General features: G+C 68.2%; 37 protein-coding genes, 1 pseudogene and 1 riboswitch. Of the genes and pseudogenes, 18 read left to right on the top strand and 20 right to left on the bottom strand.

The genetic code is table 11. The features are described from left to right. Positions 1-906: pseudogene (locus tag GOPIP_RS01730) on the top strand (HNH endonuclease); the annotation flags it as partial. 367 nt (positions 907-1,273) lie between these two features. Here the strand turns inward: GOPIP_RS01730 and GOPIP_RS01725 are convergent. Next, on the bottom strand, positions 1,274-2,416 hold the full coding sequence (locus GOPIP_RS01725; RefSeq protein WP_006367774.1) for an acyl-CoA dehydrogenase family protein: 1,143 nt from the start codon (positions 2,414-2,416) through the stop codon (positions 1,274-1,276). A 107-nt stretch (positions 2,417-2,523) separates the two neighbouring features. Between GOPIP_RS01725 and GOPIP_RS01720 the strand changes: the two genes are divergently transcribed. Then, the gene (locus GOPIP_RS01720) at positions 2,524-3,132 is read left to right on the top strand and encodes a TetR/AcrR family transcriptional regulator (RefSeq protein ID WP_006367773.1); all 609 of its coding nucleotides are present in this window, start codon (positions 2,524-2,526) and stop codon (positions 3,130-3,132) included. A gap of 21 nt (positions 3,133-3,153) precedes the next feature. On the opposite strand, the gene GOPIP_RS01715 is transcribed toward GOPIP_RS01720, so the two are convergent. Then, positions 3,154-5,967 (bottom strand): sacsin N-terminal ATP-binding-like domain-containing protein, encoded by a 2,814-nt coding sequence (locus tag GOPIP_RS01715; RefSeq protein WP_035726882.1) that lies wholly within the window; start codon positions 5,965-5,967, stop codon positions 3,154-3,156. A gap of 27 nt (positions 5,968-5,994) precedes the next feature. Beyond that, a complete protein-coding gene (locus GOPIP_RS01710; protein WP_006367771.1) occupies positions 5,995-6,837 on the bottom strand; it encodes a DUF3027 domain-containing protein in 843 nt (280 codons plus the stop codon). Positions 6,838-6,956: 119 nt separating this feature from the next. Between GOPIP_RS01710 and GOPIP_RS01705 the strand changes: the two genes are divergently transcribed. Both GOPIP_RS01705 and GOPIP_RS01700 read left to right on the top strand, forming a co-directional pair. After that, entirely contained in the window at positions 6,957-8,951 is a 1,995-nt protein-coding gene (locus GOPIP_RS01705) for an MFS transporter (RefSeq protein ID WP_006367770.1), read from the top strand. 3 nt (positions 8,952-8,954) lie between these two features. After that, the gene (locus GOPIP_RS01700) at positions 8,955-9,482 is read left to right on the top strand and encodes a DUF2771 family protein (protein ID WP_006367769.1); all 528 of its coding nucleotides are present in this window, start codon (positions 8,955-8,957) and stop codon (positions 9,480-9,482) included. Positions 9,483-9,504: 22 nt separating this feature from the next. Here GOPIP_RS01700 and GOPIP_RS29680 read toward each other — a convergent pair whose 3' ends face one another. Then, the gene (locus GOPIP_RS29680; protein WP_006367768.1) at positions 9,505-9,918 is read right to left on the bottom strand and encodes a cold-shock protein; all 414 of its coding nucleotides are present in this window, start codon (positions 9,916-9,918) and stop codon (positions 9,505-9,507) included. A gap of 490 nt (positions 9,919-10,408) precedes the next feature. On the opposite strand from GOPIP_RS29680, the gene GOPIP_RS01690 reads away from it, so the two are divergent. The 5 genes from GOPIP_RS01690 to GOPIP_RS01670 all read left to right on the top strand — a co-directional run bounded on the left by GOPIP_RS01690 (position 10,409) and on the right by GOPIP_RS01670 (position 13,660). Then, a complete protein-coding gene (locus GOPIP_RS01690; RefSeq protein ID WP_035726884.1) occupies positions 10,409-10,630 on the top strand; it encodes a hypothetical protein in 222 nt (73 codons plus the stop codon). A gap of 31 nt (positions 10,631-10,661) precedes the next feature. Continuing rightward, positions 10,662-11,240, top strand: a complete 579-nt coding sequence (locus tag GOPIP_RS01685; RefSeq protein WP_020170212.1) for a flavin reductase family protein — start codon at positions 10,662-10,664, stop codon at positions 11,238-11,240. Continuing rightward, complete coding sequence (gene moaA, locus GOPIP_RS01680; RefSeq protein WP_006367765.1) at positions 11,237-12,352, top strand: GTP 3',8-cyclase MoaA; 1,116 nt, start codon at positions 11,237-11,239, stop codon at positions 12,350-12,352. The genes GOPIP_RS01685 and moaA overlap by 4 nt, the downstream gene beginning before the upstream one ends. Positions 12,353-12,356: 4 nt before the next feature. Continuing rightward, entirely contained in the window at positions 12,357-12,605 is a 249-nt protein-coding gene (locus tag GOPIP_RS01675; protein ID WP_006367764.1) for a MoaD/ThiS family protein, read from the top strand. 261 nt (positions 12,606-12,866) lie between these two features. After that, a riboswitch (cyclic di-AMP (ydaO/yuaA leader) is annotated at positions 12,867-13,041 on the top strand. A gap of 7 nt (positions 13,042-13,048) precedes the next feature. After that, a complete protein-coding gene (locus GOPIP_RS01670) occupies positions 13,049-13,660 on the top strand; it encodes a transglycosylase family protein (RefSeq protein WP_006367763.1) in 612 nt (203 codons plus the stop codon). 116 nt (positions 13,661-13,776) lie between these two features. Here the strand turns inward: GOPIP_RS01670 and GOPIP_RS01665 are convergent, their stop codons facing one another. From GOPIP_RS01665 to GOPIP_RS01650, 4 genes are read right to left on the bottom strand one after another with little or no spacing between them, the layout of a single operon-like run. Further along, complete coding sequence (locus tag GOPIP_RS01665) at positions 13,777-14,226, bottom strand: molybdenum cofactor biosynthesis protein MoaE (protein WP_006367762.1); 450 nt, start codon at positions 14,224-14,226, stop codon at positions 13,777-13,779. 51 nt (positions 14,227-14,277) lie between these two features. Further along, positions 14,278-14,757: a MogA/MoaB family molybdenum cofactor biosynthesis protein gene (locus GOPIP_RS01660; protein ID WP_006367761.1), complete on the bottom strand. Its 480-nt coding sequence runs from the start codon at positions 14,755-14,757 to the stop codon at positions 14,278-14,280. Next, positions 14,754-15,290 (bottom strand): cyclic pyranopterin monophosphate synthase MoaC, encoded by a 537-nt coding sequence (gene moaC, locus GOPIP_RS01655; protein ID WP_006367760.1) that lies wholly within the window; start codon positions 15,288-15,290, stop codon positions 14,754-14,756. The genes GOPIP_RS01660 and moaC overlap by 4 nt, the downstream gene beginning before the upstream one ends. A gap of 13 nt (positions 15,291-15,303) precedes the next feature. Beyond that, complete coding sequence (locus GOPIP_RS01650) at positions 15,304-15,507, bottom strand: hypothetical protein (protein WP_014361282.1); 204 nt, start codon at positions 15,505-15,507, stop codon at positions 15,304-15,306. A 181-nt stretch (positions 15,508-15,688) separates the two neighbouring features. Between GOPIP_RS01650 and GOPIP_RS01645 the strand changes: the two genes are divergently transcribed. Further along, positions 15,689-18,187 (top strand): protein kinase domain-containing protein, encoded by a 2,499-nt coding sequence (locus GOPIP_RS01645; RefSeq protein ID WP_006367758.1) that lies wholly within the window; start codon positions 15,689-15,691, stop codon positions 18,185-18,187. Positions 18,188-18,224: 37 nt separating this feature from the next. After that, positions 18,225-20,552 (top strand): helicase-associated domain-containing protein, encoded by a 2,328-nt coding sequence (locus tag GOPIP_RS01640; RefSeq protein WP_006367757.1) that lies wholly within the window; start codon positions 18,225-18,227, stop codon positions 20,550-20,552. 22 nt (positions 20,553-20,574) lie between these two features. Here GOPIP_RS01640 and GOPIP_RS01635 read toward each other — a convergent pair whose 3' ends face one another. Beyond that, on the bottom strand, positions 20,575-22,083 hold the full coding sequence (locus GOPIP_RS01635) for an MFS transporter (protein ID WP_006367756.1): 1,509 nt from the start codon (positions 22,081-22,083) through the stop codon (positions 20,575-20,577). Positions 22,084-22,487: 404 nt separating this feature from the next. On the opposite strand from GOPIP_RS01635, the gene GOPIP_RS01630 reads away from it, so the two are divergent. Further along, the gene (locus GOPIP_RS01630; RefSeq protein WP_345230276.1) at positions 22,488-24,155 is read left to right on the top strand and encodes a DNA repair helicase XPB; all 1,668 of its coding nucleotides are present in this window, start codon (positions 22,488-22,490) and stop codon (positions 24,153-24,155) included. 3 nt (positions 24,156-24,158) lie between these two features. On the opposite strand, the gene GOPIP_RS01625 is transcribed toward GOPIP_RS01630, so the two are convergent. Continuing rightward, positions 24,159-25,940, bottom strand: coding sequence for a serine/threonine-protein kinase (locus GOPIP_RS01625; RefSeq protein ID WP_006367754.1), 1,782 nt, complete (start codon positions 25,938-25,940; stop codon positions 24,159-24,161). 160 nt (positions 25,941-26,100) lie between these two features. Further along, positions 26,101-26,670 carry a hypothetical protein gene (locus GOPIP_RS01620; protein ID WP_006367753.1) on the bottom strand — a complete coding sequence of 190 codons (570 nt, stop codon included), beginning with the start codon at positions 26,668-26,670 and terminating at the stop codon, positions 26,101-26,103. Positions 26,671-26,814: 144 nt separating this feature from the next. Between GOPIP_RS01620 and GOPIP_RS01615 the strand changes: the two genes are divergently transcribed. Continuing rightward, on the top strand, positions 26,815-27,969 hold the full coding sequence (locus GOPIP_RS01615; RefSeq protein WP_006367751.1) for a pyridoxal phosphate-dependent aminotransferase: 1,155 nt from the start codon (positions 26,815-26,817) through the stop codon (positions 27,967-27,969). On the opposite strand, the gene GOPIP_RS01610 is transcribed toward GOPIP_RS01615, so the two are convergent. Then, the gene (locus tag GOPIP_RS01610; RefSeq protein WP_006367749.1) at positions 27,970-28,983 is read right to left on the bottom strand and encodes an NADP-dependent oxidoreductase; all 1,014 of its coding nucleotides are present in this window, start codon (positions 28,981-28,983) and stop codon (positions 27,970-27,972) included. Between the two features lie 67 nt (positions 28,984-29,050). Next, positions 29,051-29,434 (bottom strand): DUF1304 domain-containing protein, encoded by a 384-nt coding sequence (locus GOPIP_RS01605; protein WP_006367748.1) that lies wholly within the window; start codon positions 29,432-29,434, stop codon positions 29,051-29,053. 93 nt (positions 29,435-29,527) lie between these two features. On the opposite strand from GOPIP_RS01605, the gene GOPIP_RS01600 reads away from it, so the two are divergent. Further along, positions 29,528-30,136: a TetR/AcrR family transcriptional regulator gene (locus tag GOPIP_RS01600; protein WP_006367747.1), complete on the top strand. Its 609-nt coding sequence runs from the start codon at positions 29,528-29,530 to the stop codon at positions 30,134-30,136. On the opposite strand, the gene GOPIP_RS01595 is transcribed toward GOPIP_RS01600, so the two are convergent. From GOPIP_RS01595 to GOPIP_RS01585, 3 genes are read right to left on the bottom strand one after another with little or no spacing between them, the layout of a single operon-like run. Then, positions 30,130-30,942 (bottom strand): mycofactocin-coupled SDR family oxidoreductase, encoded by an 813-nt coding sequence (locus GOPIP_RS01595; RefSeq protein WP_006367746.1) that lies wholly within the window; start codon positions 30,940-30,942, stop codon positions 30,130-30,132. The genes GOPIP_RS01600 and GOPIP_RS01595 overlap by 7 nt on opposite strands. 25 nt (positions 30,943-30,967) lie before the next feature. Next, positions 30,968-31,567 (bottom strand): TetR family transcriptional regulator, encoded by a 600-nt coding sequence (locus GOPIP_RS01590; RefSeq protein ID WP_006367745.1) that lies wholly within the window; start codon positions 31,565-31,567, stop codon positions 30,968-30,970. Between the two features lie 28 nt (positions 31,568-31,595). Further along, positions 31,596-33,824: an MMPL family transporter gene (locus tag GOPIP_RS01585; protein WP_020170197.1), complete on the bottom strand. Its 2,229-nt coding sequence runs from the start codon at positions 33,822-33,824 to the stop codon at positions 31,596-31,598. A gap of 173 nt (positions 33,825-33,997) precedes the next feature. On the opposite strand from GOPIP_RS01585, the gene GOPIP_RS01580 reads away from it, so the two are divergent. Next, positions 33,998-34,636: an alpha-ketoglutarate-dependent dioxygenase AlkB gene (locus GOPIP_RS01580; protein ID WP_006367743.1), complete on the top strand. Its 639-nt coding sequence runs from the start codon at positions 33,998-34,000 to the stop codon at positions 34,634-34,636. A gap of 12 nt (positions 34,637-34,648) precedes the next feature. On the opposite strand, the gene GOPIP_RS01575 is transcribed toward GOPIP_RS01580, so the two are convergent. From GOPIP_RS01575 to GOPIP_RS01560, 4 genes are all read right to left on the bottom strand, one after another. After that, complete coding sequence (locus GOPIP_RS01575) at positions 34,649-35,524, bottom strand: oxidoreductase (protein ID WP_006367742.1); 876 nt, start codon at positions 35,522-35,524, stop codon at positions 34,649-34,651. A gap of 141 nt (positions 35,525-35,665) precedes the next feature. Next, on the bottom strand, positions 35,666-37,306 hold the full coding sequence (locus tag GOPIP_RS01570; RefSeq protein ID WP_006367741.1) for an adenylate/guanylate cyclase domain-containing protein: 1,641 nt from the start codon (positions 37,304-37,306) through the stop codon (positions 35,666-35,668). Between the two features lie 205 nt (positions 37,307-37,511). Further along, positions 37,512-38,840, bottom strand: a complete 1,329-nt coding sequence (locus GOPIP_RS01565) for a hypothetical protein (RefSeq protein WP_006367740.1) — start codon at positions 38,838-38,840, stop codon at positions 37,512-37,514. Then, positions 38,837-40,231: a lipase family protein gene (locus tag GOPIP_RS01560; protein WP_035726871.1), complete on the bottom strand. Its 1,395-nt coding sequence runs from the start codon at positions 40,229-40,231 to the stop codon at positions 38,837-38,839. The genes GOPIP_RS01565 and GOPIP_RS01560 overlap by 4 nt, the downstream gene beginning before the upstream one ends. Before the next feature lie 566 nt (positions 40,232-40,797). On the opposite strand from GOPIP_RS01560, the gene GOPIP_RS01555 reads away from it, so the two are divergent. Genes GOPIP_RS01555 through GOPIP_RS01545 form a run of 3 tightly spaced genes read left to right on the top strand, consistent with a single transcriptional unit; the run spans position 40,798 to position 42,549 of the window. Beyond that, positions 40,798-41,022 carry a hypothetical protein gene (locus GOPIP_RS01555; protein WP_006367737.1) on the top strand — a complete coding sequence of 75 codons (225 nt, stop codon included), beginning with the start codon at positions 40,798-40,800 and terminating at the stop codon, positions 41,020-41,022. Between the two features lie 18 nt (positions 41,023-41,040). After that, complete coding sequence (locus GOPIP_RS01550; protein WP_138944067.1) at positions 41,041-41,286, top strand: relaxase/mobilization nuclease domain-containing protein; 246 nt, start codon at positions 41,041-41,043, stop codon at positions 41,284-41,286. A 9-nt stretch (positions 41,287-41,295) separates the two neighbouring features. Further along, entirely contained in the window at positions 41,296-42,549 is a 1,254-nt protein-coding gene (locus GOPIP_RS01545) for a hypothetical protein (RefSeq protein ID WP_006367735.1), read from the top strand. Positions 42,550-42,686: the final 137 nt, after the last annotated feature.

Genomic DNA, 42,686 nt, shown 5'->3' with positions numbered 1-42,686 from the left:
GGCGCACATCGACACCCGGTCCCCGAACCCCTCGACACCGTGCAACGGTGCGAGTTCCTGCGGAAACTGCTGTCGCATTACTTTGCCGGTTTCACCCCCGCCGAGATCAACCTCTACGCGCGGCAGTTGGGGAACGAGTTGGCGGCCGAGACATCGGGCGGGTTACCTGCCGCGGAGGACAAGACGATCAACTCCTACACCGACCGCATCACCGACGACGGACGTCTGGAAATCTCGGCGAACCTCGACATCGTCGCCGGGGAGAAAACCAGAACTCTGATGGAAACCTTGTCGGCGCCCAAGCCCCAACCCGACGGGTCCCCGGATCCGCGGACTCCCGAACAGATCTGCGCGGCTGCATTCGAAACGATCGTGGAGTTGGCGGCACAAGGACTAGCGGACACCACCTTCTCGGCCAAACCCACCAACGGCCTGTTGTGGACCTGGTCAGCGGACAACCCGGCACTCGGCGGCGATTTGCAGAACATGGGTGCCATCACCGAAGCGACCGCCAAGTTGTTGTCGTGTGACACGACGGTCACCAAGATCATCCTCGATCCCAACGGGGTACCGCTCAGTGTTGGGGAGGCGAAACGCTTCTTCACCCCCGGCCAACGCAAAGCGTTGCTGGTGCGAGATCGCGGATGTATCAAATGTGGTGCACACGCCGGACGCTGCCAAGCACACCACTTGCACCACTGGGCCGATGGTGGGCCCACCGACCTCGACAACGGCTGCCTCCTCTGCACCAGCTGCCACGACGACGTCCACCACCACGGCTGGGACATCATCATCGGCTTCGACCGACACCCCTGGCTCATCCCGCCCGCCAGCATCGACCCGAAACGACGACCCGTGCCGTCGTATCACCGACGCACCATGCGACTCGACGACGCAGCAGCCTGACCTACACTGCCCCACAACCTGATTCCCTGCATCCGGCCCGGCCGGGACCGCATCTGTTGTTTGAGAACTCCATAGAGATAATCCCCACCCGATGGTCGAGGTGTCGTGCCGCCCGTGGCCCGGAATCCCGTCGGCACAAGAGGTCTCGAGGCCCGGCGCCAGGGGCGCCGTGCACCTCGACCATCGGGTGGGGAGGGCGTCAGCATCCGATCGTCGGATGGGAAGAGCGTCAGCATCCTTCGGCGGCGAGGCATCTTCCCCGATGGTGGAGGTGCGAGCCGCGTGCGGCGAGCCTCGAGACCAACTGAGCCGGAGCTGGATTCGGGGCCACAGCGACCCGGATACCACTCTGAGAGGGAGAGGGGCGTCAGCCCGCAGCGAGTGCGCGGCTGATCACGAGCCGCTGAATCTGGTTGGTGCCCTCGAAGATCTGGGTGATCTTGGCTTCGCGCATGTAGCGCTCCACCCGGAAGTCGCGGGTGTAACCGTTGCCGCCGAGGACCTGTACAGCGTCGGTCGTGACCTTCATCGCGGCGTCGGTCGCGATGAGCTTGGCCGTGGCGGCCGCACGCGAATACGGTTGTCCGGCGTCCCGTCGGCGAGCGGCGTCGAGATAGGTCGCGCGTGCCGAGTCGACGGCGGCGGCCATGTCGGCGAGGAAGAAACCCAAGCCCTGGTGGTCGATGATCTTGCGGCCGAAGGTGGTCCGCTCCTGTGCGTACTCGACCGCAGCGTCCAGCGCCGACTGCGCCAATCCAGTGGCACAGGCGGCGATTCCCAATCGTCCGGAATCCAGTGCGGAGAAGGCAATAGGCAACCCCTGACCCTCGGCGCCGATCAGCCGGTCCGCGTCGACGACAGCGTCGTCGTAGGTGGCGGCAGTGGTCGGGACGGCGTGCAGTCCCATCTTCTCCTCGGGCTTACCGAAGGTGAGGCCGTCGGTGTCTCGCGCAACCAAGAAGCAGGAGATCCCCTTCGACCCCTCACCGGTGCGCGCGAACAAGTTGTAGACGTCGGCGATGCCGCCATGGGTGATCCACGCCTTGGTCCCGGTCACGTGATAGCCGTCGTCCGCAGCCCTGGCTCGGCAATTCAGTGCCGCCGCGTCGGAGCCGGCCTGCGGCTCTGACAGGCTGTAGGCGCCGATGAGCTTGCCGTTCAACAAGTCCGGAAGCCAACGTTGTTTCTGCTCTTCGGTGCCGAAATTGAAGAGCGGGTGACACGCCAGGCCGTGCACGCTGGTCGCCACAGCCACTGCCGCCCACCGCGCCGCGAGTTCCTCCAGCACCTGGAGGTAGACCTCGTACGGTTGGCCTCCGCCATCCCACTCGACCGGATACGGCAGCCCGAGGAGTCCCGCCTCCCCGAGCTCGGCGAAGAGCCCGTCGGGATACGTCTCGGCCTTCTCGTGCGCGTCGGCGATCGGCGCCAGACGCTTGTCGGCGATATCGCGGGTCAGGGCGATCAGGTCGCGCGCCTCATCATTGGGGAGCAGACGATCAACAGCCATGTGGCGAGCCTTTCCGGGCTATAGACAGTACTCAGGTACGCTTCACAGTACTATTCTCGACGCCGGAAGGCCACAGCAGTCCGGCGACCCAGCAGTGAGGAGCGACCATGACCCGCGGGGCGAATGCAAGTCCGGGCGTCACCGACTTCGGCACCCGGAGACGCGCAGCGCTGTTCGACGACCTCCTCGCTCTGCTCCTCGCCGAAGGTTTCGCACATCTGTCCGTCGCCGACCTCGCAGGCAGATTGCGCTGCTCCAAGACGACGATCTACACCCTCGCCGACAGCAAGGAGCAACTGGTCACCAAGACGGTGACGCATTTCTTCCGGGTCGCCACCGAGCACGTCGAGGCGCGGGTCGCGGCGGCGACGTCGGCACGCGAGGCGGTCATCGATTACCTCATCGCCGTCGGCGAGGAACTCTCCCCGGCCTCCGAGGTGTTCATGACCGACCTCCACGCCTTCGGCCCGACCCGCGACCTGTACGAACAGAACACCGCCGCAGCCGCTCGCCGGGTGCGGGAGCTGATCGACGCCGGAGTTCGCGACGGCGAGTTCCGGGATGTCAACGCCGCGTTCGCTGCCGACGTCGCCGCGACGATGATGAGCCGCATCCAGCGACGGGAGGTCTCGGCGACCACGGGCCTCGACGACGCCGCAGCCTACCGGCAGCTCGCCGCGATCCTCACCACCGGCATCGACGCCCAACGACGCTGACGGTCGGCGTCGAGGCCGCCATCAACGCCGGCGGGACAGATACGTGACGCCCCGGCTGTCGACCCACCACCGCACCCGAACCTCACTCGATGCGCCACCACCCTTGCGCGACAATGCCATCCGCAGGTCGTCATACACACGAACCTCGCCCGGTACCGGCCTTCCGGTTTCGGCGGTGAACAACACCGCTGCGGTGTCGTCGGCCGTCGTGTACTCCCCCGCACCGACCGGTTCGGCGGTGAACTCCTCCGATACCTGCGGGAGATCCAGGATGTCGGCCAGAAGCGTTGCGCCCTCGGGACTGTCGGGACCGATCACGAGGGTAACGGGATCGACGGCCTGTGCCCACCACGGGTCATCGAGGACGACGGGAACGCGATGGCCATCGGTGGGCACGGCGGTACCCGAGGCGACCCGCACGGCGTCGGGTGCGTCGATTTCCGACCAGTCGATCCTCCCCGACCGGCAGACCTCGACCACCGCGGAGTAGATCGCGCGAGTGACCCCGGGGGAGATCGATCTACCTCGATCGCCCAGCCTGGCCAGCAACAACGATGCCTCCGTGGCGGATTCGGGCGGTAGCGCTGCGAGCGCAGGGGCCAGCGCGTCCGCGTGGGGATGCACCAGCGGATCGAGCACACCGACGAGCGAGTGATCCGACGGCGCACGGTATTCACCGAGAAGTAAATCGTCGACCTCGGCGAAGTGGCGCAACCACCAGGCGGTGTACCCCTCGCGATCGTCGAGCGCTCGTGCCGCCTGCTCATCCTCGACGATCAACGTCAGGGCCTGCGCCCACCGATCGGGGGCGACGAGGTCGAGATCGCGGATGGCGCACAGACGTTCCGGGGCATCCGGCAAGGTCTCCCACCACTGCTCCTCGTCGGGAAGATCATGGTCGGGCCCCGTCGGAAGGTCGTCGACGATCACCGCGAACGACCACCCCACCCCGAGCCGGCGAAGCACGTGCACACCATGTCGCTCGGCGACGTCACCGTCGAGCAGACCGAAGGGATGGTCCTCGACGAGCACCGCGGCCAACGGCGAATCGACGAGGAGCAACTCGTCGGCACTACGCAGGTCACCGTCATCGGCAGGCAGCGGAAGCCGCGACAGCCATTCGGGCACAACGGCCTCGCTGTCGGCACCGAGGAGCGCGAGCACCTCCTCGGCCAGACCGGTGGCGTCGACCTCCTCACCCGCACCGTCCTCGACGAGGTCGGCGGCCTCCTCGACGAGCATGCGCAGTGCCGGATCGGCGAGTGCATCGGTGATCGAAAGCCGTTGCACGCCCAGTCGTTCCAGGAGGGGATGGTCGGCCTCGGCCGCGACGGTGCGAATCCAGCGCAGGGGCGTCTGCACGGCGTGCGCGGTGAACAATCCACGCGCACCGATGTTCATCCGACCATCCGAACGCGGGATGGGCAGGGCGGCAAGCTCTTCGGCGTCGAGGGCCGTCGACACCAACGGTGCGAGCGCCGCGTACAACCGCCCCCACCACGCAGGGTCGCGTTCCACACCGGTCAGCCGCTCGGCCAGCGACGCCAAGCCGATCCGGGTGACGTCGAGCGATTCGAGTACCGGGAGTTGATGTGCGAGAGACAGATCCGGATGGACGAGATCGGTGAACAGCTCGCCGAGCACCTCCGCGAGGTCGGGACCGAGCCCGATCAGCACCGACGCACGGTCCGGCACCACCGGCGCCCCTGCGATGCCGGGGAGCCATGCAGTACGGCGCAGTTCGTGGAGCACCGCGTCGATCAACCGGGCATCGTCGCCGCCCCGCGCGCGGTGCGCGCGGGGAACCAGAGCCACCCCGTCGACGGGCTCGGCAAGGCGCAGCACGTCCACGTAACCCGCTGCGGCTGCGGCGATGTCGGCATCGGGGCGCACGTGGCGACGATCATGGGTGAGCGGGAGACGGGCGATGAGCCGGCACGGCAACGACAGTTCGATGTCGGTCGGTGTCGGCGCCCAGAGCACATCGGCAACCGGCGCGTCCGATCCCGCGCTCACCGGCCGACCGTCGTCGGCGCGTAGCCATCGCGACGGCCCGTGCTCGATCTCGGTGAATGCCCGACTCCGCCGATCTCCCCGGCTCGTGACGGTCACCGTGAGCCGACGAGCGCGTGAACCGGAGGACAATTCGTCGTTGACGAGCTCGGTCCGGTCGATCTCGAAAGCGGTGTCCTCCACGGTGATCAGCCGGAGCGCGGTCAGCGCCAGGAGTAGATCAGGGGCCTGCGCCTCGGCCGCGTCGAGGATCGCTTGCGGGTCGAGTCCCCCAGCCAGGCCGAGGACGATCTCGGTCGCGAAACCCGCGCGCGGGACCCCTTCGCCCGGCCAGGCCAGCCGCAGGAGCGGAACACGCGCTACGCCAACGATTCCCGCGTCGGCAACCGCCGCAGCGGCACGTGCACGATCGAAACAGATCGTCCCGCTCGTCGAGCGGATCTCGACGGTGTGGGCGACGGCGGCGGTGGCACTGAATCCCACCCCGAACCGGCCGACGACGCCACCGGTGTCATCGGGCTGTTTGGCCGAGACGCGCAGCGCCAGCAGCGACCGCACTCCCGCTTCGGTCAGTGGCGCACCGGTATTGGCGATGTGCAGGCCGTCGGCATCCGACCAGATCGCGACCTCGCCGTCCACCCCTCCGAGCCGGGCCGCATCGGCAGCGTTGGTGACGAGTTCGACGAACAGGCGGTCGCGGTAGCCGACACTGGCCAGATCATCTTCGGCGGCAACGTCTTCGGCCAGACGTGTCGGTGACTCCCGCCACGCCGACAGCGTCGCCGCAGCGAGGTCGGCGGTACCGAAGGGGTCAGTGTGCACCGGGTCGGGGTCAGGCAACTCCGGGCGTCAAGCCCGAGCGTTCGGCTCGCCGTCGGCGCCCGCAGCACCGGCACCTACCGCAACGATCTCGAGAACACCGTCGTCGAAGGCGTCGTACGCCGGTGATCCCTCACCGCTCGGGGCGACGACGTCGGAGTGCGCCCCGCATCCGTATTCGGCCGAGACCACCTGGCCGTCGGCGGAATACTCGTTGGCGCACGCGCCGAAAGCCACCCGCAACGCACCCGACAGCGGGATGTAGAAACCGCAGGTGCAGCACGGAAAAGGGGACGCAACCGCCATCTCTGCGCCGGGACCGTGCTCGCCGTCGTACCAGCGCTGCGCGGCCGCGTCACGGCCCTCTCGGCTGAGCAACCGCTTCCGCCCGAGTCCGAGTGCGCCGGCCACCTCGGCCAGGTCCTCGGGGTCGGGCGCCGAGGCCTCGACGTCGTCGGCCGGGTAGTCGTCGGCGACCTCCGGCACGGCAGTCTCGGAGAGCAGGGCGCTCGAGCTGTCCACGTGGTTGGGAACGAGCCGCGGATCGTCGGAGTCGGCGGCGAGCATGTCGCCTGCCGTCAGATCGCCCGGCGCGACGCGCTCACTCCACGGCACCCATTCGGGCGCGAGCAGCGCACCTTCGCCCGGCAGGAGGACCACCTCACTGACGGTGACAGCGTCGGTCCCGGGCGCGCCGGCAACCACCACGCACCACTGCCAGCCGCGGTATCCGGTGAGATCGGCGTCGAAGTAGTGTGCTGCGGCCCATTCGCCTTCCGCGATCGCCTGACGGTGGGCACCCGGCTCGTGCCCGTCCTCGACGAGCGCGGCACGGGCGACCTCGACGGCGTCGAGCAACCGCGGGCCGTCCATTACTCCAGTCACGCCCTCCAGTGTGCCTCACCCGGGGACCACGGGTCACAGCGGCTGCGCGCGACACTTCCGAACGACACATACGGCGGGCCGGTCGGCCGATGAGGAACAATTGACGCGTGATCGGACGGAAGTCGAAGGACAGCGCCGCTGCACCCGCGGGTACCACGGGCCCTGCGGCTGCCGCGCGTACCCGACGCGACCCTGTCGACCACCCCGGGGCCGCGAATTATCCGGCCGACGGCGCACGCCGCCGAGCCACCCCGACGCGGATCCCGTCGCACGGCAATCCGCCGGGCGGGAACCGCGGCGAGGCATATCTGCCGCCGCGGACCCACAATCCGCACCTGCCGCCCCTCGACGACACGCCGACCGATCCCCATGACGCGACGGGACCGGGCGGCCATCGGACGCAGGCCCTGCCGACCGATCCGACGCCGGAGGCGCCGAAGAAGATCACGGTCGCGCGGGTGGCGGCGATGCGCAGCAGGCAGTTGACCGCGAAGGGGCTCGGCAAGATCCACCAGGCCGCCACCGCCGACGGCGCCGATCAGTCCGGGCTGACCGCGCTGACCTTGCCGGTGATCGTGAACTTCGCCGTCGACGCGGCGATGGCGGTCGCGTTGGCCAACACCTTGTTCTTCTCGGCTGCCACCGGACAGTCCAAGGTGTCGGTGGCGCTGTATCTCGCGCTCACCATCGCACCGTTCGCGCTCATCGCGCCGTTGATCGGGCCGTTGCTCGACAGACTGCAGCAGGGTCGCCGGATCGCGATGGCCACCACCTTCGGCGCCCGCGTGGTTCTCGCCCTGCTGATCATGACCAACGTCAGCTGGGATCCGGTGGCCGATCAGCTCAACTACGACCCGTGGGTGCTCTATCCCTGCGCGCTGGGGCTGCTGGTGCTGTCCAAGTCGTTCGGGGTGCTCAAGTCGGCGGTCACCCCGCGGGTGGTCCCCCCGACGATCGACCTGCCGCGGGTGAACTCCCGGCTGACGATGTTCGGCCTGGTCGGCGGCACGATCATCGGCGGCGCGGTGGCCGGGCTCTTCGAGGTGTTGCTGGCCAAGGCGCTGCCGTGGCATCTGCCCGGGGCGATGCTCTGGCTGGCGGTCATCGCCGCATTCGGTGCGTATCTGTGCATGCGCATCCCGTCGTGGGTCGAGGTCACCGAGGGTGAGATCCCGGCGACGCTGACCTATCACGCCCCGCACGACGCAGCCGCGGCGCCGGGGCGGGCGGGCGTGCGCGGCGGGGCCAAGGCGCTGGCCGCGAAAATGCGTCAGCCCCTCGGGCGCAAGGTGGTCGCTGCGCTGTGGGGTAACGGCACCATCCGCATCCTCACCGGTTTCCTGACGCTCTACATCGCCTTCTACGCCAAGTCCCAGCAAGGCGTGCACTCCGATTGGAAGCAGCTCGCGACCATCGGCGCGGTCGGCGCCGCGGCAGGTGTGGGCAACGCCATCGGCAACGGGGTCGGCACACGTCTGGAGCTGCGCAACCCGTCGAAGATCGTGCTGTATTCGACGGCCGCATGCTTCGTGATGGCCGTGCTGGCAGCGGTGTTCGGCAACATCGTGCTGGCGACGGCGACCGCGCTGGTCGCCTCCGGCACCAGCGCGATAGGCAAGGTGTGCCTCGATTCGTCGATCCAGGACGATCTGCCCGAGCAGTCACGGGCATCGGCGTTCGGGCGATCGGAGACGGTGCTGCAGCTGTGCTGGGTACTCGGTGCCGCTCTCGGCGTGCTGTTGCCGACGACGCTGTGGGTGGGGTTCACCGTCGTCTCGGTGTTGCTGGGGCTCGGACTCGCGCAGACGGTGCTCACCGACCGCGGACGCTCCCTGGTCCCCGGCCTCGGTGGTGAGCGTCCCGAGCATGCCGAGCCGACCATGTCGTTCGCCGATCTCGGTGCACCGGCCTACAGCCATCCGACGCAGCGACATGCCGCGGTCCGTCCGGATCGCCCGGACGGCCATCCGGGAGGCCGCCCGGCGGATCCGGCGTCGGCGCCCACCCGACCGCACCGACCGGCAGGCCCGGCGCGGGGTCCGTCGTCCCGCGACGCTTCCGGACCGGGTGCTCAACCCACCAAGCGGATGGGATATCACTAGAGCGTGGTCAACCCCGGTGAGAAGAAGGCGATCGCGATCATCGCCGCAGTGGCCGTCGCGTTCGTGGTCGTCGTCGCGGCAGGTGTCGGCATCCTGGTGGCCGGCAACACCGGCGAGCACAAGGATGACGCGTACATCCAGCTCGCCGTCGGCGGCGACCTCCACACGGTGCAGCCGGCGCGGTGGTGTGACGTGTTCGTGCGCGAGTGCACCCCGCCGCGGGATCAGCCTCAGCGCACGACCCCGCGGGTGCCGATCCCCCTGAACTCGACGGCGCTGCTGTCGGTCTCGGAGACGGTCGCCAAGGCTCCGTGGAATCTCACGACCCTCTACTGGACCCCGCAGGGCCTGGTGGAAGAAGAATCACCGCAGGCGTCGAACACCACCTACACGGTCGCCCTGCGGTCGCGCCCGGACCGGGTGCTGCTCGGCGTGACGATCACCGCGGCATCTGCGGTGGCGACCAACCCGGACGGGTCGACCGACATCGCGCGCGGACTGATCGCCGCCGACACCGCGCCGCCCAAGTGAGGGTGAGCTCGGGAGACATGCCCTAGCTGTCGAGCTCGCGGGCGACGGCGCGCACGACCTCGGAAATGCGTTGTGCGGTCTTACGATCCGGGTAGCGACCCTTGCGCAGATCCGGCTGCACCTTGCCCTCGAGAAGGGTGATGAGGTCGGCGACCATGCCATGCAGTTCGTCGGGGCTGTGCCGCTTGACCTCTTTGCGCGCGGCTTCACGGGTGTTCTTGGTGACGCTTGGCGCGGGTTCGAGCACGGTGACCGTCAATGCCTGCGGGCCCCGACGCCCCGCGGCCATCCCGAACTCCACCCGCTGGCCGGGCTTGAGCGCCTCGACGCCGTCGGGCAACGCCGACGAACGCACGTACACGTCCTCGCCGCCCTCTTGTGCGAGAAAACCGAAGCCCTTCTCGGCGTCGTACCACTTCACCTTGCCGCTCGGCACTGTGCTCACCTTCACTCGAACGTCGTTGTTGCATGCGGTCGATCCACCACATGAAAGGGCGCCCTGACCCACGACAATGAGCAAGGCGCCTGGTGATGCCAGTCTAGCCAATGGGCAAAACGGTTTCTCGAGGCAGCGTGAGCCGCGCGCTGACCGGGCACGACACCGTCATCGTCACCCCGGGTGCTCTACCGTGGAAACCATGGAGAGGAAGCACGGCGCCGGCGCCGGGAGCGAAGCGAGCGGGCCGGGTGTGGCCGGCGCCGGGAGCGAAGCGAGCGGGCCGGGTGTGGCCGGCGCCGGGAGCGAAGCGAGCGGGCCGGGTGTGGCCGGCGCCGGGAGCGAAGCGAGCGGGCCGGGTGTGGCCGGCGCCGGGAGCGAAGCGAGCGGGCCGGGTGTGGCCGGCGCCGGGAGCGAAGCGAGCGGGCCGGGTGTGGCCGGCGCCGGGAGCGAAGCGAGCGGGCCGAAGGCACACGGCGATCGTCGCTCGCTGACGCCGGGAGCCGGCGAGTCGTCCCCGTCGCGACTGCTGCAGGTGGCCGGCGTGGTGTTCGTGATCGGGGTGCTCGCGATCATCGCGTTGTTCGTCACCCCGGTGGCCGATCACGGCGAGACCGCCCCGACCGCGGTGTATCTGCTGACGATGTGCGCCCCGCTGGGTTTCTTGCTGGGCGTCGTCTACGCGTTGCGGTCGGGCCGCGGGGCCCGGTGATCGTGTGTCGGCTTCTGTCGATCGACCCTCGGTGATCGCCACCCACGCCGCTCTCGCGCCGGCATCGGACGAGGGTGCGCTGAAGCGGGCGTACAGCTGTTTTCCGTCGGGCGTGGTCGCGGTCTGCTGCCATCGTGGCGCGCCCGAGTCCCAGGAGTCCTCCGAGCCCACAGACTCAACCGGCCCCGAACTGGTCGGGATGGCCGCGAGTGCGTTCACGTCGGTGTCGCTGGATCCGCCGCTGGTGAGCGTGTGCGTGCAGAACACCTCGACGACGTGGCCCCGGTTGCGTGACGCCGGCACCGTCGGCGTCAGCGTGTTCGCCCACGACCAGGCACAGTTGTGCCGTCAGCTCGCCGGTCCGGCACCGCGACGGTTCGACGGTATCGAGCCGCTCGGTTCCGACGACGGAGCCCTGTTCATCCCGGGTGCGGCCGCTCACCTGTCGTGCACGATCGAGAGTGAGATCCCCGCCGGCGATCACCTGCTGGTGCTGCTGCGCATCCGGCGTCTCGACGCCGACCCGGATGTCGAGCCACTCGTGTTCCACGCCAGCACCTTTCGTGCTCTACAGGCACGGATTCCCGACGACGATCCCGCGCGCCGATGACCGTCGTCGATCTCGGCCTGCCGCTCCCGTCGGTGCTACGGCACGCGGCGGACGAGGCGCGGTTCGGGGCATCGACCGCACCCACGTCCGGGCCGCTGCGCGACACCTTCGGCCGGGTGGCCACCGATCTGCGGGTGTCGGTGACCGACCGCTGCAATCTGCGCTGCGACTACTGCATGCCCGCCGAGGGCCTCGACTGGTTGCCGACGGAGTCGGTGATGACCACCGCCGAGTTCATCCGGGTGCTGCGGATAGCCGTCGCCGACCTCGGCATCCGCACCGTCCGGTTCACCGGAGGCGAGCCGCTGCTGCGCCGCGACCTCGAGGACATCATCGCTGCCGTCACCTCGCTGCCGCAGCGCCCGGAGATCGCGATGACGACCAACGGCCTCGGGTTGAGGCGCCGTGCCGCCGGTCTCGTCGAGGCCGGGCTGACGCGCATCAATGTCTCGCTGGACACCGTCGATCCCGCCCGGTTCGCCGAGATCACCCGACGTGATCGGCTGCCCGACGTCCTCGCCGGCCTCGACGCCGCCCGTCGCGCGGGGTTGTATCCGATCAAGGTGAACGCGGTCGTCCCCGATCGTCGGGACCTGGCCGGACTGGTCGACCTCGCCCGGTTCTGCCTGGACGCCGGATATCAGCTGCGGATCATCGAGCAGATGCCGCTCGACGCCGGACATCGGTGGGATCGGTCGCGGATGGTCACCGCGACGGAGATCCTCGACATGCTGTCGGCGCATCTCCGGTTGCGTCCCGACACCGTGCCGCGTGGAGGTGCGCCTGCGGAGACCTTCCTCGTCGATGGCCACACCGACGCCCGTGGAGTACCTGCCCGCGTCGGCGTGATCGCGTCGGTGACGCGTCCGTTCTGCGGTGACTGCGACCGGACCCGGCTGACCGCGGACGGGGCGCTGCGCAACTGTCTGTTCGCCGACGCCGAGACCTCGCTGATGCCCGTGCTGCGGGGCGGTGGTGACGACGAACTCGACGTCGATCACCGGATCGCGCAATTGTGGCGGGAGAACACCTGGGCCAAGCGCGCCGGGCACGCGGTCAACACCGCGGGATTCCGGCAGCCGGACCGCCCGATGTCGGCGATCGGGGGCTGAGCGGATGCGTGTGACGGTCCGTTATTTCGCCGCCGCCTCCGCGGCGGCGAAGACCGAATCCGACGTGTGCGACATCGCCGAGGACGTCACCCTCGGTGAGCTCGAACACATTCTGGCAGCCGACAATCCGGAGTTGGCGCGGGTGTTGGAGCGGTGCTCGTATCTGCGCGACGAGATCGCGCTGTGCGACCGCACGCGGCGCCTCGGTCCGACGCACACGATCGACGTTCTCCCCCCGTTCGCCGGGGGTTGACACACCCGGCCCGCTTGTGACCTTGCTCACATAACGAGTCAATAACGAGATGGACACGAACCGGGCGTCACGCCCGTGAACTGCACGGACACCGAAACAGGGCCCAAAGACCCAGCGGCACGCCGAAAAAGGGTTGTCAGGAGGGGGTGATTCCCGCTCTCAGACGTCGTACTGTACGAAGCGTCCTTCACAGAAGGTCACAGCACAGCAAACAACACACCAAGATTTCCACCGGTCGCGCCGAGCCTCGTTCCTCCGGTGGAATGACGAGCACACATCTTGGAACGAGGACGGGGGACCCACCCTTTTCCGCAAGGAAGAACGGACGTCGACAGACGCCCTTGGGGTTAAGTCCGGTCGCCGCAGGGCGATCGTGACCGAGCACCTCTCGCTCGAACCCGACAGCTGACCTCGCAGGCGCGTGGAGAGAGGTAATTCGACTTATGTCCGGACGTCACCGCAAGCCGTCGACCACCACCGCAACCAAGACCTTCGCGAAGATCGCGCTGACCGGAGCCGTTCTCGGCGGCGGCGCGGCCCTGCTGGGCACCGGCTCGGCACATGCCGCCTCCGATTCCGAGTGGGATCAGGTCGCCCAGTGCGAGTCCGGTGGCAACTGGGCCATCAACACCGGCAACGGCTACCAGGGTGGACTCCAGTTCAGCCCGAGCACGTGGGCGGCCAACGGTGGCACCCAGTTCGCACCGAGCGCCGACCAGGCCTCCAAGGAGCAGCAGATCACCGTCGCCGAGCGAGTCCTGGCCACCCAGGGCAAGGGCGCATGGCCGGTCTGCGGCACCGGGTTGTCGGGCGCCACCCCGCGCACCGCCCCCGCCGACACCCCGCGTCTGGATGCGCCCCAGGCGCCCGCCAAGGGTCTCGCGAACACCCCGAACGCCACCAGCACCGACCAGGCGATCGATCAGGTCAGCCAGGCCGGCGTCAGCCCGGAGGTGCAGAACCTGCTCAAGGCCGCCAAGGACAGCGGCTACCAGCTCACGCCGGATCAGCTGCGCCTGTTCAACGAGAACAAGGGACTCGTCCCGCTCCCCTGAACCTGATCGGTTCAGCCCTGACGAAGGGCCCCGCACGTTGCTCGACGCCGTGCGGGGCCCTTTTCCAATTGTCGGGGGCTGTGTCGGTGGTGGCCGGTATCAGATGGTGACCGTGATCAGGCCGACCCGACCCACTCGTCGGTTCCGTCGCCGAAGAACTGGTGTTTCCACACCGGTATGCGCGCCTTGACCTCATCGACGAGTCGCGCGCACAACGCGAACGCCTCGGCGCGGTGATCGGCGGCCACGGCGACGACGAAGGCGACGTCGCCGACCGACAGATCACCCACCCGATGGGAGACCGCGACCGCCCGGACGCCGTCGGTGGCCGCACAGATCTCGGAAACGACCTCGGTGAGCACGCGCGGGGCGTCCGGGTGCGCCGAATACGACAGACTCGTCACCGTGCGGCCGCCGTCGTGGTCGCGAACCGCGCCGACGAACCCCACGACCGCGCCGGCATGTCCATCGGCAGCCGCGACGACGCGGGCCTCGTGGTCGGCGAGTGCGATCGGGTCGACGCTCACCGCCGTGTGCACGACCACCCCCGGGTTGCCGGCGTTCATCGGTGACAACCATTCAATCGGTGACAACCATTCATCAGTGACACGAGTTCATCAGTGGTCGCCGCCGCGGATTTGGTCGAGAGCGTGGTCGAGGACGGTGGCGAGGACCGAAAGGCCGTCGCGCACACCGCCGGTCGAGCCGGGCAGATTGACCACCAGCGTCGTGCCGGCGACCCCGGCGGTGCCACGGGAGAGGACCGCGGTCGGCACCTGCGGCAGACCCGCGGTGCGGATGGCGTCGGCGAGACCGGGGATCTCGATGTCGAGCAGCAGTCGCGTCTGTTCGGGGGTCCGGTCGGTCGGTGCGAGCCCGGTCCCGCCGGTGGTGAGGACGAGGTCGACGTCGGCGTAGATCGCGGCCCGGATCGCATCACCCACCGGTGGGCCGTCGGCGACGACGTCGAGCTCGTCGACGGTGAACCCGTGGTCGGTGAGCCACTCGGCGATGATCGGGCCCGTGCGATCGGGATAGGCACCACGGGAGGCCCGGGTGGAGGCCACGACGATCCGCGCGATGCGCTGCGTGCTCATGGTTGTATCCCGGGGTCCGCGTGTGGCCCGCGCTCGTCTCCTCGGTGCCAGTCACCGGACCGTCCGCCGGACTTCTCGAGGAGCCGGATTCCGTCCATGCGTGCGTGACGGTCGACGGCCTTGACCATGTCGTGCAGCGTGAGTCCGGCCACCGCCACCGCGGTCAGTGCTTCCATCTCCACGCCGGTCCGGCCCGCGGTGGTGACCGCAGCCGTCACGTCGATGTGATCGGTGCCGATCGTGAAGTCGACGTCGACCGACGACAGCGCCAGCTGATGGCAGAGAGGAATGAGCGAATCGGTGCGTTTGGCCGCCATGATCCCGGCGATCCGCGCGGTGGCGAGGACGTCACCCTTCGGCAATGACGACGAGGTCAGCAGGTCGATGACGGTGGTGCTGGTGCGAAATGTGCCGCCGGCAACGGCGCGGCGCTGGGTGACCGACTTGTCCCCCACATCGACCATGCGGGCCGTACCCGAGTCGTCGACGTGGGACAACCGGGCAGACGACTGCGGATCGGGCACCGCACTCACTCGGTCACCGCGCTCAGCGGTTGATGACCGTCTTGGGGTTGATGTAGTTGACCTCGTCGGCCGGCAGCGGGAACTCCACCTCGCCGAACGGCGACAACGCGCCGGGCAGCGCGGCCGCGAACTCCGAGACCGCGTGCTCGGGACCGTCGCCGTCGGAGGCCTTCGGCCAGCCGTTGTCCACGTAGTGCTTCTTCGAATTGCTCTCAGCCACGCGCATATTGTGCCACGGCGTGCTCCGCGGCACGCGGTGCGCTCACCGTTTGGTCCCCGACGCCCGCGTCGTCTCATCACCGACGTCCGCGTCGTGGGCCCATCGTTCGAATGATACGAAGGCCGATCTCAGAGCACGTTGGGTAAGGTCACAGGCCAGCGGTCCACCCCCGATCGAAGGAAGAATCGTGCCTCTGAGTCCAGGTTCGCAGGTCGCCGGCTACAAGGTGGTGTCCCTGCTGGGTTCGGGCGGGATGGGTGAGGTGTACCTCGTCGAGAACCCGCAGTTGCTGCGGCGGGAGGCCCTGAAGGTCATCTCGCTGGCCGGTGCGCACGACCCCGATTTCCAGCGGCGCTTCACCAACGAGGCGCGCACCACTGCGGCGCTCGATCACCCCAGCATCATCTCGATCCACCAGTACGGCATCAACACCGACGGCACCCCGTGGTTCACCATGAACTACCTCGAGGGCGCCGACCTCACCCACGGCGCGATCTCCCCGTCGGACGTGATCGAGGTGACCACCCGTGTCGCCGACGCCCTCGACTACGCCCACCGGCGCAACATCATCCACCGTGACGTCAAACCGGCCAACATCTTCGTCAGCCGGGACGAACACGGTCAGATCGCCCGGGTCACCGTGCTGGACTTCGGCATCGCCAAACTCGTCAACTCGACGTCACTGACCGCGACGAGTGCCTTCATCGGCACGCTGGCCTACTGTGCCCCCGAGGTGATCGAGGGTCACGACGCATCAGCCTCCTCGGATCAGTATTCGTTGGCGTGCACCGTCTTCCAGCTCCTGACCGGGCAGGCCCCGTTCACCACCACCACACCTTCGGCACTGGTCATGGCGCATCTGACCAAACAGATCCCACCGATCAGCTCGCTACGCCCCGATCTCGGCGCCCTCGATCCGGTGATCGCGAAGGCACTGTCGAAGAATCCCGTCGACCGCTACCCCGACTGCCGGTCGTTCTCGACGGCGCTGCGTCAGGCATTCGAGGGCCGGGGTCAAGCATTCGAGGGGCGGGGCAACCCCACACCGCCATCGCACCAGTCGAACCCGGCGGCAGGACCTTTCGTCGGGGCGAACCGCCCGTACTCCCAGCCGACGGTGCCACCGTCGCAGCCGACGCCTCCGCCGTCCTATGCGACGCCGCCGCCGTCGCATCCGAATCCCTCGCATCCGAATCCCTCGCATCCAAACCCCTCGGTACCCAACCAGAATCCGTCCTACCCCGGCCAGATACCGTCCGCGATGCCCGGCGGCTACGCGCCGGCTGGCCCGACGGTCGCCAACAACCCACCCTCGCAACCGAATTCGCCGTATCAGTCGGCACCGTTCGGCGCGCCCGCAGCGGCCGGCGGCATACCCCCGACGTTTCCGCCGGGAACGCCGCCGCACCTCATCGGTGGCGGCTATCCGCTCTCCACACCGGCGGCCCCGAAGAAGAAGCGCACCGGCCTGATCGTCTCCCTGGCGGCCGCCGCCGTGGTCGTCCTGCTCGTCCTCGGACTCGGCATCGCCTTCGCCGCAGGCGCTTTCCGCGGTGATGACGATCAGCCAACGGCCAGTGGACATCCCACGGTGCTCGCCGTCTACGGCAACTCCAGCTGCGGCATCTCGGCCAAGCAGTTGTATTGCTGGGGAGCCAATTACGACAATCAGCTCGCCAACGGCGGCACCACCGCCTCGCCCACCCCGGTCAAGGTCAACCTCCCCACCGTGACCGCGGTCTCGTTGGGCGGGTACATCGACACCGACAAGGACTTCAAGACCAGCACCTGCGCGGTCTCGGGAGGTCAGGCCTTCTGCTGGGGCGACAACGGCTACGGCCAACTCGGCACCGGCACCACCTCCGACGCCCAGACGCCGACGCCGGTGACCGGGCTGTCCGGCACGGTGACGGCGATCGCCACCGGTTACGGCAGCACCTGTGCCATCGCGGGCGGCAAGCTGTACTGCTGGGGCAACAACGACGACGGGCAGGTCGGCGTGGACTCGGTCACCGACAAGACCTCAACCCCCACCGAGGTGACCGGACTGAGCGGCACCGTCACCGGCGTCGCCACCGCGCAGGGCACCACCTGCGCCATCGCCGACGCCGTCTACTGCTGGGGCAACAACGACAGCGGCCAGCTCGGCACCGGGGCCACCACGCGGGCCAACACCCCGCAGAAGGTCGCCGTCACCGACGCCGACTCCATCTCGGTCGGCACCTATGGCGTCACCGATGACCCGAACCAATACATCACCGTGTGTGCGTCGGCGTCGGGCAAGGCCTACTGCTGGGGCGACAACCGGTACGGCCAGATCGGCGACGGCACCAAGAACGCCCAGCACACCCCGACGCCGGTCGTCGGGCTGACCGGGGTCACCCAGATCAACACCGGTTGGGGTTCGACCTGCGCGGTGTCGCAGGGCAAGTTGTTCTGCTGGGGAGACAACGAGGGACAGCAACTCGGCATCGGCTCCGGCTCGGCGACCACCTCGCCGACCCAGATCACCGCCCTGTCGGGAACCGTCTCCGCCGTCGAGACCGTGCTGGGCACGACCTGCGCGGTCGTCAACGAGACCTCGATCTACTGTTGGGGCCGCAACTCCGCGGGTCAGGTCGGCAACGGCGACAGCGGCGACGACAAGGAAGTGTCGACCCCGGCGCTGCTGAACCTGCCCGCGTGAGAAGGGGTCGTGTGGCGCGCTCGGTAGAATCGGCCGAATGAGTTCCGATGATCGGGCCGACGGGCTTGCCGGCGACCTGATCTCGCGCACCGACGATCAATTGGCGGATCTGTTCGCACTGCGTCCCGACCTCGCCTCCCCGCCCCCGCAGGGCAGCCGCGTTCTCGCGCAACGTGCGCTCTCCGCGGCGTCGGTCGCGCTGGCGGGCGAGCGTCTCGACCTGCTCGACATCGCCGTGCTCGAGGTGATCATCTCCTCGGGCCCACCGGCTGCGGCGACGGTGTCGGCGTCGTCGGTGCTCGACGCTCTGTCCGATCGCGCCGGGCACGACGACATCCTCGAGCGCATCGCCCATCTGCGTCGGCTCGCCCTGATCTGGGGCCCCGACGACGCCCTGCACGTCGCCGGTAATGCGACTTCGGCGCTGCCGTGGCGCGGGCTGCACCTGACGGGCCCGCTCGCACACGTGACACCCGAGGACCTGCGGTCGCGTCTCGACGCCCTCGACGAGCGGCAGCGCGAACTACTCGCGGCGCTCTCCCGGGGCCCGGCGCTGGGTCGCAGCCGCGACGCGGCACCCGACGCCGACCCGCAATCGCCGGTCGCACGCCTGATCGCCGACGGTCTGCTCGCACGGATCGATCACCAGACCGTCGAGCTCCCTGCACAATCCGGGCAGTTGCTGCGGGGTGAACCGGCCCTGCGCACCGACACCCTCGCGCGTCCGGTACCCGACGACTCCTCGGCGCCGCGCCGGTTCTCGGCCCGCGACATCGACGCCGCAGGTGGTGGCGAGGCGCTGGAACTGATCCGGCACGCCACCACGGTGCTCCGCGCACTGGGGTCGGCGCCGGCGGCGATCCTGCGGTCGGGGGCCCTCGGCGTGCGGGAGTTACGCCGCCTGAGCAAGACCACCGGCCTCGATCAGCCCCGGCTCGCACTGATCGTCGAGCTCCTCGGTCACGCACGATTGATCGACTCCGGTTTTCCCGATCCCCCACCGGCCGGCGACACCGGCGAGCACGCCTTCGCCCCGACGACGACGTCGGACACCTGGCTGCACCAGCCTCCGGAACGCCAGTGGCACACCCTGCTCGAGGCCTGGCTGACGATGCCGCGCAACGCCTGGCAGGTCGGCGAGCCGGACCGCGACGGCACCACGATCCCGGCGCTCTCGGCCGAGATCTACGACTCCCACGCCCCGACCGTGCGTCGCACCATCCTCACCGCGCTGCGGCGGGCGGCGCCGGCGACACCGGTGTCGGTCGCCGGGCTCGTGGCCACCCTCGGCTGGGATCACCCGCACCAGATGCGTCGTCTCACCTCGCGGGTGGTCGGTGCGACGCTCGACGAGGCGCGCGCGGTCGGCGTCGTCGGGCATCACGCGTTGACCACGGTCGGGCGGGCGGTGCTCGACGCCGATCCCGCCGACGACGATTCGGCGGTGCTCGCCGCCATGCGCAAGGCACTGCCGGCGCCGGTCGATCATTTCCTCACCCAGGCCGATCTGACGATCACCGTGCCCGGACCGATGACCGCCGAACTCGCCGAACAGGTGGAGCTGGTGGCCGACCTCGAATCCGGCGGCGCCGCATCGGTGTACCGGATCAGCGAGGACAGTGTGCGCCGTGCGCTCGATGCCGGCCGGTCCAGCAGCGAACTGATCACCATGTTCACCACGCATTCCCGCACTCCGGTGCCGCAGTCGCTGACCTATCTGATCGAGGACGTGGCGCGCCGACACGGTGCGCTCCGGGTCGGGATCGCCTCGTCGTTCATCCGGTGCGAGGACGCCGCGACCCTGGCGGCGGTGTTGCGCAGTGATGCCACCGAACGTCTGGCGCTCCGCGCGCTGGCACCCACGGTTGCGGTGTCGCCCAGCGAGATCCGTGATGTGCTCGACGTTCTGCGCGCCGCCGGATTCGCCCCGGCCGGTGAGGATTCGGCGGGTGAGCTCGTCGACATGCGTGACCGAGGAAGCCGGGTCGCCACCAATCGCGCGCGGCGGCATCCGGCCGCGGCGCCACGTCGCGCGGCGCTCGGCCCCGATCAGATCGCCGCCGTCGTCGGCCGGGTGCGCTCGGGTGATCGTGCCGCGGTCGCCACCCCGGCAGCCGGGCCGGCCTCGGCGTCGGTGCGGGCCACCGGGGGTGGCGAGCCGACGACCGCGCTGATCCGATTGGCGTTGCGCGCCAACCGGAAACTGCGCGTCGGCTACGTCGACGCGCATGGCAGCGCGTCACGACACGTGGTGTCCCCGCAGACCCTCGGCGCCGGTCAGCTCATCGGGATCGAGGACGGCACCGACGACGAACAGCGGTTCTCGCTGCATCGCATCACCAGCGTCGAACTGCTCGACGGCTGACCGGCGCCGATCAGCGCCCGGGTCAGCCCGCGGCCACCGCGACCGGCTCGGACTCGTGTGCGTCGCCGATCGGCCGCCGGACGTTGATCAGGACCCCGGCCACCAGCGCCACACCCGCGAGAATGGCTGCGGCGACATAGAATCCGATGCTCTGACCGTGGACCATGGCCTGTGCCTGCAACACCTTCGCGTCGGCCGGTCCGTGCACCGAGGCCATGTGGCCGGTGATGTAGGAGGCCGTCGCGGTGGCGGCGATCGTGTTCAGCAGGGCCGTACCGATGGCTCCGCCGACCTGCTGTGAGGTGTTGACCATCGCCGACGCCACACCGGCGTCGCGTGGCTCGACGCCGTAGGTGGCGAGGTTCATCGAGGTCATGAACACCGTGCCCATCCCGCAGCCGAGCAGGAACAGAGCCGGGAAGATCACGCTCCAGTACCGGGTGGAGTCGGCCGAGATCTGGCTCAACAGAAGCATTCCGCAGGCCGCGATGAGCGCACCCGGCACCAGCAGGAACCGTGGCGGCACCCGGGTGATGAGGCGCGCCGCGATCTGGGTGGAGCCGATCAGCATGCCACCGACCATGGGCAAGAAGGCAACTCCGGCGCTCAGCGGCGAATAGTGGTGCACCACTTGCATGTAGAGCGTAAGGAACAGGAACGAGCCGAACATCGCGATCACCGACATGGCGACGCTCAGGTACGCCCCACCGCGCGCGCGATCGGCGACAACCCGCAAGGGCAGCAACGGATGTCGGTAACGCGCCTGCCATCCGACGAACGCGGCGAGCAGTACCACCGCGGCGATCAGGCAGATGACGGTCCCGGCGTCACCCCAGCCCTCCTCGGCCGCACGACTGAATCCGTACACGACCAGGGCCAGTCCCCCGCCGCCCAAGACGACGCCGAGGACGTCGAGGTGGGTGGCGTTGTCGTGGGCCCGGGGCGGCTCCTTGATCTCGACGATCGCACCGAACAGCGCGACCGCGGCGAAGACCACGTTGATGTACATCGTCCAGCGCCAGTCGAGGGTCTGGGTGAGCAGACCACCGAGCAGCAGGCCGACCGCGGCGCCACCACCGGCGATCGCACCGAAGACACCGAAGGCGCGGGCACGTTCCTTGGGCGCAGTGAACATCACGGTCAGCAGCGACAACGCGGCCGGGGCGAGCAGCGCGCCGAACGCACCCTGCAGTGCCCGCGCGCCGAACAGCATCCCCTGGTTGACCGCCGCCCCGCCCAGCGCGGAGGCGAAGGCGAATCCGACGAGGCCGACCATCAGCGCGCGCCGACGGCCCCAGAGGTCGGCGATGCGTCCGCCGAACAGGAGCAAACCACCGAAGGCCAGGGCATATGCGGTGATGACCCACTGTTGGTTGGCGTCGCTGATACCGAGGTCGACCTTGGCGTCGGGCAGGGCGATCTGGACGACGGTGCCGTCGAGGACCACCATCAGCTGGGCCAGACAGATGAAGACGAGGGCCTTCCACCGCCGGGGATCGGGTTCGGCGGAGGGCGAAACAGGTGAGGACATTCGAGAACTCGCTCTTGTCGACGTGCGTTGGACGCGTCGGTGCGATGCACCGACCTGGTGTGGTGATCCACGGACCAATATCCGGAGGACCTTACTCCGGATAGCGTACGCCGTCCGGCACGACGGCGAAACTCCTTTTGATTCCGGACGTTTCGGAGCTCGCCCCATTACGGGCATATCGGCCATATCGGCACCGACAGCGCCCACTGTTTCGCCCACGGCGCTTGTTTCGCCCACGGCGCTCGCCACGGCGCCGACAGCGCTCAGCTCAGTCCCGACAGCGCTCGACGAGGCTCCGTCGGCGTGGTGAAGAGCGCCGTCGCGGGCGGGGAGGGCGCCGTCGCGAGTGGGGAGGGCGCGATCGGGATTCGACGCGACGTGCAGACACCTGGACAATGGATCGGGTGACTGATGGACCTCTGATCGTGCAATCCGACAAGACGCTGCTACTCGAGGTCGATCACCCCGACGCGGCGTCCGCTCGCGCGGCGATCGCCCCGTTTGCCGAGCTCGAACGCGCACCCGAACACGTGCACACCTACCGGGTGACCCCCCTGGCGCTGTGGAATGCGCGCGCCGCGGGCCACGACGCCGAGCAGGTGGTCGACGCGCTGGTCACCTTCTCGCGCTACGCGGTGCCGCAACCGCTGCTGATGGACATCGTCGACACCATGGGTCGGTTCGGCCGGCTCCAACTGGTCAAGAGTCCCGTCCACGGACTGACGCTGGTGAGCCTCGACCGTGCGGTGCTCGAGGAGATCCTGCGCAACAAGAAGGTCGCCCCGATGCTCGGCGCCCGCATCGACGACGACACCGTCGTCGTGCACCCGTCCGAGCGCGGACGACTCAAGCAGATCCTGCTCAAGGTCGGCTGGCCGGCCGAGGACCTCGCGGGTTACGTCGACGGGGAGGCACATCCGATCGGCCTCGACCAGGGCGACTGGCATCTGCGCGACTACCAGGAGATGGCCGCCGACTCGTTCTGGGCGGGCGGCTCGGGCGTCGTGGTGCTGCCGTGTGGTGCGGGCAAGACGATGGTCGGCGCGGCGGCGATGGCCAAGGCCGGTGCCACCACGCTCATCCTGGTCACCAACACCGTTGCGGGCCGTCAGTGGAAACGGGAGCTGGTCGCCCGCACCACCCTGACCGAGGACGAGATCGGCGAATATTCGGGTGAGCGCAAGGAGATCCGTCCGGTCACCATCGCCACCTATCAGGTGATGACGCGAAAGTCCAAGGGCGAGTACAAGAATCTCGATCTCTTCGACTCCCGCGACTGGGGTCTGATCATCTACGACGAGGTGCACCTGCTCCCGGCGCCGGTGTTCCGGATGACCGCCGACCTGCAGTCCCGCCGACGACTCGGCCTCACCGCGACCCTGGTCCGCGAGGACGGCCGCGAGGGCGATGTGTTCTCCCTCATCGGCCCCAAGCGCTACGACGCGCCCTGGAAGGACATCGAGGCCCAGGGCTGGATCGCGCCCGCCGAGTGCATCGAGGTGCGGGTGACCCTTACCGACGAGGAACGACTGCAGTACGCCGTCGCCGAGAACGAGGCGAAGTACAAGCTCTGCTCGACGGCGCACACCAAGGTCAACGTCGTGCGGTCGATTCTGGCGCGCCACAGGGATTCTCAGACTCTGGTCATCGGCGCCTACATCGACCAGCTCGAGGAACTCGGCCGCGAACTCGATGCCCCGGTGATCCAGGGATCGACCAAGAACAAGGAGCGTGAGGCCCTGTTCGACCGCTTCCGGTCCGGCGAGTTGCAGACCCTCGTGGTGTCCAAGGTCGCGAACTTCTCGATCGATCTGCCCGAGGCGTCGGTGGCCGTGCAGGTGTCGGGCACCTTCGGTTCCCGGCAGGAAGAAGCGCAGCGCCTCGGACGTCTACTGCGACCGAAATCCGATGGCGGACAAGCACACTTCTATTCGGTGGTCTCCCGCGACACCCTCGACGCCGACTACGCCGCCCACCGGCAGCGCTTCCTCGCCGAGCAGGGCTACGCCTACCGGATCACCGACGCCGACGACCTCCTCGGGCCCACCATCGGTGAAGAATCTGCGGGCTGACGCCTACACCTGCGCCAGACAGTAGCCCAGCGACTGGGGCTGCTCGAAGGCCCACCGCACCTCACCGCTCGTGCAGGTCAGCGCGCTCGTGGACCGGCTGGTGACGCGGAAGGCGACGGTGCCCGCCGCGGCGGCCGACCCGCACGCCAGCTCGTGATAGTCCGATAGCGAGCCGCCCGAACTCGGGATCTGATAGCACTCCTGCGGAACGAAATTCGGTGTGAGACAGAGTTTGTCGCCTGAGTCACCGAAGGTCAGGCTGGCGTTGTGGTCGTTGGGGCAGTCGGCGGAATCGGCGATGAAACCGGCCGCATAGAAGGTCATCGCCGGAGTGGCGCAGTCGACCTTCGACGTCGACACATTGCCCTGCGCATCGCGGTCTCGGCCGATCTGCACGCAGTTGCCCACGGTGATCTGACTCGCGCTGGTGACGGTGGTGGGTGCCTCGGTCACCGGCGGCCGGGTGTAGGGCGTCGTCGTCCCGGGTGCGGCACCGGTCGTCGACGCGCTGCCCGATGATCGCGCGGTCGTGTCGGAGGACGAGCCGGAGATCAAGTTGGCCACCACCACCCCGGCGATGATCACGACCACCAGAGCCACGAGCGAAACCAGAACGATCGTCACCGTTCCGCGCGAACGTCGCACAGGCGGCATCGGATAGCCACCGGTGAAACCTGGGTGACTCGGCTGGCCGGGTTGACTTGGCTGGCCGGGCTGGTTCGGTTGGCCCGGGAATGCACCCGAGGGTGCGGACTGCGGAAAGTACTGCGGCGGCGGCGCATACGGGGACACCGGCGGTTGGGGCACCGGCGGCGGGTACACCGGTGGTGCCGACGGTGCCACGGGTGGTGTCGACACCGTCGGGCGTGCGGTCCGGATCACCTCCGTCGGCCCCGGTACCGGGGTCCCGACCCGGGTGGGCGAGGCACGCAGGGCACGCCCGAGTTGTTCGGCGAGTTCGCCGCACGAGCCGAACCGGTCGCCCGGTGTCTTGGCCAACGCGCGGTGCATGACCTCGTCGAGGGCCGCAGAAGTGCCCGGCCGCAACGACGACACCGCGGGCGGGGCGCTGCTCAGGTGCGCGGCGATCACGTTGGCCTGACTCGTCCCCTCGAATGGCGGCCTGCCGCACAGGAATTGGAACAGGGTGGCCGCCAGCGAGTACTGGTCGGCCTGACCGTCGACCTCGGCACCCAGCAACTGTTCGGGTGCCACATAGGCCACCGTGCCGAGAAACATGTTGGCCGAGGTCAGATTGCTGACATCGCCGGTCGATTTGGCGATCCCGAAGTCGGCGAGCAGAACCCGCGGCGGCCTGGCGGTGTCGCCGCCGTCGGCGGAATCGTTCTCGGCGATCAGGATGTTGGCGGGTTTGACGTCGCGGTGCAGTAGCCCACGCGCATGTGCGGCGTCGAGGGCGGCCGCCACCGCGGTGGCGATCGCCGACACCAGCATGGGATTGAGCCCGCGGGGGCTGCGCCGCAACAACTCCCCGCCGTCGACCCCGTCGATGTACTCCATGGCGAGCCACAGATGTCCCTCGTACTCGCCGGAGTTGTAGATGGTCACGATGTTCGGATGCACGATGCTCGACGCGAGTTCGGCCTCGCGCATGAATCGCTGCCGGAACATCGGGTCGCGGCTGAGATCGGACGGCAGGATCTTGACCGCCTCGTTGCGCGGCAGGCTGGGATGTCGGGCCAGGTAGACCTCGCCCATCCCGCCACGCCCGATCAGTCTCGTGATCGTGTAGCCGGCGAACGAGTCACCCGGTTGATAGACCACCCTCGACAGCCCTCCTCGGCACGACGGAAGCGGATACGCGCCCTCCACACGGCTCGCGCCGGACGGTCAGCCCTGGTCACATTACCGGCTGCGCCACGCCGACGACGTCGGTGTCGGGTGTTCGGGTGTCCTCCGATCGGCTGCTCGACCGACCGCGCACTCACACCTCCCGTAGGCAGTACCCGATGGATTTCGGCGCGCGAAACGACCAGGTCGTGTCCTCGTCTGCGCAGGTAATCGTCTCGTCCCCACGCTGCACGGCACGCGCGACAACGGTCCGGTCCTGCGCCGGTTCACCGCAATCGACCTCGCGATAATCGGCGAGGTCGCCGCCGATCGGTATCCGGTAGCACTTGCCGGTCGCAAAGTTCGGTGTCAGACAGAGACTCTCGCGGTCGGCACCGAAGGTCAGCGTCGAGGTGTTGGCCGCGTCGCACTCGGCACCGGCCGCGACCTGCCGGGCAACGTAGAACGTGAGACCGTCGGAGTCCTCGCACGACGCCGCCGACGCAGCGACCTTGCCGGGCTCGTCATCGGGGCCGAGCGCCAGACATTCTCCGACGCCGACGTCGTCGGGATCGTCGATCGCATCGGAGCCGAGGCTGACGTCGCACGCGGCGACCAGCGCGAATCCGAGACACCCGGCGACGACGGCGGCACGCCAGGCCAGACGTCGACCGGGCCGGGCGAGCGGCTCGATGACCGGCTGGTGATCGAATGTGGTGTTCATGGGGGTGTCCTCTCGGGGTCTGCGGTTGGTGCCGCAAGCATCGACCGACCCGCTTGCACCCTCCTTGGTGTCGGCATGGAAGCGGCGATCACCGAAGAAGTCGGTCCGGAGCGGTCACCGGAGCCGATGTGACAGCCTGAGACCATGGCCACCGTCACCCGCCTGCGCCCGTTCACCGCCACGATCTTCGCCGAGATGTCGGCCCTGGCCGTCACCCACGACGCGGTGAATCTCGGCCAGGGGTTCCCCGACACCGACGGCCCGGCCTCGATGCTGGCCGCCGCGTGCGCGGCGATCAATGGCGGCGCCAACCAGTACCCGCCGGGAATCGGCGTACCGCGGCTACGCCGTGCCGTCGCCGAACACCAGCGGGCGTACTACGGTCTCGACTACGACCCCGACTCGGAGGTACTGATCACCGTCGGCGCGACGGAGGCGATCGCGGGAGCGATCGTCGGGCTCACCGAGCCGGGCGCCGAGGTGATCATGGTCGAGCCCTACTACGACTCTTACGCCGCGACCGTCGCGATGGCCGGCGGGGTACGGCGCACCGTGCCGCTGCGTCCCGACGGCGACGGCTTCCGCCTCGATCGCGATGCGCTCGCCGCGGCGTTCACTCCGCGGACCGCGCTGGTCCTGGTCAACTCCCCGCACAATCCGACCGGCACCGTCCTGCACGACGACGACCTCGCCGAGATCGCGCGGCTGTGTCTCGAACACGACGTCGTCGCGGTCACCGACGAGGTGTACGAGCACCTGGTGTTCGACGGACGCACGCACACCCCGCTGGCCACGCTGCCCGGCATGCGCGAGCGGACCCTCCGGATCTCCAGCGCCGCCAAGACCTTCAACTGCACCGGCTGGAAGGTCGGCTGGCTGTCCGGCCCGGCCGAACTCGTCGCCGCGGCCCGCGCGGCCAAGCAATTCATGACCTACGTCGGATCGGGCCCGTTCCAGCCCGCCGTGGCCCACGCACTCGAGTCGGAGATGGACTGGGTGACCCGCAGCGCGAACGCCCTGCAGGCCAAGCGAGACCTGTTGTCGGCGGCGCTGTCCGACGCCGGATTCGAGGTGCACCGCAGCGAGGCAACCTATTTCGTGTGCGCCGACCCGCGCCCGCTCGGAATCACCGACGGCGAGGCGTTCTGCCGGACCCTGCCGGAGCGGATCGGGGTGGCGGCGGTACCGGTCAGCGTCTTCGCCGACGACAAGGACCCGTGGCGACACATGGTGCGCTTCGCCTTCTCCAAGCGCGATGAGGTGATCGCCGAGGCGGCGCAGCGTCTCCGGCGGCTGTGATCAGATACGCACCAACATCTTTCCGACGTTCTCCCCGCGCATCATGCCGAGGAAGGCATCCACCGCGTGGTCGATGCCGTCCACGACGGTCTCGTCATGGACGATCTTCCCGTCGGCCAGCCACGCCGCCATCTTCTCGTTGAACTCGCGTGCGAGGCCCATGTAGGAGGGCAGAGTGAAGCCGCGCAGGGTCAGGCCCCGGGTGATGATGTTGCTCATGTTGCGCGGTCCGGGCTGCGCCTGCGTCTCGTTGTAGGAGGAGATGGCACCGCACAACGCTGCGCGTCCGCCGTTGTTGAAGACATCGAGCGCGGCCTCGAGATGATCGCCGCCGACGTTGTCGAAGTACACGTCGATCCCATCTGATGCCAGCTCCCGCAACTGCTTTCGCACCGGGGCCGCCTTGTAGTCGAGGGCGGCATCGAAGCCGTAGCGGGAGGTGAGCAGGTCCACCTTGGCCGGCCCGCCCGCCGAGCCGATGACCGAGGCGGCACCGAGCAGATGTGCGATCTGTCCGGCCACACTGCCGACCGCGCCGGCGGCACCCGAGATGAACACGATGTCACCGTCTTTCAGCCCCGCGACCGCGGTGAGTCCCACATAGGCCGTCATCCCGGTGAGGCCGAGAACGCCGAGGTACACCGATGTTGCTGTGCCGGCGGGCGGTTCGGGCACCGCGGTGAACTCGGCGGCCAGCGCCTGGGCGACGTCACGCCAGCCGAGTTGATGCAGCACGAGAGTGCCGACGGGGAGATCGTCGGATGCCGATGCGACGACCCGGCCGACCGCTCCTCCGGTCATGGTCTCCCCCAGGGCGAATGGCGGGACGTAGCTGCGGGTGTCGATCATCCGCCCGCGCATGTACGGGTCGACGGAGACGAACTCGTTGGCGACGCGGACCTCCCCCGGAGCGAGGTCGGCAAGGTCCACGGCGACCGTGCGGAAGTCTTCGGGGGTGGGCCAGCCCACCGGACGGTTCACGAGTTGGATCTGGGTGCTGGTCGAGGTGGTCATCGAAATCTCCTTGAGGGGTGTGGATGTCGGGGGGTGTGGATGTCGGGGTGTGGAGTCCGAACGAGGCTCACAACGCGAGTGTCACGCCGAGCAGCACGAGGGCGATCAGGGGGAACGCGAGCTGGGTGAGGGCGGCGCGGGCCTTGTCGGGCGAGGAGACGAGCAGCACCAGCCCCGCGGCCAGCATCGAGCCGGCACCGGCGCCGATCAGTGCAGCGCCGACAGCATGGTCGGCGAACCAGCAGGCCACGCCGATGACGACGATGATCGCCAGGAAGAGGTTGTAGAACCCCTGGTTGAACGCCATCTCGCGGGTGGCCTGCGCCTCCTGCGCGCTGGTTCCGAAACTCGCGCGGGTGCGCGGGTGGGTCCAGAGAAGGGATTCGAGCACGAAGATGTAGACGTGCAACGCCGCGGCCAGGGCTGCGACGACGATCATGGCGACTGCCATCGGGTACTCCTCCAGAATTGTGTACTGCTCGTTCCAAAACTATACTAGAATGATCGTTGCACAATTTGTCAACCCTCGATCACCGGAGTTCACATGGGACGCCCCGCCGGATACGACCCCCAGCAGCTGATCCGCCAGGCACGCGATCTGTTCTGGCGGCGCGGCTTCGACGCCGTCTCGGTCGCCGACGTCGAACAGGCCACCGGTGTGGGCCGATCGAGTATCTACCACGCCCACGGCAACATGCGGGGCCTCTTCGATACCGCCGTCGAGGACTACCTCGACACCGTGGTCCGTCCGCGCCTGCAGCAGCTCACCACCGACCCGGTGGCACCCGAGGCGATCCTGGACTTCCTCACCGGACTGAGCGCCGCGATCGGCACACTGGCGTCGAATCCCGATGCACCGCAAGGGTGTCTACTACTCGTCAGCGCAGCGGCACCGATCGGATCGGATACCGCGGTGCACGAGGTGATCGCCGGTTATCACCGCGAGCTCACCGACGCGATCGGCCACGGGGTCGACGCCCTGCTCCCCTGGGCCGACGCGAGGGTGCGGCGGCAACTGACCCGGCTCACCGTCGCCGCCGACATCGCCGCATTGTCGTTGAGCCGGATCGACCCCGACGCCGCGCGGGCGACCCTCGACGCCGCCGCCGAGGCCCTGCGAGCGCAGGCGCGCAGCGAGCGCACAGCTCAGTAGTGCTGCGCACCACCGTCGATCGAGATGTGCTCGGAGGTGATGAACGCCGACTCGTCGGAGGCGAGGAAGGCGACCACGTTGGCGATCTCGTCGGCCTCGGCAACGTACTGGTTGAGAAACACCATGCCCATCCCGGCAAGCCGCGGGTTGGACTCGTTGGTCTGTTCGATGCGTTCGCGCATGCTGCCCGACCCCATCGGGGTGTTCACCGCACCGGGGTGCACGGAGTTCACGCGGATGTTGTGGGCGCCGAGCTCGGCGGCGAGACCACGGGTCATCCCGACCAGGGCGTGCTTACTGGTGGTGTAGTGGATCATGAAGGGCTGCACCTTCTTCCCCGCATACGAGCTGGTGATGATCACCGATCCACCGCCACGCGCGATCAGCGGATCCACGGTGGCCCGGACCGTATTCCAGACCCCGATCACGTTGATGTCGATGGTGTCGCGGAAGCTCTCCGCGGTGATCTCGTCGTAGGTCTGGGGAATACAGATCCCGGCATTGGCCACCACGATGTCGAGGCCGCCGAACCTCTCGACGCCGGCCGCGACCGCCGCGGTCAGCCCATCGGCGTCACGCACATCACATTGGGTGAGAACGGCTGTGCCGCCCTGTTCCTCGACAAGTCGCGCGGTCTCGGCGAGGTCGTCGGGGGTCGCGGAATCGTAGGGCACGCCGGGCAGCGGTCCCGCGAGGTCGACGCCGATGATCCCGGCGCCCTCACAAGCCAGGCGCACGGCGTGGGCGCGGCCCTGTCCGCGCGCCACACCGGTGATGAAGGCGACCTTGCCCTCGAGTCGTGTCATGTCGTTCTCTCCTTCTCCCGGGCCGTCACATCGGCAGCCCTTGCTCCATCAGATCGATCGCCTCGAGCAGTGAGGCGAGCACGCGATCGTCGCGCGGATCGTCGACCTGCTCGGCGATGTGGAACATCACCCCGGCGGTCGCCGCAATGAAGACGTGCAAATGCGTGTCGTCCTGCGGCACACCGAGATAGTCGGCGAAGTACTCGCGGGCACGGATGATCGCGGCGTCGGCCTCGATCTGATTGGCCATCCGCAGGGCCGGCTCGGACTGGATCAGGCGCATCCGCTCCGCACTCGACGCCCACGGATCGGCGGTCGCGATGCGGTACTGCGCACGGACCATCGTGCGCAGCAGATCGAAATGCCCGAGACCCGGCGGGATCTCGTTCATCGCCGCGACGCGCGCGTCCTCGAGATCGTCGCCGATGACCACCTGCTCCTTGGACGCGAAGTACCGGAAGAAGGTGGTGTGGGAGACCTCCGCCTCGCGTGCGATCTGCTCGACGGTGGTCTGCGCGTAGCCATGTCGGGCGAACAGCCGCATCGCGGCCTCCCGGATGGCCGACCGGGTGCGCACCTTGTTCTGTTCACGCAGCCCGGCCGGACGATGCGACACACCCGTCATCGAGCTTTTTTCATTGTGGGATGCACCGTCAGCTCGGCGCCGACGCGACGACGGCTTCCTTCTCGCCCGACAGTCCGCGGTCACGGACCGCGCCGCCCTCGATGTCGAAATCGAAGACCAGCTTGTCGAGCCAGCGCGGCAGCCCCCACGCCCGATCACCCAGCATCGCGATCACCGCGGGCACCACCGTCATGCGAATGATGAAGGCGTCGAAGAAGACCGCGATGGCCAGGGCGAACCCGAGCATCTTGGACGTGGTGTCGGGCGCGAGCATGAACGAGGCGAAGACGCTGATCATGATGACCGCGGCCGAACTCACCACGCGCGCACCGTGCCGGTAGCCGGCGATGATGGCGTCCTTGGCACTCATGCCGTGGATGTACTCCTCGCGCATTCGGGTCACCAGGAACACTTGATAATCCATTGCGAGACCGAAGACCACGCCGATCAGGAAGATCGGCAGGAACGACAGGGTGGGCCGGGTGTCGGTGATGATCCCGAGGTACCCCTCCTGGAAGATCGCCACGGTCACACCGAAGGTCGCGAGCACCGAGAAGATGAAGCCGATCGTCCCGACCAACGGAACCCAGATCGAACGGAAGACGCCGATCATGATGAGGAACGCGAGTCCGACCACGACCACCAGATACGGGATGAGTGCCTTGTCGAGCTTCGCCGACAGGTCCGACATGATCGCGGTCTGACCGCCGACGTGCATCTCGACGCCGCCCTTGGTGATGGTCGGACCCCAGTCGCGAATCTTCTCCATCAGGTCGTGGGTGGCCTGTGCCGACGGTGCGCTCTCCGGGGTCACCATGATCAGTGCGGTCGAGGCGCCGGTGTTCGGGTTCGCCCCGGTGCCGTTACCGGTCCAGATCAGCGTCGCGGGGTTGGCGACGTCGGACAAGGTCTTGATGTGTGCGACGGCCTGCTCGGCGGCCGGTGCGACGTTGCCGTCGGCGTCGTGCACGATCACCAACAGCTGGCCGTTGACTCCCTCGCCGAATCCCTTCTGCAGCAACGCCGATGCGCGTGCCTCGTCGGAGTTGGACAGGTCCATGCCGAGTTCCAGCTTGCCGACCGGGATCGCGGCCAGGACGAGGATCGCCAGGCCGACGATGATGAACGGCAGCGGCCGTTTGACCACCGTCCGACCGAAGCGAACGCCGTTGGTGTCGGCGGTCTCGGACTCCTCGGCGTGACGGATGCCGGGGATACGCGGGGTGAAGACGAAGCGGCCGACCGCCCCGAGCAACGCCGGGATCAGGGTGAGCGCCGCGATCACCGCGATGACCACGGCCACTGCCGCGCCCGCGCCCATCTGGGTGATCAGCGGGATACCCACGACGGTCAGCGCCACCACCGCGATGACCACCGTCAGGCCCGCGAAGACCACCGCGGTTCCGGCGGTGCCAACCGCGCGACCGGCGGCGTCGGCGCGACTACCGCCACGTTTCACCTCGCTGCGATAGCGCGACACGATGAACAGCGCGTAGTCGATCGACACGGCGATACCGAGCATCGTGACGATGCCCGTCGCGGTCTGGTTCACCGTCATGAACTTGGCGCTCAGGGTCACCAGCATCATCGTCAGCGCGACACCGACGATGCCGGTGACCAGCGGGATGAAGGCCGCGATCAGCGCACCGAACGCGACGATCATCACCACGAACGCCACTGCGAAACCGATCAACTCGGCCTTGCCGCCCTGTTCCATGACCTGGACGAGCGAACCGGTGGCCTCGACCTGTAGTCCGTCGCCGCGGTGTTTGGCGAGAACGTCGAGGAGTTGCTGTTTCTGATCGACCGACAGGTCCTGCACATTCGTGGTGACCCCGACGCTGATCAGACCGACATGGCCGTTGTCGCCGAGGACCTTCGCGGCCACCGCCGGTTGCGCCTTGGCGGCGACGAGTGGGCTGACGACGGTCTTGGCGTCGGCGACGTCGGGCAGCTTCTGCAGGTCTGCGGCGAGTGCGTTGAGCTGCTCGGCGTGCGCCTCGAGCCCGTTGTCGGCGTACACCACCACCGTCGCCGAACCGCGGGACTGCTGCTCCATGACCTTCGGGAAGTACTGCTGCAACTGGCTGGTCGCGGTACCCGAGTCGGTGCCGGGCAGATCGAAGTCCTGCGCGAACTTGGGTTTGAGCGCGCCGACGAGGCCGGCCACGACGACGAGGGCGAGCAGCCAGGTCGCGATCACCCACCATTTGTGCCGGAACGAGAACCGGCCGAGCCGGAAGAGCAGTGAGGCCATGGCAATCCCCTGGACGTCGATGCGGACGGGTCGTCGGTACAGCGGCGCGTCACCCAAAAGTGTGAGTGACTAACACTTGATACTGTGTACTCCGCTTTTTCGGGCTGCGCCACCAGCCTGCGCTGTGTTCCGGAACACTAGAACATGCATTCGATGCGCGCTAGTGTGGGCTCATGACCGTCGGCATGCAGGGTTCGCTCTTCGACCTCACGGGGATCGCCGGAGCCGCGCCGAGCCTCGGCGCGCTGGGGACCTCGGTGACCCGCCGCGAATTGTCCGACGGCGCCTGGGTCGATCTGCGGCCGGGTTGGATCGCCGATTCCCCCGCCCTCTTCGACGCCCTGTACGACCGTGCGGCCTGGCGTGCGGAGCGACGGCGCATGTACGACCGTGTCGTCGACGTCCCGCGACTGATCGCCACCTATCAGGCACACCATCGCCTGCCCGATCCCCTTCTGGCGCAAGCACGTTCGGACTTGAGTGCACACTACCGCGAGGAATTGCCCGAGGGCTTCGCCACGGCGGGCCTGTGTCTGTATCGCGACGGTTCCGACTCGGTGGCCTGGCACGGCGACCGATTCGGTCGCGGCGCCACCCACGACACCATGGTGGCGATCCTGTCACTCGGAGCTCCGCGACCGCTGGCGTTGCGCCCCAGGGGCGGTGGTCCGTCGCTGCGGTTCGTCCTGGGCTCGGGCGACCTACTCGTGATGGGTGGCAGTTGTCAGCGGACGTGGGAACACGCCGTGCCGAAATGCCCCGGCGTCGGAGCCCGCATCAGCGTGCAATTCCGTCCGCCGGGTGTGTGGTGAGGCTCGGCGACCCTAGATCGGATAGGAGACGCCGGTGAGCTTCTCCGACTCCGCCCACAGTCCGTCACGGATCGCTCGGTCGTTGGCGCGGCCGCTGAAGGCCGACACCCCCGGCGCCCCACGCATACCGAAGAGGTGGCTCGGCCCGTAGAAGGTGCCGTTGACGACGTCCGGTGCGGTCGCGGCGTACAGCGTGGGCAGCGCGCCGTCGGCGGCCGACTGCGCGAACAAGTTGCCGATCTTCATCGCCGAATCCATGAGCGACTCGGTGTGGCCCTGCAGTTCGGTGGCCGCGTAGCCGGGGTGGGCGATCAGCGAGAGCCGACCGTCGCCGTCCGCGGCGTCGAAGCGGTCGGCGAGGTCCATGCCGAACATCAGGTTGGCCATCTTCGAGTCACCGTAGGCCCGCCAGCGCCGGTAGCGGCGGTTGCGCCAATCGAGGTCGGCGAGATCGATGCGGCCGAGTTGGTGCAACCCCGACGACAACGTCACCACGCGGTCACCGATCTTGGGCAGGAGCAGACCGGTGAGCGCGAAGTGGCCCAGATGGTTGGTGCCCATCTGCATCTCGAAGCCGTCGGCGGTGCGCCGCAACGGCAGCGCCATCACGCCGGCGTTGTTGATGAGGACGTCGATGCTGCCGACCCCGTCGGCGAAGGCCCGGACCGACGCGAGGTCGGCGAGGTCGAGCGCGGCCACCCGCGCCCGGTCGCCGAGGCCGCGGGCCACGTCGTCGGCCTTGGCGGTGTTGCGGCAGGCCATGATGACCTCCGCGCCCGCACCGACCAGCGCCTTGGTGGTCTCGGCACCGAGTCCGGAGTTGGCCCCGGTCACGATGAAGGTCCGGCCCGTTTGATCCGGGATGTCGTGCGTCGACCAACCACTCATGGAATGCCCCTTTGTCGCTGCGGTGTGCTCCCTCTCACCCTGCCACGACATCGCCGAGAGGCGGAGGAGAGCGGGCCGAGAGGCGGAGGAGAGCGGGCCGAGAGGCGGAGAAGAGCAGTGTGTCACCGCGGGCGTTTGCCGCTACCGCAGGCGCATCAGTCCGGCCGACCCCAGCCATTTCACCGGGCGCAGCAGTCCGGAGATCACGTCGCCCACCGTGGGGGCGCTCTCGGGAACGAGATCGATTGGGCCGTAGATCTCGGTGGCCTCGGTGCGTCCGCGCACGACGCGTTTACCCAGCATCGTCCAGTGTTGCGCCTCGGCGTCGTCGGCGCCGGCGATGGCCGCCCCGCTCCCGAGCACCGGCACCCGACTGGTCTTGGCCATCTCCGACAGGCGTGCGCATTCGTTGACCGGGTCGCCGATCACCGTGTACTCGTATCGCCGTTCGGCGCCGATGTTCCCGGCGAAGGCGGTGCCGAAGGAGACCCCGATCCCCCAGCGGACGTCGAGGGCCTCGCTCAGGCCGCGCGCGAGGTCCCGGGCCGCGGCCAACGCCGCACCGGCGGGATCGTCGATCGCCACCGGCGCCCCGAACACCGCGAGCGCGGCATCGCCCTCGAATTTGTTCACGAATCCCCGGTGGTCGTCGACGACCTGCGCGACGATCTCGAAGAATTCGTTGAGCAGCGCCGCGGTGTCCTGTGGGCGGCGTTCCTGCGCGATGGTGGTGGAGCCGACGATGTCGACGAGCAACACCCCGACCTCGGCGTTGGTGCCGTGCAGACCCATCCCTCTCTCGATTGCGAGTTCGGCGACGGTGTCGCCGACGTGGCGGGCGAACAGTTCCCGCATGCGTTCGCGCTCGTCGAGGCCGGTGACCATCTCGTTGAATCCCTGCTGCAGTACCCCTAGTTCGGAGGAGTCGTACACGTCGACGTGGGCGTCGAGGTCGCCGGCATGGACCTTCTCCACCGCGTCGCGTAGTTCGGTGAGCGGATCGATCAGGGACTGGCCGACGAGGACGATGATGCGGGCGCCGGCAGCGAGTCCGACGAGCGCGAGAACCACACTCGCCCAGTCGATGTCGGCGGCCACCGGTGGCAGCATGTGCAGCCTGCGCCCGACGTTGAGGATGATCAGACCGACCATCGGCACAGCCGAACTGACCGCCCACACCGCGAACATCCGGCCCCGCACACCGTGCACGACGCGCGAGGTCGGGTCGGAGGCGAGCGCCACCATCATCAGTGGCCGCGAGGCGCGTTCGGCGAACAGATACGTCAGACACGCGCTCGACATGCCGGCCAGCGCGAACGCCACCGCCACGCCGAACACCGTTTCGACGGTGAGGGTTTCGGCGGACATGGCGATGTAGCTGAGCACCGACGCCGCCCACGCGATCGACGTGCTGAGCACCTGGAATGCCGGAATTCGTTGCACCGCAACACGACGCGCATGATCAGCGGGGTCGCCGGAGATGAACCAGCGGAATTGCGGGCGCAGCGTGAGAACCCCGAGGACCAGATTGACGACGATGCACACCACGATGGCGGTGACGATGCCGGGAAAGTTGGGCGCGCGCAGGGTCTCGTCGACCGTCAGCAGTCCCCCGTTGTACGACAGCTGCACCAGGAGGAAGGTCTCGAAACCGATGAGCGCGTTGCTGCCGACGATGGCGGTCGAGGAAATGGCGAGGGCGCGTGTCGCCAACCGGCGACGCCCGGCGGTACCGAGTTGCGCCCATTCGGTCGCCCCCGGCTCACCGACCGCGCCCCACACGAGGAGGGCGTAACGTCGCCGCGCCCGGCTCCATCGGGTCGCGGTGCCTCGGCGTGGGGGCCGGCCTTGCGCCGATGACGCTCCCACCCCGGAACTCGGTGATGAGGTCATGGGCCTTCCCTGAAGTCGATGTCACCTCAGAGATTACCCAATGGCGTGGGTCGCATCCGCGTGGTCGGCGCCATCGGCCGGGCTTGGACGCGGCTCAGTGGACGGTCACCACTGTGCGCGCCGCCGCATCGGAAAGGATCTTGTAGATGTTGAAGATCGGCCGGTGGCTTTCGAATTGGGTGTCGTACGGGACACGCATCGTCGCGACGAGGTCGGCGAAACGGTGGTCCACCAGGTCGCGATAGCGCGGCAGCAGTTCGGTGGTCACGTAGCGCCAGCGTTGATCGAACACCGACCAGTCCCAGTTCGCGATCGGTGTCGTGATGATCAGCGTCGTCCCGTTGGCGAGGCGGGTGGTGTGGACGAACGGAATGAAGTCGCGCAGCGCGGGTACGCCGGCCACCGACGGAGACCCGACCAGGGTCATCGCGTAGGTCAGTGCAGCGCCGACCCCGTCGGCCTTGCGGTAGTTGCGTACGTCGTCGAATTGCCAACCGACGACGTCGAACTGCTCACGATGCAGCAGGGTCGCATTGCCCGCGGCCACCCGGTCGGGATCCCCGGAGGCGATGCCCTGCCACGCGGTGGCGACGGCGTCGTCGATGATCCCGGCTCGGCGGAATTCGTCGATGCCACGCAGTCCGTCGCGGACGAAGGCGACGTGCTGGGGCATGAGGTCGGTGAAAATGGCCTTCTGCATCACCAGCACCCGCTCGGCGAACCAGGTCAGGTCGGCGGGGGTGATCTTGTCGGCGTGATAGGCCAAGGTCTGTAAACCCTTGGGGAACACACCGATCAACCCCGGGCCGGCGACCGAGGTCGCCGTCTCGATGATCCGCGCGGCGAGCGGTTGCAGTCCACGGATCGCATAGATGTCACCGGCGAGCACGACATCGGCGATACCGCCGCCGAAGTCGGCACCGACCAGTCCGGCCATACCGGCCCATTGCAGGTTCCGATGGGCGATCTGGAAGTTCTCGTAGTAGCGATAGGACTTGATCATGTCGGCGCGAGTGGCCGCGAATCCCTTGGCGGGATCCCAACCGGTCAAGTCGATTCCGGCCTCAGTGGTCGCCTGCACCAAGCGATACTGGAACAGCAGAGCCGCATAGCGGTGGGCATCGAGACCGGACGCACGGGCCTCGGTGACCAACTCGGAGAGCCTGCCGAGATCGGTGGGCAGCGCGCGGTTGACACCTCCGCCGTAGTGGTCGGCGTACCGATTGGTCAGTGGCAGATCGAGATACGGGTCGAGGTCGGCGGCGCGGGCAGGTCCGGCCACCACCGCGGACCCGACCAGCGCGCAGGCCAGTGCCAGGAGCAGGATCAGCCGACGCAGCGGGAATCCAGCCCCCTTCGGGTGCCCGACCCTTTGCATGCAGTCGATCTCCGTGGGTTCGGCGTTCGTGGGTTCGGCGTTCATGAGTTCACTTCCGTGGCCAGCCAGTCGACGGTGTGCATGCCGAACAGCTCGGTACCCCACTTGTAGATGTTGGTGACGAAAACGTCCATGCCGCAGTTCATTCCGTAGTACTGGGCGTCGGCGCCCTGCCGCGCATAGCGGGTCACCAGGTTCTTGGAGTCGGCGGCGGGGATCAGGGACATGAACGAGTTGTCGGCGTTACATGCCGAGACCAGCACCTTGCCGCGCGGGCGATCTCCGCGGCCAAGGGTGTTGTCGCGGTAGACATGCGCGAACTCGGGGATGTCGGCCGGGGCTTGCCCGCTGGTGAACAGGGTCTTCAGCGGGACCAGCGGCGGCATACCGAAATACGCCATCTGACACGACTTCCGGTAGGCATCGGCGAGTGCGCGGCCGGCCGGGTTCAGTTTCGCGTCCAACGCCATCTCGGGGTACTGAGCCTCCAGTCCGAGCAGCGTGGCGAAGACGAATCCGGTCCCGAGCCGACCGTCGGCGAATCTGATGAAGTTCTTCTGTTCGACCGCCATACCCTCGAGCATCGTTGCCTTGAGATTGATCTCGGGTGCGTAGCGCGCGACGTTCTCGGCGGCGAATCCGGCGCCGACCCCGCCCCCGGCGACGCCGAAGATCCCCACCGGATTGCGCGGATTCAGCGCGGCCGGGCCGACCCGATATGCCGCACGGACACCGTCGAGTAACGCGTGGCCTGCGAACTTTCCGGCGAAGACGCCGTGCGGTGACGGATCGGCGTCGTTGCCGATATCGGAGATCACCACGGCGAGTCCGCGCTGAAACATCAGTGCCAGCGGCCCGAGCGCCGACCACGCCGACGCCTCGCCGAGCGCGCCACCGCTCCACTGGGTCGACGGATGGCATTTCGCACCGACCGAATCGTTGGCCTCCTGGTAGGCGACCACCGAACGCGAACCGTTGGGCTTGCCGTCCTCGGGGATCATGACGACGCCGGTCGAGATCACCTTGCGTCCCCGAACGTTCTCGGTGACATACATGATCTTGTAGGCGGCCACGTGCGCGGGCTTGACCCCGGCGAACAACACGTCGAAACGCTTGGCCTTCAACAGGGTTCCGGGCTTGACGTCCTGCGAGGTCGACGGCTCGACATAGAAGGGATCATTGGCGGCCAGACCTTCGAAGTCTTCTTGCCCGGTCGCGAGGCGTCCGTCGCGGAAGGTGCCGAGCACATAGCCACCGAAGATCGTCCCGAGTCCCGGCGGGGTCAGCGGCACCGCACCCGAGTAGGTCGGCGGCTCGTCGGCCGCGGCAACACCCGGGATCTGGAACCACACCACGAGCACGAGGACCACGAGACCGACGATTCCGCCTACTCTTCCCCTACTGGCACTTCTCGACACCCCGGCACGTGACCGCATGCGGGCCCACCCCTTCTCGCTCACCGAATCCCCGCATCGCCGCGGGTGTGACCCGCCGCCAAAGCGGTGGCGCGAACTTACCTGAGAGTAATCTGAGGCGCAATCGCGGTCGGCTTGCCGATTCGCTGCAAATGACCAGTTCAGGGCGATTTCTTGTCGGCTTTGCCCATACTCGGAGGCCTCGAACGTGATGAGACGCACATTCGCATTCGTCTCACCGGACGGCTTTCGGTCCTCAGCGAGCTCCCACCTGAGTTCGCCACGCCTCGGTCTGCGATTGCCACGGACAGCTAGAGCGCCTCGAGTCGGGGCTGGATTTCGTGCGGCGCACCAACACGCGCGTCGATGACGAGTTGATGCGGCTGTTGCGGAGGTTGCGGTGATCGCCAAGGTGATTCGCGGGCGCGACTCGCGCACGTTGGTCGACCACCTGACGGGCCCGGGCCGACAAAATTCGCACACGAACCCGACTGTGATCGCCGCCTGGCAGAACGACCCGGGCGCTCTGCAACCCGAGCCGAGTAGGTGACGCCCAGTTCGACTTCGACCAGGCCGAGCTGTCGGCGTTGGTCCGTCACATCGGCGAGCCCGCTGACGTGATCGGCTTGCCGCGCAAGCAACCTGAGGAAGGCGAAGCGTTCTTCACCAAGCACGGTCCGGTGTGGCACGCCCCGATCTCCCTGCCCGCCGGCGACGGTGCGTTGTCGATGGATACGTGGGCGGCGATTGCGCGGGACGTGATGGAACGCACCGGGATCGCGCCGGCCGGTGACCCCGGTGCATGTCGGTAGATTGCGGTGCACCACGGCTTGTCGGGCGACCCGAGCGCGGCGGCCGACACCCGCAACGACCACATCCACCTCGCGGCGGTGATGGTGCGCCAGGACACCGGCCGACGGTTCCACCCGCGCAACGATTTCCCGGCGGTCCGCGCGGTGATGCGGGAGTGGGAGGACCGACTCGCGCTGACACGCCGCCTGACACCCCACGGAAGGGACCCCACCGATGAGCAGCAACGAACCCACTGTCGCCGACGAACTCGCCCGGCTGCGTGAAGCACCCCTATGAGCCTCGGCCGCGAACACCTGCTCGCCTACGCGATGGCCGCGCGCACCATGAGTGCAGCGCTGCGCCAAGCGCGCGAACGCAACGGCCGCGCCGCGTGGAGCCCCACCAACGAGGCCGCCCGCATCCAGCTCGCCGCCGACGCCGCCGCCATCGACCGGCTCACCCCGGCCAAAGCCGCCGAATGGAACCAACGGGTCGCCGACGGCGACCTCTACCTGCACGCCGACCGGGACACCGGACTCGTTCGCACCGGCGCGCCCTTGTCTGATGGCACCCACGTCGTGCAAGCCACCCTCGACGAGCGCACCGTCGCCGTCGTCGCCGGCAGCACCGACACCGCCCGCCACCTCCATGATTGGCTCGCCGAAAACCCTCATCACGGCAGCCTCACCGACCTGGCGGCCGCCGCCCGCGACATCGCCGACGACCGCGAACGCCAACTCACCACCGAGCAGGCCGACAGCGACCGCACCACCCGCTCGACCACCAGCACCGCGGCCGAGACCACCGCCGGCCTCGACAACGAACGGGCCGACACACCCGCCACACCACTTCGGGACCTCCTCGATGGCCGTGTCCCCGCCCGCATCTTCGACGACAAACGCCGGGGCACTGCGGAAAAGCAGTTTGCCGACCTCGTCGACGAAGACCAAGCCCGCCGCGAAGCCGCCGCCGAATGGCTCGCCACCGCCACCGACTCCCCCACCGACCGAGCCCGCGCGTCCCGACTCCTCGGCGAAATCGACACCGACTTCGACACCGCGATCGCCCAGAAATACCCCGGCATCCTCGCCGTCACCCCAAGCGTCCCCGACGTCGACGAACAGTGGCTCGACCACACCCACCGTGCCGACACCGAAACCGAACTCGCCCACGAACACACCGACACCGCCGACCGCGTCGACGACGCCGATCTGGCCGTCGTGCACGGACCGTTCACCACCACCGACGACATGGCCGACGCGATCGACACTCATCGTGACCAGACGGTCGCCGACGAACTCGGCGAAGCCGCCGACCACCACCACACCGCCAGCGACCAACGAGATCTCGCGGCCAACGCTGAGTCCGACCGTTCCCGCGACGCCGCTCGCGACGATCGGGCCCTCGAGACCGCTGCGTCAGCACCGCTTACCGCGGCAAGCGGCGCGGGTGCCATACCCGGGCGCGGACGCGGGACCGCACCCTCCAGGGAGCGGCCACACGTCCAAACACCTACGCGCACGCAGACCCGCGGACGCAGTCGATAGTCTTGTTCTTGTCTGACTCTTGGCCGTGACTCGTACCCGCCAGGCTGGCCGATTTCCTGTGCCACATCGACTCAGATATCGAGAGCGCCGCATTGCGCAGTGTGCGTGGATACGGTTAGCAGGCTGGTTCGGTCTAG

Source organism: Gordonia polyisoprenivorans NBRC 16320 = JCM 10675 (assembly GCF_000241325.1).
Taxonomy (GTDB): domain Bacteria; phylum Actinomycetota; class Actinomycetes; order Mycobacteriales; family Mycobacteriaceae; genus Gordonia; species Gordonia polyisoprenivorans.
The sequence above is the reverse complement of the archived record's forward strand: the minus strand, read 5'-3'. Positions and strand labels throughout refer to the sequence as shown.

What these genes read in the sequence shown, in the direction of transcription:
- GOPIP_RS01635 (WP_006367756.1), bottom strand. Translation starts at nt 22,083, where the DNA reads ATGTCCTCACCTGTTTCGCCCTCCGCCGAACCCGATCCCCGGCGGTGG.
- GOPIP_RS01560 (WP_035726871.1), bottom strand. Translation starts at nt 40,231, where the DNA reads ATGCGGTCACGTGCCGGGGTGTCGAGAAGTGCCAGTAGGGGAAGAGTA.
- GOPIP_RS01650 (WP_014361282.1), bottom strand. Translation starts at nt 15,507, where the DNA reads ATGCGCGTGGCTGAGAGCAATTCGAAGAAGCACTACGTGGACAACGGC.
- GOPIP_RS01710 (WP_006367771.1), bottom strand. Translation starts at nt 6,837, where the DNA reads ATGGACGGCCCGCGGTTGCTCGACGCCGTCGAGGTCGCCCGTGCCGCG.
- GOPIP_RS01580 (WP_006367743.1), top strand. Translation starts at nt 33,998, where the DNA reads ATGACCGTCGGCATGCAGGGTTCGCTCTTCGACCTCACGGGGATCGCC.
- GOPIP_RS01575 (WP_006367742.1), bottom strand. Translation starts at nt 35,524, where the DNA reads ATGAGTGGTTGGTCGACGCACGACATCCCGGATCAAACGGGCCGGACC.
- GOPIP_RS01640 (WP_006367757.1), top strand. Translation starts at nt 18,225, where the DNA reads ATGAGTTCCGATGATCGGGCCGACGGGCTTGCCGGCGACCTGATCTCG.
- moaA (WP_006367765.1), top strand. Translation starts at nt 11,237, where the DNA reads ATGACCGTCGTCGATCTCGGCCTGCCGCTCCCGTCGGTGCTACGGCAC.
- GOPIP_RS01590 (WP_006367745.1), bottom strand. Translation starts at nt 31,567, where the DNA reads ATGACGGGTGTGTCGCATCGTCCGGCCGGGCTGCGTGAACAGAACAAG.
- GOPIP_RS01665 (WP_006367762.1), bottom strand. Translation starts at nt 14,226, where the DNA reads ATGAACGCCGGCAACCCGGGGGTGGTCGTGCACACGGCGGTGAGCGTC.
- GOPIP_RS01605 (WP_006367748.1), bottom strand. Translation starts at nt 29,434, where the DNA reads ATGGCAGTCGCCATGATCGTCGTCGCAGCCCTGGCCGCGGCGTTGCAC.
- GOPIP_RS01610 (WP_006367749.1), bottom strand. Translation starts at nt 28,983, where the DNA reads ATGACCACCTCGACCAGCACCCAGATCCAACTCGTGAACCGTCCGGTG.
- GOPIP_RS01620 (WP_006367753.1), bottom strand. Translation starts at nt 26,670, where the DNA reads ATGAACACCACATTCGATCACCAGCCGGTCATCGAGCCGCTCGCCCGG.
- GOPIP_RS01670 (WP_006367763.1), top strand. Translation starts at nt 13,049, where the DNA reads ATGTCCGGACGTCACCGCAAGCCGTCGACCACCACCGCAACCAAGACC.
- GOPIP_RS01725 (WP_006367774.1), bottom strand. Translation starts at nt 2,416, where the DNA reads ATGGCTGTTGATCGTCTGCTCCCCAATGATGAGGCGCGCGACCTGATC.
- GOPIP_RS01660 (WP_006367761.1), bottom strand. Translation starts at nt 14,757, where the DNA reads ATGAGCACGCAGCGCATCGCGCGGATCGTCGTGGCCTCCACCCGGGCC.
- GOPIP_RS01585 (WP_020170197.1), bottom strand. Translation starts at nt 33,824, where the DNA reads ATGGCCTCACTGCTCTTCCGGCTCGGCCGGTTCTCGTTCCGGCACAAA.
- GOPIP_RS01565 (WP_006367740.1), bottom strand. Translation starts at nt 38,840, where the DNA reads ATGAACGCCGAACCCACGAACGCCGAACCCACGGAGATCGACTGCATG.
- GOPIP_RS01720 (WP_006367773.1), top strand. Translation starts at nt 2,524, where the DNA reads ATGACCCGCGGGGCGAATGCAAGTCCGGGCGTCACCGACTTCGGCACC.
- GOPIP_RS01675 (WP_006367764.1), top strand. Translation starts at nt 12,357, where the DNA reads ATGCGTGTGACGGTCCGTTATTTCGCCGCCGCCTCCGCGGCGGCGAAG.
- GOPIP_RS01545 (WP_006367735.1), top strand. Translation starts at nt 41,296, where the DNA reads ATGAGCCTCGGCCGCGAACACCTGCTCGCCTACGCGATGGCCGCGCGC.
- GOPIP_RS01600 (WP_006367747.1), top strand. Translation starts at nt 29,528, where the DNA reads ATGGGACGCCCCGCCGGATACGACCCCCAGCAGCTGATCCGCCAGGCA.
- GOPIP_RS01595 (WP_006367746.1), bottom strand. Translation starts at nt 30,942, where the DNA reads ATGACACGACTCGAGGGCAAGGTCGCCTTCATCACCGGTGTGGCGCGC.
- GOPIP_RS01615 (WP_006367751.1), top strand. Translation starts at nt 26,815, where the DNA reads ATGGCCACCGTCACCCGCCTGCGCCCGTTCACCGCCACGATCTTCGCC.